Origin of the sequence: Cytobacillus oceanisediminis (genome assembly GCF_022811925.1) — a bacterium.
Classification (GTDB): domain Bacteria; phylum Bacillota; class Bacilli; order Bacillales; family Cytobacillaceae; genus Cytobacillus; species Cytobacillus oceanisediminis_D.
In genome coordinates, this window is sequence record NZ_CP065511.1 from 1,833,261 (window position 1) to 1,890,931 (window position 57,671).

Genomic DNA, 57,671 nt, shown 5'->3' on the forward strand with positions numbered 1-57,671 from the left:
TAGTGCCGATTTTGCCTGGAACTAATTCCTGAGCGTATACTACTGTCACAGAAAAGCTTGACATCAGTATGAATCCGCTTGCCACCAGCATTACAAATGCGATAGGAGATGGAACGAAAGGAATCAGGATGGAAAGCGGAACAGTCAGGATCATGGACAGAAAAATAATCCTTTTCTTTCCAAACCGATCTGCAAGCGGCCCGCCAAAAAATGTGCCTAATGCACCTGATACTAAAAATGCAAATAAGAAGAGCTGTGCCTGACTAATGGAGAAAGAGTATTTCTCTATAGCATAAAAGGCATAGAAATTTGTCATCCCAGCTATATACCATGAACGGGCAAATATCAAAAAGAGAACCAGGATCAGTGCACTCCATACTTTTTTTGATATCTTATTATTTCTATGGACAACAGCTTGTTTTTTAGCTCTGCCGGCCATCAGTTCCTCCTGAAGGCGTCCAGTATACCAAAATGCTATATAGATCAGCAGTCCGACTGCAATAGCAGCAACTGCAGTAAACCAGGCAGCTCCCATTTGACCGAGCGGAACAAGAATGAGCGCGGTAATGATAGGAGCAAGTGCCTGTCCTGTGTTTCCGCCGACTTGATAGATAGATTGAGCCAGACCCCTGCGCTGGCCGGCTGCCATATAAGCAACCCTGGATCCTTCCGGGTGGAACACAGCTGATCCGAGACCAATGAATAATACCGATATAATAATCCATTTATAATCCGGGGCAAAGGCCAATCCTAATATGCCAAATAAAGTGGAAGTCAGGCCGATTGGCAAGGCGAAAGGGAACGGCTTTTTATCAGTGGCCATTCCAACAACCGGCTGCATGATAGACGACACGATATTCAGTGAAAAGGCAATCATCCCCAGCTGTGAGTATGAAAGCCCCATAGATTTTTCTAAAATGGGAAACATGGCTGGAATAACTGATTGAATAGAGTCATTCAATAGGTGGCAAAGGCCAATAATGAATAAGATTCGATAGGCCGTTTTCTGCTGCGGCTCATATCTTGGGCTGACTGAAGCAGCGGTAGTACTCATGATATAGTCTCCTTTTTTCTGAACATTTCGTAAAGCTAAATATAGTTTACCTTATTCATTAGTCTTTCAAAATAGTTATTTTGGAAATCTATTAAATATTATATAATTTACATTATTCAGATTAAATAAGAGGGCAGGAGAGCTAATGGAAAAAGCAGTTGATGCTTTAATGACGGACGATATTCTCACTAATTTCCTTAAGATCTATTCTTTGAATATCGGGAATTATAAAAAGCTGGGTGACTTTGAAAACTATGTTTATGAGGTTCATAGAGATGGAAAAGCACATATTTTGAGGATAACCCACTCATCTCACCGAATGATTGAGGAGCTTCTATCAGAAGCAGACTGGATGAATTATCTGAAATCGAAGGGTTTAAAGGTTCCAGAAGTTTTTCCATCAAAGAATGGGAATATGGTTGAGAGGTTAACAGCTGAGGACGGTTCTCCCTTTTATGCCAGCTTGTTTTCAAAAGCGGAGGGCAAATCAATAAGTGTTCGGGCACCGGAATTCAATAAGGAGTTATTTCAAGCATGGGGAAGAGCGGTGGGGAAAATGCATGCAGCCACAAAATCATATGTTCCATCAGCTGGAATTGTACCGAGAATGCAATGGGATGAAGAAGAACTGCTTTTAGTGGAGAAATATATACCGGTAGAAGATCAATTGGTCATTAAGCATACAAAGGATTTATTGAATCTGCTTCAAAACTTGCCAAAAAATATAAACAATTTTGGCCTTATTCATACTGATCTTCATTCCGGAAACTTCTTTTATGATGGGAAAGATATACAAGTATTTGATTTTGATGACTGCTGCCATCATTGGTTTGCATCTGATATAGCCATTCCGCTGTATTACTCACTTTTATATAAGTTCAAAGAGGCGGATCCAGCAGAAATGAAAATCTTTGGCAAGCAATTCCTGGACTCCTTTTTGGAGGGCTATCAGCTGGAAAATGAAATTCCCGATGATTTGGAAAGGCAGCTGCCCTTATTTCTGAGGCTGAGAGATATCACACTTTATTCGGTCCTTCATAAGAAAATCGCACCTGAAGACAAGAATTCGCAGCTATTGTTTATGATGGAGACGATAAAGAAAAGAATTGAGAGAAACGATCCAATCTATCCGATTTAAAAAAGAAGGTGCCCGGCAGTGTGCACCTTCCCTTTTTATGCGTTTTTGATAGGAAGAAAAATATCTACATGCGTTCCTTCAGTTTCTTTGCTTGTAATAAATATTTCACCGCCGAAAGAATGCAGAATGCGTCTGCAGACCACGAGGCCAAGGCCCGTACCCATTTCCTTTGAAGTGTAAAATGGATGGAAAATCTTTTCAATCTCATTTTCAGGGATGCCTGAGCCTGTGTCTGCAATTTTAAGCTGACACTTGGAATGCATTTTATTTAGCTTGATTGTCAGCTTTCCTCCACCCTCCATTGATTCAAATGCGTTTTTCGTTAAATTCAGGACAACCTGTTTCATCTGGTCTTTCGTACAATCGACCATGACAGGTTCATCTGAAAGAGCAGATTCAAAAGTGACATTGTGTAAATTAGCTTCGGAGAGTATCAAAGGTTCTAATTCTTTTATGATATTTCTCAAATCCATTGTCTCCATCTTTTGAGCTGTAGGTTTACCCAGAATTAAAAATTCACTTACAATCTCATTAATTCTGCTTATCTCATCATTTATAACTGAAAAGTAATACTGGTCATGTGTATTCGTATATTTTTCACTTAATAGCTGTATAAGGCCTTTTATTCCTGTTAAAGGGTTCCTGATTTCATGGGCAGTGCTGGCAGCAAGAGTACCCACCAGTTCCAGCTTTTGAAGCTCATTTTCCTTTTTTTCCTCTTCATTCTGCTTTTTAAGCCTTAAATACTTAATAAAGAGAAATAGAATATGGCTTATAATCATTATTACAAGGATAGCCTTAAAAGCATCTTTGGCAATTGCCAGCATATCTCTTGGCGGCAATTCTACTTTTACACTCCAGGGAAGCCTGTCAATTGGGATTGAAATGCTATTATGGCTGGAAAACGATGAGTCACCATTCATGTTGATGTCCATAATCGTTTCCCTTTCTGAATTAAGGACAGAAAGTCGTGCTTCTGGAGTAAGAAGTCTCATAATATTTTGTACGTAATCCACCCTCATATGTGCCACAATAATAGAGATTAAATCTCCAGTGTCATTGAATACGGGTTTGCCTATCCCAACTACTGTTTGCCCATTGATTAGTGTTTCAGGGGAGTTAGAGATAACAATATCTTTCGTGCGCGAAACCTCTTTTAGATATTTCTTATTAGATAAATCGGAGTTCGCTAAAAATTGATTTGACCCTGTTAGAACCTTTCCGCTGGGATCAAGAAGGTAAATCCCGCCATACCGCGGATCCAGCTGATTGGCTTTTTGGAGCAGAGGCTCCAGTTTATCAGAGGGTGTGTCAGCACTTCCTGCAGTCAGTGATAACATCTCAAGTGTGGTCACAGTTTCAGAAATAAACTGATCCCAGCTTCTTTGGTGTATGGAGCCAATCCATTTTGCTTCTTCCAGTCTTTCCTCATCGTTTTGATTAACAGAGTTCATAAAGAAAAAGATGCTGCCGGCCAAAGTGGGAATAATTACTGCGATTAAATATAGTAGTAAATTTCGGTTTCGACTATTCATCAGGTTAACTCCAGCATAATTAGGTTGATTTGTTCTTATCTAACTGACATTATCAATATTATACCATTTTGTGTTAAAAGAGGTTTATTTATATCAAAGGAATGATATTTTATATGTAAGGAGGGGTTTGATGAAATCAGAAGTTTTTCTCACGATTTTAGCTACAAGTGATGTCCATGGACATGTTTATCCATATTACTATGGAACTGGTGAGCACGCTGATCATGGGCTGGGCAAGCTTGCAGCAATAATAAAGAAAGAAAAGGAACAATCTGAGATCTCCATTCTTATTGATAACGGTGATCTGATCCAGGGAACTCCTCTAACTTATTATTATTCCAGATACTTAAATAACCAAAAAAATCCCATGATTCAAATATTAAATGAACTTGAATACGATGCAGCTGTAATCGGAAACCATGAATTCAACTATGGAAAGAACATACTTGCAAGAGCTGTCAGTGAGTCCAATTTCCCATGGCTGTCAGCCAATATATTATTCAATTCAACAAAGGAAACGTATTTCGGGCTCCCCTATAAAATAAAATCTTTTCCAAATGGTTTGAAAGCAGCGGTAGTAGGTGTCACAACCCAATATATTCCCAATTGGGAGAAAAGGCAGCATATTGAACATCTTGTTTTTGAATCTGCGGTGATCAGCTTAAAAAGGTGGGTTTCATATATTCAGGAGGAAGAGAAACCAGATTTGATTATTGTCTCTTATCATGGAGGCTTTGAAAGGGATATCAGAACAGGTGAAGAGACGGAAGAACAAACTGGAGAAAATGAAGCATATCGGATCTGTACAGAAGTTCCTGGAATCGATGTGCTGATTACCGGGCATCAGCACCGTTTTATTAAAGGAGAACAAGTAAATGGTGTGGCTGTTGTTCAGCCGGGATTTAATGGCCAAGCGCTTGCAAAGGTTACCGTTAAATTCAGAAAGAAACACAATGATTGGCTGATTGATGAAAAACACTCTGCCTTAATTTATCCCGACGGAATGCCGCCTGATAATGAGGTTCTGCAGCTGGCCGGGTATTATGAATCCAAAACCCAGAAATGGCTGGATACAGTGATCGGTGAAATGGATGGGGATATGCTGATTGATGATATATTTGAGGCGCGTACAGGGGAGCACCCACTGATTGAATTCATAAATAAAGTGCAGATGGAAGCGTCAGGTGCTGATATTTCTTGTACTGCCTTATTTCATGAGGGTGCACCCGGATTAAAGTCTAAAGTAACGATGAGAGAAATTGTTTCTAACTATATTTATCCAAATTCATTATGTGTTCTCAGAGTTACAGGAAAGGACATTAAAGATGCTTTGGAGCGGTCAGCAGCTTATTTTAAATTGAGTAGTGATGGAAAAATTATAGTGAATCCTGATTTTTCATATCCAAAGCCACAGCATTATAATTACGATATGTGGGAAGGTATTGAGTATAAAATAGATGTTTCACGACAAAAGGGCAGCCGGATCACAAAGCTTCTATATAAAGGGCATCCAATCAGGGAAGATGGCGAGTATCATGTAGTAATGAACAATTACCGTGCTGCCGGCGGGGGAGGCTACAATATGTTCAAGGATAAGCCGGTGGTGAAAGAAATTTTAACCGATATGACCGAATTGATTGCCGACTATTTTATTGAAAAGAAAAAGGTAATTCCAACTCTTAATCACAATTGGGAGGTTGTAGCGGGCAAATGATCCGGATGTGTTAAATTGACAGCTTTCTTCCTGTTTTCTATAATGATTGAGAATTGAATTTATGTAAACGCCACTAATTAAAAGGTAAAGGGATTGGATAAAATGGAGTCTGAACAAATTGACCAATCGTTGAAATTGTTTATTGTCCTGTCCAGGGCATATAGGGCAATAAATGAAAACGTAAATAAACTAATACAAACTTATGGAGTGAATCCAACTGAATTTGCTGTTCTGGAACTGCTTTACCATAAGGGTGACCAGCCTTTGCAGCAGATCGGCGGGAAAATACTATTGGCCAGCGGAAGCATCACATATGTAGTGGACAAGCTAGAGCAGAAAGGCTTGTTAAAAAGGGTCGCATGCCCGAATGACAGAAGAGTTACCTTTGCGCAAATAACAGATAAGGGAAAAGACTTTATCGAAAATATATTCCCTGATCATGAAAAGCATATCCATTCATTAATGTCCGAGCTTACTCCAGAAGAAAAAGGTACGGCCATTGAGTTATTAAAGAAGCTTGGACTGTCTATCTCCAATGAAAAAAATGCGTACAATAATTAAAACAGCCTTGACCGGCTGTTTTTTATTTTGTGCTTTATAAGATATGTTCAGGGGAGGAATTAACCAAATATTGTCGAAATAGTTTAATGGTTTGATTAAAATCGATTTACATATACACGAGGGGGCAATAATGTGAGATTTGAAGACTATACATATGTTCGTCCGGATCTTGAAAAAGTAAAGGGGAAATTCGAAGCAGCGCTTGAGAAATTTGAAAATGCTGCTTCTGCAGAACAGCAAAATCGAGCTATGAAAGAAATCAATGATATTCGCAATGAAGTCGGCACGATGTTCAACCTTTGCTATATCCGTCATTCAGTTGATACGAATGATGAATTTTACAAAGCAGAGCAGGATTATATGGATGAGATTCAGCCTGAAGTAGAAGGGTTTGTTACAAAGTATTATCAGGCTTTGGTTAATTCCAGGTTCAGGGCAGAGCTTGAAGAAAAATGGGGGAATCAGCTGTTTGCGCTTGCAGAAGCACAATTGAAGGTGTTCTCCCCAGAGATTGTTCCGCTTTTGCAAAAAGAAAATAAGCTTTCATCAGAGTATACTAAATTAATTGCCTCAGCCAAGATTGATTTTGAAGGTGAAGAACGCACTCTTGCCCAATTGGAGCCATTTACTGAATCTACGGATCGCGAAATGCGAAAAAAAGCAAGCGAAGCACGCTTTGGTTTCCTGGCAGATAATGAGAATGAGCTGGACCGTATTTATGATGAGCTTGTCAAGGTTAGAACAGAGATTGCCCATAAACTTGGATATGCGAATTTTGTTGAACTGGCTTATTTCCGCATGTACCGAACAGATTATAACGCGGAGATGGTTGCAAATTTCCGCAAGCAGGTGAAGGATTTCATCGTTCCAATCGCCACAAGGCTAAAGGAAAGGCAAAGAGAGCGGATTGGCGTTGACAAGCTGAAATTTTACGATGAAGGATTTGAATTTAAAACAGGAAATGCTGTACCGAAAGGCGATCCGGGATGGATTATTGAAAACGGACAAAAAATGTATGACGAGCTTTCCAGAGAAACCAGTGAATTTTTCTCTTATATGAGAGAAAATAATCTAATGGACCTGGTAGCCAAAAAGGGAAAAGCAGGGGGCGGCTATTGCACTTATATTGAAGACTATAAATCCCCATTCATTTTCTCTAACTTCAATGGAACTTCAGGAGATATTGATGTTCTTACCCATGAAGCAGGCCATGCATTCCAGGTGTATTCAAGCAGCCATTTTGAGATACCTGAATATAACTGGCCAACCTATGAAGCTGCTGAAATTCATTCCATGAGTATGGAGTTTTTCACTTGGCCATGGATGGAGGGCTTCTTTAAAGATGATACCGAGAAATACAAGTTTTCTCATTTGAGCGGAGGACTGCTATTCTTGCCTTATGGAGTATCAGTTGATGAATTCCAGCATTGGGTATATGAAAACCCGGAAGCATCACCTCAGGAAAGAAAACAGGCATGGAGAGAAATTGAGAAGAAATACCTGCCGCATAAAGATTATGATGGCAATGAGTATTTAGAGAACGGCGGATTCTGGCAGAGGCAGGGCCATATCTACAATTCACCTTTCTATTATATCGATTATACATTGGCACAGATTTGTGCATTTCAATTCTGGAAACGGTCCCGGGAGAATCAGGAAGCGGCATGGAAGGATTATTTGAAACTGTGCCAGCTTGGCGGCAGCAAGCCTTTCACAGGTCTTGTTAAAGATGCCGGATTGATTTCTCCTTTTGAAGAGGGCTGTGTCGAGTCTGTTATCGGAGAAATTGAAAACTGGCTGAATTCCGTGGATGATAAGAGTTTATAAAAATATAAGAAAGAGCCGGAAATTAATCCGGCTCTTTTCAATGCTTATTGGGGCAGGGGCTTAATGACAATTATTTCGTTTTCGAGATCGGCCTGCAATTGGCTATTTCCGCCATGATCAATGATGAAATCAGCAATCTTGTCTTCAAGTTCATCCTGGATGATCCTTCTTAATGGCCGTGCGCCAAAAGCAGGATGATATCCATCTGCTGCTAATTTCTCCTTGGCTTCCTGGGTAACAGTCAATTCAATATCCTGTTCATTTAATGTTTCCTGAAGCTCATTAAGCATTAAGTCGACAATTTTCAATAAATGCTCTTTTTCCAAAGCTTTAAACTCAATAATGCTATCAAAGCGGTTCAGGAATTCCGGCTTAAAGAAGCTGCCGAGCGATTCAAGAATGTTTGACTCCATGACGGCGTCAGCTGCGCCAAAACCAACATGGATTTCCTTTTGCCCAGCTCCTGCATTGCTTGTCATGATAATGACTGTATCTTTAAAGCTGACAGTGCGGCCCTGGCTATCTGTCAGGCGTCCATCTTCCAGTATTTGAAGGAACATGTGCTGTACATCTGGATGTGCTTTTTCTATCTCATCAAGCAGAATGATGCTGTATGGGTTTCTGCGTACCTTCTCAGTAAGCTGTCCGGCTTCTTCATGACCCACATATCCTGGAGGGGAACCGATAATTTTTGATACGCTGTGTTTTTCCATATATTCACTCATATCAAGCCTGATCATGCTGTCTTTTGAGCCGAATAGCTCTTGGGCAAGTGTTTTGGTCAGCTCAGTCTTGCCGACGCCTGTTGGCCCGACAAATAGAAAAGAGCCAATTGGGCGGTACTTTGATTTAAGTCCTGCACGGCTTCGGCGAATTGCCTTTGCAACTTTCCTCACGGCTTCCGCCTGTCCAATTACTTTTTCTGCAAGACTTTCCTCAAGGTTCTGCATTTTTTCCTGCTCATCTTCTGCTAATTTGCCGACAGGAATCCCAGTTTTCTTTTCGATAATCTCCTGAATATGGCTAACTTCAATAACTGGCCGTTCAGCCTTGTTGTCCCCGTTTAGTGCCTGCTGGAGCTTTAGTTCCTCTTCACGGAGTTTTGCAGCCTCTTCATATTTTTCTTCTTTTAAAACAAGTTCTTTTTGCCTGCTGATTACTTTCAGCTGTTTTTCAATATCTTCTGCTGGTATATATCCTGATTGAAGATTCATTTTAGAACCTGCTTCATCCATTAAATCAATGGCTTTGTCAGGAAGGAACCGGTCCTGAATATAGCGGCTTGACAGCTGCACACATGCTTTAATGGCATCTTCAGTAAAAGAAACATCATGGTAATCTTCGTATTTTTGTTTCAGTCCCATCAAGATTTCAATTGCCTCATTTGCAGCAGGCTCTTCTATTTGAACAGGCTGGAATCTGCGTTCCAATGCAGGATCTTTTTCAATTTGGCGGTATTCTTTTAATGTAGTGGCTCCGACCACTTGAAGCTCTCCCCGTGCAAGGGCGGGCTTTAGAATATTGCCTGCATCCATTGATCCTTCGGCTGAGCCTGCTCCAACAAGCAAATGAATTTCATCTATAAAGAGAATAATATTCTTCCGTGTCTGAAGCTCCGAGATCAGCTGCTTCATGCGTTCTTCGAATTGGCCGCGGATGCCTGTGTTTGCAACCAGGGATGCCACATCCAGCAAATAGACTTCTTTATTTTGAAGTTTCTTTGGTGCATTTCCCTCGGCAATCTTAATGGCTAGCCCTTCGGCAATAGCTGTTTTACCTACTCCTGGTTCACCGATTAAGACCGGATTATTTTTGCTTCTTCTATTTAATATTTCAATCATACGATTTATTTCTTCATCCCGTCCGATGACTGGGTCAATTAAACCGGCTTTGGCAAGCTGTGTAAGATTTCGTCCGAATTGATCGATAAATCCGCCATTGCCATGATTGTGTCCCGGCGCTTCTTTTAGACCATAGTTTTCATTTCCTTGAGAGGCAGCCATCTTCTTGAATAAATCCTCTAAAGGCATTTGGCCAAAACCTGAAAAACCACTCAAAGCAGGCCCAAAGGAAGTAAGGCTATGTTGCTTTTCAGTTTGATAACAGCTATGGCAAAGGTTTAGATTTCGTTCACTTCCATTCAATTTCAGTCTTAATTGTACATTTGCTTGTTTTGTTTGACATTTTTGACAAAGCATTTTGCATACCTCCATTAAAAGTTTGGTCTGACTTTGACTATATTTGACTTTATACCTGCATTATAATTTGACCTTCTTTGACTTTCAAGTATTTTGTTTTGGTATTTTTACCCATAACTGAAGTTTAGCCTTATTGCAAAAAGCTCGTCTTTGTTTGTACTAGCCTACATATATTGGAAAGGAAGGAGGAGATTAAGTGAAGACGAATTGGGGGGCAGCTTTCCAGATCGCTGCCGTTTATGTGGGAACCGTGGTGGGAGCGGGCTTTGCCACTGGCAGGGAGATTGTGGAGTTTTTTTCCCGATTTGGTTTTATCGGTTTAATTGGGATTATAATGAGCGGCTATATCTTTATTTTTCTCGGCTCCAAATTAATGAGAATCTCTGCACGAATAAAGGCCGCATCTTATCAGGAATTAAATGAATATTTATTTGGAAGATTTTTTGGTTCTGCCATTAATATATTGATGCTGTTTATGCTGCTGGGAGTTTGCGCCGTCATGCTGTCAGGAGCAGGAGCAGTGTTTGAAGAACAGATCGGCATCAGCAAGACTGCAGGATTGCTCATAACGATAGGGTTAACAATTATTACAATGATAGTGGGCATTCGCGGATTATTCGCTGTGAATACGTTTGTTGTTCCGATGATGATTGCATTTAGCTTTATTTTATTGTTCATAAGCATGAAGCTTCCTAATTTTGCAGAACAGGTCCTATTTATCCCATATGCTGAAGATGGATGGAAAGCGGTTGTGGCTCCGTTCTCTTATACGGCTCTGAATTTGACATTGGCACAAGCAGTATTAGTGCCTGTGGCTTCAGAAATAAATGATGATCGGACAATAAAGTGGGGTGGATATCTTGGAGGTGCCGCATTGACCCTCATCCTGCTTTCCAGCCATTTGACACTGATGATGCTCCCAAATCTGGAGGCTTTTGATATCCCAATGGCTGCAATTGTTAAGACATTGGCATCATCTTTCTATTGGATATTTGTTTTTGTCATCTATGGTGAAATTTTCACTTCTGTTATTGGGAATGTGTTTGGGATCGAGAGGCAGGTAAAAAAATATGTTTCCGTGCCGAGTATTATTATTGTGGGCTTTATCTTTGTAGTATGTTACTTTATCAGTTTGATCAATTATGGAACATTGCTTTCCTATTTATATCCAGTTTTCGGATATGTAAGTTTGACATTTATTATTCTTCTGTGGATGAAGCCATTCGATGATGGAAGTAAAGGCAAGAAAGCTTGATAAAAGCTAAATAAAAGAGATCCGTATTGCACGGATCTCTTATTCATTCCATTATTTTTGCGGCTCCTCTTTCATAATGGTTTTCGCCATCTGAAGGAAAGCATCTTCATGGTCAGCTTCTTCCTTATTGAATAGGGTAAGCTTCAGTGAAAGATCTTCGTTTTTCACAAGATAGGCTGAAACCTTCTCACCGTTTCCTTCAGCCTTCATTACAGTAGCATCTTTGTAAAAATTATCTGAAGGAGCTTCAGATGTCTGCACATTTTCGCTAACAGCTTCTAATTGTGCTTTTGTGTTTTCTTCGATCATGTTCCAATCTGCATCATTCGGAAGAAGTTCAATACGCATGAATACCTGATCATTTTCTGAAAGGTATAAGACATCTTTATTAGGCTCCTCGGCCGTTAATTCATAGGCTGGCAGAACGTAAATAGAATAATTTTGATTATCACTATGTTTCAGGAAGGCAGTCTCTTCCTTTTCTTCACCCTCAATCGTATAAGTCATATTCTGTTCAAGGATTCTGATAACACTGTCTCCTTCTCCCACAGTGCCCTCTTCTTCTGATTCCTGTTCTTCAGTTTGTTCCTGTCTATCCTGTCCTTCTGAAGCTGTTTCTTCTTCATTTTGTCCAGGATCTGCTCCATTGCCGGAATCATCCTGAGCCGTGCCGCAGCCTGCCAGGATAGCAGCAAATAATCCCAGCATTAAGATGAATTTCGCCATATTTTTCATTATTGTTTCATCCTCCCGTTGTCTCTTCTAGCGCTTTTGCATAATTAGACGTAAATGGAATAAAAGTGTTACATATAAATTCCTATTATTTAGTACATTACCATTTATGTAAAACATCGACAAGACTCAACAAAGACTCCAAAAAATAGACAATCCATGAAGGATTGTCTAATCATCATTGAAATCTGCACGAGGCCATCTAATAAAAGGGGAGCAGGACGAACATCAATAAGTCAAAAATCAGGTGGGATACGATTACAAGCGGAATGCTTCTTTTCCATGCGTATAGCCATCCCCAGAAGAGGCCTGCGATTAACGCTGCAAAGGCTAGCATCCAGTATCCTGAATAAAAATGAACTGAAGAATAGAGGAGAGACGATAATATGATGGATAACTTAACAGTCGTAAGTTTCATCAATCTCTTTTGAACGAATCCTCTCCAAAAGACTTCTTCTCCAGGAACAATGATTAAAATCAGCACAATATAGTGCCAGATAAGGGAAGGTGAAAAACGGTCATATAGTTTTTCAACCTGATTAACAAGGGGAAGATTGAGTATTTCAAATAAACTATATCCAGCCCAAAAAAGTCCGTACAATAGAAAACCTGAAAGGACTCCATAGGTAATAAATGTTCCAAAAGAGGCCTTGTCTTCCACTTCCTCCATTATGATGGAATAACTGATTAGAAGCAGTAAAGAGGCAGAAAAGATATACCAAAAAATTGATTTATCCTGAAATGTAAAATACATAAGCAGATGAGCGAGTAATATCCCGCCAATAAAGCGGACATCTGCGGTAACACTCTTCAATTTTTAATCTCCTTTCAATAAGAAAAGCGGAAGCGCCTTGCCGAGGCCCGATCCCTCGGGGGGGTTGGCGCTGCAGCCAGACAGTTCTCAAAGTACAAAAAACTTTCTTATCTTTTTAAAAATAACCAAACACTATTCTAACAAAAAACAATCCTAAAAAGTAAGGAAAAGATTTCTTTGGAAACGTTAAGATAAAATAATGCAGATATGCTAATCATAAGCCCATGAGAAGGGAGGTATGTATAATGACAAAATCAAAAAGAGAAAAAGAGCGTGCTTGGACGGTAAGAAAGCAGGATCAGCACCCACATGGTAAAGTGAAATCATTAAAAGAACTGTCCGGGGAAAAAGAATAAAATCATGGCCCCCTAATCTGGGGGCCGCGCATGTGCAGAAATCCAAGGGGGCGTCATTTAAAAAATGCAAGCTGAAAAGGGAAGAGGCAGGAGGAGCAGAAAGCATCAAAATGTCTAATGAAACTGATAACATGCAAAAAATAAAAAAGCAGCAAGAGAGCTGCTTTTTATGACTCGAAAGAATACGCTTTCATTTTTTTCTTTTATACTGCGGATTCTCTTACAACCTTATAATTTTTATGATTGACAACTGTTCTTTGATCTAATTCCAAATCACGGTAGTTATCCATATACGTTAAATCTACAATAACAGAATTCTCATTTACTTTTTCTACAATTCCCTGTAAGCCGTCACGAAACTCAATAATATTGCCAACCTCTGCTTTCTTCAAAAAGCATCTCTCCTTTTGTCCATTTCTTTCGCTGGTAATAACAGTTTGCACTATATTATGAAATGCGTAAAGAATTTTGCAATTCACTGCTGCTTAGGTAATTTATTACAGCATTAGGTTGGTAATATTATACCAGATAAATAACTTTTGTACATTAAAATTATTTAATATTCAGAAAAAAGATTGATATACAGATATAATATTAGATACTTCAAAATTGACAGCACTTTATTTATGATAAAGTAAGAATAGAGTAAAAAGGAGTTCTGAGTAATGAATCATGAACAAATTCAAGAAGTGCTCGATCAATTAAAAAATGGAATCATCTCCGAGTATCATGTGTCAAAAGAAGACTTTCTTCCTTTTCGCGGTGTTATTGTGAAAAGGGAGGATTTTAAGCACTTCCGAGGAATCGCACAAAGAGGCGGACACGTTATATATCGATATTTAGATTCACCCCGAAGCTAAAAAAGAAATGGTGCTGAAATATAAAGCACATAGGAAGACACTTGAAAATCTCAGGTGTCTTTCCTGTATGCCCTCATGAAAAATTGAATAGGGCTAAGCAATCTGGGTATGAAAGCAATATTACAAGTTTGAAGGGACTGAACAGGTATGGGCAATTTTAAAGGAAAAACGGTCATCGTTACAGGAGGAGCCAGCGGAATTGGCAAGGGAATTGCCGAGACGTTCGCAAGGAAAGGGGCCAATGTGGTCATCGCCGACATAGATGAAATGAGGGGAAAAAAGTTAGAAGAAAGCTTGAACAAAAAAGGCCTGACTAGCATGTTCATCAGAGCAGATGTTAAGAATGAAGCAGAAATCAAGGGACTTATAATAAAAACTTATGAATCATTTGGAGCAATTGATATTCTAATAAATAACGCTGGCATCTCAAAGTTTCATTCATTTTTTGAACTGACTGTGGAATTGTGGGATGAAGTGATCAATACGAACCTTCGAAGTGTCTTCCTATGCAGCAGGGAAGCTGTCAAATTGATGAAACAAGGATCCTGTATTATCAATCTATCTTCTACGAGAGCAGTAATGTCTGAAAGCAATACAGAGGCATACTCGGCTTCAAAAGGCGGAATTATGGCAATCACCCATGCTTTGGCCAGCACGCTCACTGAAAAAGGGATCAGGGTTAATTGCATAAGTCCCGGCTGGATTGAAACAGGAGATTATGAAAGTCTCAGGGGGATTGATCATAGTCAGCATTTTGCCAACAGAGTTGGAAAACCCGGGGATATTGCAAGAACCTGCCTATTTTTAGCCGATCCAGAAAATGACTTTATAACAGGAGAAAATATAACAGTAGATGGAGGCATGACAAGGAAAATGATTTATGAACAATAATAACTGTCTACTTTCTTAACAATACGATATTTAGCACGAAAACTGCACCAATGAAAATAAGGCATAGCAGGATGTTAATCATCATTCTCGCCTCCTGTCTTAAGTACATTGTAAAACAGCCTCGTTAAATGGCATTGAATTCTTTGTAAATTTATTGTGAAAAAATGATAAATAAGTTAGAAACAGGAACACTTGAAAAGGAAGCAGGCAAAAAAACGCTAAATAAATAATGTGGAAGTCTTTTCTCATATGGGAAAGGGCTTTTTTATAACCATTACAAGCTTTTGCGATTAAGGGGATAAGCTAGAGGGTATACGGAAACTGGAAAAGGAGCTGCATATGACAACAGATTTACTATTTGCAATTAGAGGAGTAAGGGTTAATAATATTTTGAATGTGGATCATCTTGACATAAAAAAAGGAAAAGTAACCTGTATCACTGGCGAGAGCGGCGCTGGAAAATCAACCCTCATGAAAATGCTGAACAAAATGATTTCCCCGGATTCTGGTGAAATTTTCTATAAGGGCACCCCGCTAAAAGATATAGATTCTGTCCAGCACAGAAGAAAAGTAATAATGCAATCGCAGGTTCCATTAATCTTTCCTGGCACAATAAAAGATAACCTGATGATGGGTTATATACTTAACGGAACGAAACCTGATGATGATGGGGTACTTAAGCAGGCAATACATAATATGCAAATGACTAAGGAGCTTGATGAAGATGCAGGGACTCTTTCCGGCGGGGAAAAACAGCGCCTGGCATTGGCAAGAATTCTGCTTCTTGCAGCTGATGTCTATTTGCTGGATGAGCCGACTTCTGCATTGGACGAAGACACCGAAATGATGGTTTTGGATCATCTTATCCCGGAAATTAAAAAGAAACATGCTTCATTAATCATGATTACACACTCCAGGAAAGTCAATGAGCAATATGCAGAAGAAAGGATTGATTTATCCCAGCTGCCGTTGGGAGAGGAGGTGGAGAAAAATACTTAAGGGGGATATTGATGGAAAATAAAACAATTATTGATATTGAATTTTGGAGGCTAATATCAGCTTACCTATTTGTGCTTCTACTTATCATTATCTTTAAAGTGAGAGGAATTGCCCGTGAGAAAAAGCTGACTATTGCAGCTTTCAGAATTACACTTCAGCTCGTGATTGCAGGCTATGTATTAACCTATTTATTTGAACTTTCCAATCCGCTGTTAACATTAGGTGTAATTTTTATTATGGAAGGTTTTGCAATTTACACAATATATAAACAGGCTGGAACCAGACTTTCAGTAAACCTTAAGAAAACCATTGCGATTTCCATGATAGCCGGTACATCATTTTGTCTTGCATTTTTTAATTTTGTTGTTATTAATTTTGAGCCGTGGTATGATCCCCGCTACTTTATTCCAATCGCAGGAATGATAATTGGCAATTCCATGACCGGCATTACGTTAAGTGTAAAGGAGCTTCTGAATTCCTTTACATCTCAAAAAGATATGATCGAGGGTGCCCTAATGCTTGGTGCTGATCCAAAAGCTGCAGTTAAGCCATATGTTAATCATACTTTTGATTCTGCTGTTCTGCCTACTATCAATAATATGCTGGGAATGGGCATTATATTTTTGCCTGGTATGATGACAGGACAGATTTTATCAGGAGTCAGCCCATTGCTTGCGATTGAATATCAGATTGTTATTCTGCTGGGGATATTGGGAAGTGTAGGTTTATCAGTAATCTTATTCATCCTTCTTGCCTATAAGAACTTTTTCAATCTGGATGCCCAATTTTTTCCGGATGGAAAGAACTAGAATGTTTAATTGGCTTAAGCTCACAGCATTTCACTCTTTTGGCCCGCATATAATGGAAAAATCAATCAAAAAGGCGGGATAAAATAATGAAACTTGAAACCGAAAAAGCATTCAGAGTGAAAAGTTTATCCAAAGATATTCTGGAGCATCTGATGGAAGACAGCACTTCTTATAAACATGAAGACTTGAAACATGTCATAGAAATGCTGGCGCGATCCGTCTCGGATCTTGTCACATTGTATACGGACCGGGAAGGCGATCATGAAGCGGCCTTAAAGGGGACCATTTCAAAAATGCGAATCAGCTATAATGTTCTTCAATACAAAGAAACTTCAAAACTGGTTAGAAAACAAGATAAGTATCATCCACAGCCATAAATCAAAAGGAATAATGCATCTGAAACAGTAAGTAGAAATCATTGGCAAATGAAAGCGTTTTACTCAAAAAAGTGTGAACAAACGTGAAAAATTAAGGGTTTTTCATTGTCTAAATGAATGTGAAATGCTATTCTTTTGTCTGAGATGTAAGTTGTCCGATGACTTAATTGCAGCCAGGTAATATTTCCTGATTCTATGGAAGAGTTCAAAATGCAGAGAAGCTTCGAGACGAAGTAATTTTACTAATTTTTCTCAGCCTTTTTGAACAACTATATACATGAATAATAGGGCGTTGGAAAAAATAAAACAGCATATAGGACGAAATATACCGGCATTATTACTGTTTCATCCTGCTGCTGATTTTGCTGAAAAAATTCCAGTTCCCGTCTTTAAGTTCGTGAGGCAACGCCTTGCACATCTTAATACAATCATTAATAAGAAGGAGATTGATCCCATATGGTTCAAAAACAATTTAAAGTAACTGCAGAAACAGGAATTCACGCTCGTCCAGCTACAATGCTTGTACAAGCTGCCAGCAAATTTGACTCAGAAATTCACCTTGAGTACAAGGAAAAGAAAGTAAATCTAAAATCAATCATGGGTGTTATGTCTTTAGGTGTTGGACAAGGTGCAGATATTACAATTATTGCTGAAGGAAACGATGAACAGGATGCCCTTAACAGCCTTGAAGAAACACTGAAAAAAGAAGGTTTGGCTGAATAATGAGCTTTTTAAATGGAATTGCGGCGTCAAGCGGTATTGCTATAGCGAAAGCTTACCGTTTGGTTGAGCCGGATCTCTCTTTTGATAGAAAGACAGTAGAAAATGCTGAACAGGAAGTGGAACGCTTTCAGTCAGCGTTAGCTGAATCTAAAGGTGAATTGGAAGTCATCCGCGATAATGCCCATAAAGAACTTGGGGCTGATAAAGCTGCTATTTTCGATGCTCATCTTCTTGTATTAAGTGATCCGGAATTAATTTCGCCAATTGAAGATAAAATTAAAACAGATAAAGTAAATGCTGAATCTGCATTAAAAGAGACAGCAGATATGTTCATTACAATGTTCGAACAAATGGACAATGAATACATGAAAGAGCGCGCGGCGGATATCCGTGACGTAACGAAACGCGTACTTTCTCATTTGCTTGGGGTGCAAATTGCGAATCCCAGCATGATTGCTGAAGAAGTAATCATTATTGCTGAAGACTTGACCCCCTCCGATACTGCTCAGCTGAACCGCCAGTTTGTAAAAGGGTTTACAACTGACATTGGAGGCAGAACATCCCACTCTGCCATCATGGCCCGTTCCATGGAAATTCCAGCCGTAGTGGGAACAAAGGAATCTACAAAGCAAATTAAAAATGGCGACCTGGTTATCGTGGATGGATTAAAAGGTCTAGTACATATTAATCCAACTCCAGAGGCTGTAGCCGAATATAAAGAAGAACACCGCAAATTCGAGGATCAAAAAGCTGAGTGGGCTAAGCTTGTCAACGAAAAATCAGTTACTGCTGATGGCCATCATGTTGAATTGGCTGCCAATATCGGAACTCCAAAAGATTTGAAGGGTGTAGTTGAAAATGGCGGAGAAGGCATTGGCCTTTACCGCACGGAATTTTTATATATGGGAAGAGACCAGCTTCCAACAGAAGAGGAGCAGTTCGAATCCTACAAAGCTGTCCTGGAAGGAATGAGCGGAAAACCAGTTGTTGTCCGCACGCTGGATATTGGCGGGGATAAAGAACTTCCTTATCTGAATCTTCCAAAGGAAATGAACCCATTCCTGGGCTTCCGGGCGATTCGTCTATGTCTGGAAGAACAGGAAATGTTCAGGACACAATTAAGGGCTTTGTTAAGAGCGAGCACTTATGGAAACCTGAAAATCATGTTCCCTATGATTGCAACTCTTGATGAATTCCGTCAGGGCAAAGCAATCCTTGAAGAAGAAAAACAAAAGCTTGTGAGCGAAGGCTCAGAGGTTGCAGACAACATTGAAATTGGAATTATGGTTGAAATTCCTTCAACTGCTGTTATGGCTGAGCAATTTGCTAAAGAAGTTGATTTCTTCAGCGTAGGCACAAACGATTTAATTCAGTACACTATGGCTGCAGACCGAATGAATGAGCGTGTTTCTTATCTTTACCAGCCGTATAATCCTGCAATCTTGCGTTTAGTTAAAATGGTTATTGGCGCAGCACACAAGGAAGGAAAGTGGGCAGGCATGTGCGGTGAAATGGCTGGGGATGAAACGGCTATTCCATTACTGTTGGGATTAGGACTTGACGAGTTCTCCATGAGCGCTACTTCGATCCTTAAAGCACGTTCTCAAATCAGTCACCTTAACAAAAAAGACATGGAAGCACTGGCTGAAAAAGCACTTCATATGAATACAGCAGAAGAAGTAGTTCAAGCTGTAAAAGAAGCGACAAAACTGTAATCAAATTGAAACAATTAAAAAGTTTTAAATATAATATCCCGGGTAAATAAGAAGTAAGCACTTAGGTCAGTCATAAGTAAGCTGATCATTCTCATTTTCCCCCCTTTTTAAGCCGGCCTATGATGGCCGGTTTATTTTTTTTCCTTCTTCAGGCGAAACTGCCATTCAGCCTTAAGGATGACAGCAATCACATCTTATGATTGTTATCCGGAATATGAAACTCTCCTATAATTAAGCTACAACATAAAAAGGAGAGATGGAAAATGGTTACCATGATAATCAGCTTTCTCTTTCATGATCGATATAGATGCATTAAAGAAAAGCAGAAAAACGACTTATATGAAAAACAGAGCTCATTTTTAAGCCGTGTCCTCCACTAAAGAAGCCTGGAAAGGGCTTCTTTTATATTTTGGCGCTTATTTTCGAGGGTAACGTTTAAGTTTTGTAATTGGGGTTTATTGTAAGCCGAGAAAGGAAAAGGTAATGAAAAAGGAGGAATTCTTCATGAATAAAGAGATCATTAGCTTAATCCTTACCGCCCTATTGGCCCTGCCTCTGTCAGGCTGCATCCAGGGTGCACAGGACTCAATCGTCAATAGTCATGCTGAAGCCTTGCTGACTAAAAACAATGAGCTGCAGTTCCGGTTTAAAATTAATGATAAAATCCTTTCAGAAGAGGAATTATACAAAGTAAAGGTTTCCATACATAATGAAAAACTGGCCGCTGCTCTTGGTACGGATGAGTTTGTTTATGGGGAGGACACTATAATCGATGGGGAATATATAGAGGTTAATAATGAAAAGGGAAACTATATCTTTATGAATCCCATTCCTCTTACACAGGACCTGCATGTTTTCGAAATAGAAGAAATGATCGTGAATGAAGATGCAGTATCTGTAGAAATCTTAAATGAGGATGAAGTGATTGCGAGAGCATTCTTAAATAATTTTTCTTCACAGCTTTAAAAGGATTCAATGTGATGACTGGAGTTTTGTTTTTATCTAATCTGGGTAATATAAATTACGCGCATAAAATTGGGGATGGACCAGGTATTTGCCTGGTCTTTTGTCTTTATTGGGACATCTAATATTTTTAATCTAAGATAAGTAATGGTAGAATTATTATAAAAAATTCAGATATTTCAAGGGAGTGGGTACGTTGATTTCACCTGAAAATACAGTTATCGGTTTTGTGGGAACAGGGGTAATGGGCAAGAGCATGGCAGGACATCTGTTGAAAGCAGGTTATCCATTAGTTGTTTATACAAGAACCAAAGAAAAAGCTTCTGAACTAATAGAGAATGGGGCAAAGTGGGCTGAGACGCCATTGGATGTTGCAAAGAAAGCAAATGTCATTATTACGATTGTTGGTTATCCGGCAGATGTAGAGGAAGTGTATCTTGGGGAAAATGGCATTATCACAAATGGCAGAGACAATACATATGTAATTGACATGACCACTTCGACACCTACATTGGCCAAAAGGATATACGAAGAAGCAGGCAAAAAAGGCATGCATGCAATAGATGCCCCTGTTTCAGGAGGAGATATCGGCGCCAGGGATGCAAAGCTTTCAATAATGGCCGGAGGAGACAGGGACGCATTTCTGGCTGTAGAACCGATTTTCAATCTTCTCGGAACAAATATCGTTTATCAAGGAAAAGCAGGAGCCGGACAACACACGAAAATGTGTAATCAAATTGCGATTGCATCAAATATGATAGGGGTTTGTGAAGCGGTAGTTTATGCAGAAAAAGCAGGTTTGGACCCAAGTACAGTTCTGCAAAGCATATCATCTGGTGCAGCAGGCAGCTGGTCACTATCCAATCTTGCACCGAGAATCATTGATGGCAACTTTGAACCAGGCTTTTATATAAAACATTTCATTAAGGACATGAATATCGCCTTAGATGAAGCAGAAGCAATGGGCATGATGACTCCAGGGCTTGCTCTTGCAAAAAAAATGTATGCCGAGCTTTCTGAAAAAGGGGAAGAAAACAGCGGTACACAGGCATTATATAAATATTGGAATATGTAAATTGCGCCTGTTAATGTATAAGGCCTCTTTTTTCACTTCAAACTAATAAAGAAAGTGAATAGGGGGTTAGACAGGTGGCTAAAAGAAATAAGAAAAATGATCCTCAGCAAAAGAACAAAAAAGGCTTCGATTCCGCTGTCATTGATTCTGAATTCTCCCATGAATTTGGAAGTGCTGACACGAATAAAATTCAAAAGGATAAAGCCAAAAAGGAAAAAGCATCAAAAAACAACGGGCAATATCAGGGACAGTAATGGTGAAAAAGGCAGGCAGAGGGCTTGCCTTTTTTCTTTTGTCGGATTGAAATAAGAAGCATTGAATATAAATAAAAGCGCCATCCCTCCAAAAAGGAAACTGGCGCTTTCGACCGAGTGATCTTGTTACAATTTAATACCTTCCAGATACTTTTCGATCCGGTCAAGCCCTTCTTGTAATGTGTCCATGGAATAGGCAAAGGAAATTCGGAAATAACCTTCTCCATATGAGGAGAAGGCACTGCCAGGAACTACTGCAACTCCTGCATTTTCAACAAGAGAAAGGGCAAATTCAAAGGAGTTCTTTGAAACATCTGGTATTTTTATAAAAAAATAAAAAGCGCCATCAGGTTTGACTACATCCAGGTTCATTTGTACTAAACGCTCATAAACATAGTCACGGCGTTTGGCATATTCATGCCTCATTGGCAGGGCGTCGTTAATTCCTGTTGTCAGCGCTTCAAGAGCTGCCATTTGGGAGACAGAAGCTGCGCATGTCACATTATACTGATGCACCTTCAAGATATGTTTTGCCAGGTTTTCCGGTGCGAATAAAAGACCAATGCGCCAGCCTGTCATTGAATGGGATTTTGAAAGTCCATTAATTACTATAGTCTGCTCCCGCAAAAGGGAAGCGATTGAGTGGTGCGTTTGATCATAGAGCAGTTCGCTGTAAATTTCATCAGCAAGGATAAAGATATCTTTGCCTTTAACAAGAGCAGCAATTTCCTCAAGCTCCTCCAAACTCAGACTGACACCTGTAGGATTCGATGGATATGGAAGAACAATGCACCTTGTTTTATCACTCATTTGTTCTGCAATTAAATCCGCAGTAAATCTAAACTTGTTTCTGGAAATATCAGTATGAACCGGAACTGAACCGCAAAGCTTTATGATTGGCTCATAACCGGGATAAACAGGACCAGGCAGAATTACTTCCGATCCTTCATCCAGAATTGTACGGAATGCAATATCGATAGCTTCACTTGCTCCTGATGTCACAATGACTTCTAATTCAGGGTTATATGTAAGGTTATATTTTGCTTTTACAAAAGAAGCTGCAGCTTGCCGCAATCGAATATCGCCCGCATTGTGTGTATAGGAGGTAAAGTTCTCGTCAATTGCCTGTTTAGCTGCTTCTTTAACATGTAATGGCGTTGGGAAGTCAGGCTGTCCAATTGTAAGAGAAATCATGCCTTTGGTGCCGGCAACCATATTGAAAAACTTTCTGATTCCAGAAATTTCGATGTCCTTCACTTTTTGATTGATTAAATGTTCCAATGTATTCACCTCGTATAATTCTAATGTTTATTCTATCACTTTGATGCGGCAGCAAACAGAAAAAAAATAAAAAAGGCCCTGAATTCTATTCAGAGCCTGCAGAAATATAATCAGTATCCGTAATCCCAATCGACTTCATCTTCATGCCATAATACCGGGGATACAGCACCAAAATCGATAACTTTATTTTCTATATGGCATCGGCAATGTTTGTCGCCGCATTGATCTTTCATTTCCTCAAACACAGAATGCTCCACATTTTCCAGGATCGTAACTTTATGTTCATCATGGTAAAGGATTGCTGTACCTTTCATGCCTGATCGCACCTCTTTTTTATTTTATGTAAAACTAACTTTCAGCTTTACAAACTTATTTTATGCCTTTGGAAAAATAGTGTCTACACTGTTATAAGACTGTTCACAAAAAAGTCAAGATGAAAACGTTTTAGTGAGATATTTGTTTAAAAATAAATGAGTGTAAAATTTTACAAATAGTTGAATATAATTCATTTAGAGATTAACATTAGTAGATAGTGGAAACTACATTTTTAGTTTGTTAGTTTTCCAGCTAACTATTTAAAGGAGGTTTTAAAGTGGAGACATCTTTAGAGAAGCAGCCTTATGAAAGCACAAAGGAATATGGCGGGTTCTGGCTCCGATTTGCGGCCTATTTAATCGATTCTATTATTGTTGGAATTCCGCTTACAATTCTAAGCATTGTTATCTTTATGATTTTCTTTGGCACTTCTGATGCTTTTAATACGATGATAAGCGACCCAACTTATATGGAAACAGAAATGACCGATGAAGAAGCTTTTGCATTCATGGGATCTTATTTTGGCGCACTTGGAGTAACCTTTCTTGTCAATCTTGTCGTTGCTGTTGCCTATTTTGCAGGCTTGCATGCATCCAAATGGCAGGGAACTGTGGGAAAAAAGCTGCTGGGATTAAAAGTGACTGACTTAAATGGCAACCGCATTTCTTTCTGGAGGGCGCTAGGAAGATATTTGGCCATGGCCATCCTGTCTGGAATTTTCCTTATTGGCTATATCATTGCTGCCTTTACAGAGAAAAAACAGGCATTGCATGATTTAATCGCAGGCACTGTCGTATTAAAGAAATAATTCTTAAAAAAGCTGCAGGGCAGCTGAGTTGCCCTGCAGCTTTTTTGTGGGTCAGCAATAAAAAGGATTTATTATTTGCATGCAGAATATATTTTTAGGAAGGGAGGATGAAAATGAAGAAGCAAGAAATTATTACTCACTATGAATCTTTTTCTGTATGGCTTGAGTCGCTAAAAGATCTTGGCCAGGAAAATTGGCTAAAGCCTGTCTCGGCTGGAAAATGGCCGGTTTCGGCAGTAGTTGCCCATCTGTTATTTTGGGATAGATATTCTCTTGAGGAGCGTTTCCCATTTTTTAAAGAGGGCTCAGTACTTGAGAGCTATCCTGATTTTCAAAGTGTAAATGATGCTGCAGGAGAATACGCTAAAAAGCATGCACAATTAGAGATTATTGAAGAACTTTTATCAGTTCGGAGACAATTTCTTCGGATGCTTGAAGGCATGTCAGAAGAAAAACTGGATACAGCTTTTAAAATCGGCAGCACTAGCTTAACTGTGCGCGATTATTTTGCAGATTTTATTGAACATGACATTCACCATAAAAAGCAAATAATGCCGGCAGCCGGCATCAGTGTTTAACACCGGCTGACAGTCTCACTTTTAAGAACTGTAATTTAGGATGCTATAACGTCATGCAGTAAAACAGGCAGAGGCTCCTGATCGGGATGATGCACCCAATAAAACAAAGTGCCAAAGAAAGAATTCACCATCATTGCGGCAATGCGGGAAGATTCTGCCTGTTCATTAAATTCCCCCTATTTTGGCCTTCACCAATCAGACTAGTAGATTAATTGCTTTGTATATTCTTTTTGTTCCTTCCTTTTCATTTTTCCTCCCCTTAAATTAATTTCTTGCATAATAAAAAATATTATTTAAATATTCATTAAATTTTTAAAAAATTGCATTAAATAAAATTTGGTAAAATAAAAGGGTTTTACAGATAGGTCTTGAATAAGGAATAAGGTGTTTTTTACCTGAAGGAGCTGTTGACATGGAAATAGAAAAAACGGAGCTGCAGAAACAGGGGAAATTCAATTCCTGGCGGCTGTATATGACACTGCCCATTGTTTCATGGGCACTTTACGATTTTGCGAATACTATTTTTTCCTCAAATATTAATACCATTTTCTTTCCTTTTTACCTGCAGGAAGTTATAGGAGAGAATGAAATTTTAAATCAGATAGCGAGTACCTTTATTTCTTATTCTAATGCGCTGGCAAGCTTTTTTCTTGTCCTGTTCTCTCCATTGTTTGGAGTTATGATAGACAGGACAGGAAGAAAAAAGAAATATATCGTAATCTTTACGCTTATTACTGTAATGGCGACCATTTTAATGGGGGTTTTTGCATCAAGCCAGATTAGCGGGAAAATATTTGGGCTTCCTGTTTATCTTGCACTCGTTATTATATGTTTTATTATTGCAAAGTTTTTTTTTCATTCCAGTCTGGTTTTTTACGATGCCATGATTTCCGATCTGGGAACAAAGCAGGATATACCGCTGATTTCAGGTTTTGGAGTGGCAGTTGGCTATATCGGAACCCTTGTAGGCCTGACAGTTTATTTATTTATAGGAGATGACGGTTTTCACGAATCTTTTATACCAACTGCTATATTATTTCTGGTGTTTTCTTTGCCGCTGTTTTTCTTTGTAAAAGATAAGCCTTACCAGGCAAAAGAAAAACAAAAATTTTTATCAGGCTATAAGGAAATTTGGCAGACTTTTAAAGATATGAAACATTATAAGGCGATTTTCACATTTATGATTGCCTATTTTTTCTTAAACGATGCAATTGCCACAACGATTGCCATGATGGCCGTGTACGCAAAAACCATTGTAGGCTTTTCAACTGGCCAATTCATTTTGTTATATCTTGCTTCAACGGTGTCCAGTATAATTGGTTCTTTTGTATTTGGCTATATTACCAAGGCGAAAGGGCCCAACAAAGCGGTTAAGTACGTTGGGATCCTTCTTCTTGTTGCTCTGGCAATTGCTGTTGGCGCTGTCAATGAAATCATGTTCTGGATTGCGGGCAGCATGTTTGGCGTCGCTCTGGGGTCCATGTGGGTTACCACAAGAACTTATATTGTGGAATTGACTCCAGAAGATAAAAGAGGGCAGTTTTTTGGTTTGTTTGCATTTTCAGGGAAAGTATCTTCCATAATCGGACCGGTTATTTATGGAAGCATTACTTTGATCTTTGCCAGCTATGGAAACCTGGCAAGCAGACTTGCTTTAGGTTCATTGATGATTTTAACTATAATTGGTCTGTTCGTTCATTCAAAAATTAAGGACGAAAGCATTCCTAATTAAGTTCTGTATTGCATTGAAGAAGCAAGCCGCCAAAGGCTTGCTTTTTGCTGTTTTAGCAAAGCAGCTGACTTCCTGTTCCAGAAATAAGGACTTTTTTCTTAATGAACTGAAATTTTCATAAGAAATTTTATCCATTCATGGTATATTAATAGAGAAAAAGATTCACGATGCATATTCGGCGCTGTCTTGCTGCTCTTAAAACAAGCGTCATACCACTGGAGCTGAGAACTTAGATATAAGCATATGAAAAAGGAAGGGCGAAAAAAGTGGAACAGAAAAAAGGCATTTTACTGGAAAGCGGAACGAATGAACTGGAAATTGTTGAATTTTCAATTGGAAGGATTAAATTTGGAATTAACGTTATTAAAGTGAAGGAAATTATTAATCCTGTACAAGTCATTCCTGTCCCGCATTCGCATAGAAATATTGAAGGGATCATTGAACTGAGGGGAGAGGTTCTTCCTGTAGTGGATGTGGCATCATCATTAAATATGGCGCCTTCAGAAAGCCCTCAGCAGGATAAGTTTATTGTGACAGAGTTTAATCAGCAGAAAATTGTTTTCCATGTTCATAATGTTTCAAAAATTCACCGCATTTCCTGGAACCAAATTGAAAAGCCTTCTGAAATGTATCAGGGCCATGAAAGCCAGATTATCGGAATCATAAAGCTTGAGGATGAGATGGTGCTGCTGCTTGATTTTGAAAAAATGGTTACTGAAATAAATCCTGATTCAGGGATTAGCATCCAGAAGGTGCAGAAACTTGGAAAGCGTGAAAGGTCTGACAAGAAGCTGCTTATTGCAGAAGACTCTCCACTCCTAAGAAAGCTTTTGAATGATACTTTGAATGAAGCGGGTTTTTCTCAAATTGAATTCTTTGAAAATGGATACGATGCTTATGAATACTTGCATTCCTTAGCCGAGTCGGGGCGAGATGTCACTAAGGAAGTGCAGCTCATGATCACTGATATCGAAATGCCGCAAATGGATGGGCATCACTTTACTAAAAAAGTTAAAGAACATCCTGTGCTTGCAAAAATTCCAGTTATTATTTTTTCTTCATTAATTACCGAAGATCTTCGCCACAAGGGCCAAATGGTAGGAGCCAATGCACAGGTGAGCAAGCCTGAAATTGCAGAATTGGTGCTTTTGATAGATCAGCATGCATTATAGGACCATACAAAGAAAAGCTGGAATTTTCATTCCAGCTTTTTAGTGATTAAAAGTAACTTTCTCCTAATTTCTTAAATACAGGTTTTTCATAGCGGTGCTTTTTTTCGTTTGGCGTGCTATTAAGCTCTTTTAGCCCTGTATATGACATAAGCAATTTTTTCGCAGCATTAAGAGATAGTGAAGATTTTGGATTTCTGACGAAGGAATCGAGTTTGCCCAAATGGGGAAGCTCTGAAAAATCCTCTTTAGAGGGCGGAAGGTGGAAAGAATAATTCCCGCACTTTACCAGAACATCTGACTGCTGCTGGCTGTTTTTTGGATTGCCAGAATAGTGAAGGCCTGTTTTTTGGGCTTTTCCTTCTTTTATTAACTTTTGAAGTGCATCGTGCTTTAATTTATACAAAAATTTAGGATTTGGTGCTGTCTTTGCATGGCGGTTAACGGTGAAGATGGCTTGAGAGAGGTTTTCAACCGTTGGTTGCAGATGGGGATATTGTTTCTTATCAGAATTCAATTTCCAATCTCCTTTCAAGTTATAAAGGGGTATAATCATATTATACCCTTTTTAGTCAATAAAACCAACTTAGGATAGGGCTTTTATTACAAAAGCTTATCCATCCAGCTGCTTTCCGCTTATGGGTTGGAAGGATCCTGATTTTTTCCATATAATCATTAGCATAGTTAAACCTAATAATGTTGTTGCCAAACCAGCGGCAATCATAACAAAAGAAGCGCCTAGCTGTTTTGCAAGAAGAGCTCCTGCCGCTGGTGCAATTAGCATGGAAAAGGTCTGCAGGGACATGGCGGCAGCAGAAACTCTGCCCATCATTTGCTTTGGTGTTTCAGATTGAAGAACATAGCCGTAGGGAACAGATTCTCCCGCCCCTAAGAGGCCTAAAAGACATGCACCGATTATCCAGCCCAATTGTGGTAAATTAAGAAAACCTAAGCCTCCAAGCCCAACAGTTGCAATAAAAATGCCGCTTAATATGGCTGAAGAACTCATTAAATGGATGGGTTTCCGGTTCCACCCTGTCCATTGGCCCAGCAAAAGTGAGCCCGCAACACTGCCTGCTCCCACTGCACTGATCAGCAATCCGAAATTCCCCTCATTAAATCCAATCTGCTTTGCAATAAAAACAAATAACCCATCATAAAGGAAAATAATGAAAAACGCTGCAGAAGAAAGAATAATCGAGAGCTTTAAAAGGGGAGTATGAAAAATATGTTTGATGCCATCAGAAAAATCTTTCCAAAAATCCCCTTTGACTGCTTGGTCGCCAGCCATTATTTTATCTGACTCTTCAAAGGACTTTAAGCTGGGAAGAAACAGCAGGAAAATAACAGCTATAAAGAATCCAGCTGCTTCAAAAAGAAAAGGGCTTTTGGGTCCAAAAACAGCTATAATTCCTCCTCCTAATGCCGGCCCGGCAATTTTCATCGTGTTGACTGAAAGCTGGCTTAAAGTTACTGCTTCAGGCAGCATGCTTTCAGGTACAATCATCCGGATGGCACTCTGCCTTGCCGGATCATAAAGTGCTGATACGGTTCCTTTTAAAAACACAAATAATAGCAGAATGTATAGGTTAGGAGCGTAAAATAAGCCTGCTACAAAGACCATTCTTAAAAGGAGGCAAACGATCATAACTGCCTTCTTGGGCAATCTGTCCACAAACACACTTGCAAATGGGCCAATGATGACCCAAGGAAGACCGAGAACTATAATGACAGAGGCAATTGCCGTTTCATCCAGACCCCAGTGATAAGCGACAATAACCTGCAATGCAATTAAATCAAGCCAGTTCCCCAAGTCGGAAAATAACTGGGCGCCAAAAAGTGCGCGAAAGGATTTTAGCTTGAGCGGTTTAAAAATACCTGGTTTCGCTGTCAATTCCCTTCATCCCTTTCTATGGCCATCCTTCGCCTGTTCAGCAGCTTTTCAGTATTGCCATGAGGATCCTGGCCATCTGGCAAATTATCTTTTTGCAGCGCTTCGATTGATTCATCGATCCATTTAATTTCTGTTTCCAGCTTCATTTCTGCATATCGAATCGAGAGGGTGCCAAGCTTGCTGACATAGGAATATCCATTTCTCGGCCAATCCTTTACGAATTTAAGAATATCTGAAGCTTCTTCTTTTCTTTTTAATAAATGGCTGATTAACACTTCATTATCCATATCTTCATGCCAGGTTGACATTTTCATTAGCAGTTCATCTTTAATAACGGGGAAAGAAGGAGGAGTCTTCAGCCAATTCTCAAACTCTTTCCACCCTTTAGAAGTGAGCTCATACATTTTTTTCTTTCTTCCTTCATCTTCCTGTTCGATTGCATAGATAAAACCTTCTTCCTCAAGTTTTTTTAATTTGGGGTATATGCTCCCATAGCTCATTCCCCAATAAAGACCAGCAGCTTTGTGTTCAAATTCAGATTTAATTTTATATCCTGTGCTGGGCCAAAAGCTTAATACAGCAAGAATTGTATGTTCTATAGACAAAAATAAAACTCCTTTCAATATATCATGTTGATATATCAATATGATATGTCTTGTTTAATAAAATATCAACAAAAAATAAAAACTTTCGCAATTTTTCAGCGAAAGTTTTGTTGAAAGGACGATTGTAAGCAGCAGTTATGGCTGTATCCGTACCTTGGTGCCATTTGGCACTATGCGTGACAATTCGAGCACATCCTGGTTATACATGCGTATACAGCCTTTGGAAACAGATTGGCCAATTGAGGAAGGGTTATTGGTTCCGTGAATTCCATAGCCGGCTTTAGACAGGGAAAGCCACATGACCCCATATGGGCCGCCGGGATTGGGTTCTCTGTTCACAATAACAAACTCACCAATTGGGGTCTGTGTCAGCATTTTTCCGACGGCAATGGGATACACTTTTTGAACGGCACCGTTATATAAAAGAGTTAAGCTTCTTTTGCCTTTTGAAACATTGATGGTATACGGAATGGAATCAGGTTCCGGCAGCCCTGGTATTACTATTCGCTGGCCGGGATAGATCAGGCCTGGGTTTACAATGGAAGGGTTTGCCGCCAGAAGCTCACGTAAAGGGCGGCGGTAATTTTTTGCGATGACAGACATTGTCTCACCAGGTTTTACTATATGGTAAATAACAATCACCTCTTTCTGAAAGGTCTATTCAAATATATGCCTGCAAAAGTGATCTTGTAACTTATTGGATAAAATGTGTCCCGAATGCAGCAAAAAAGGGAAAGCTGCAAAGAATTGCTTTCCCTTTACTTCCCGCTGTTTGATTGTAAGGTAAATACCGTCAGTTCAGGTTTGGATAAAAACCGGAAGGGCAGCCGGGTTGTACCAAGCCCTCTGTTTACATAAAGAGTTAAAGGGCTTTGGCTGCCGATTTCATAGAAGCCTTCATAATATCTTTCAGCATGTGGCGGTTTAACTAACGCTCCAATGAACGGCAGTTTTATTTGTCCGCCATGACTATGGCCGCTCAACTGCAGATTGATGCTGAAAGCTGAGGCTGCATCTGCTAAATCCGGTGCGTGGGACAATAAAATGTTATATGATGCATCGTCCAAATTTTCGCTGGCCAGCTTTATGTCCGGCCTTCCCAGCATCGCATCGTCAATGCCGATAATCCCGATGCTGCTTCCGGAAAATTCGAGTTTGCGATTTTCATTCAGCAAAAGAATAAAGCCGGATTCTTCCATAATAGATTTATAGATATCAGAACCATAGCCCCCGTGATCATGGTTTCCATAAATAGCAAACCTTCCAAGCGGCGCCTGAATTCTTTTCAGGAGGGGTGCAATTTGGTTTGCCTCTTTATATTTGTTAGGTTCATCCATCAGATCACCTGTAAAGAAGACAATATCAGGCTTCAAGCTGTTTATCTTTTCAATTAATTCTTCAAGCTGTTTCAGGTCATAATGAAATCCTAAATGGGTATCGCTGAATTGGATGATTTTTTTATTATGGAACGCTTGTGGAATAGCCTTATCAGAAATTTTGTAGTTTGTGATTTCCAAGAGCCGCGGCTCAATATCCCGTGCATAATAATAGCCGCCTGCACTAATACCAAAAACAGCAGCAAAAAAGCCGAGAGCTCTTTTTAAAAAAGATCTTCTGGACACTTTTTCCGGCATTTAGCATACCAACCTATCTATTAAAATGTTTTTCTGAAGTATTGGGCATGATAAAAGGCACTGCCTTCTCATAGCAGTATCTTTAATACTATCAAACTATCCTATTAAAAAGAAGAATTAACTATGCTTGTTTCTTATCCTTCATTTTCCTTAAAATTATTAATTTATTTGTAAATAATAATTCGAAAATTCTATATTTAATGGTAAAATGTAAATGAATGATCATTCATTTTTTGAGAGGGGAATTAGAATGAAGAATAAAACAGTCATTGTTACTGGCGGTTCCAGCGGCATGGGAAAATATATGGCAAAGCGGTTTGCTGAAGCTGGAGCGAATGTGGTGATAACAGGAAGGAACCCGGATCGCCTCGAGACAGCAAAAGCTGAAATTGAAACATACCAGGGACAAGTTTTGACAATCCAAATGGATGTCCGTGAAATTGAACATGTTAAACATATGCTCAATGAAACACTGAGTGTCTTTGGACATATTGATTTTCTTGTTAATAATGCAGCGGGAAATTTTATATGCCCTGCAGAGCAGCTGAGTGCAAATGGATGGAATTCTGTTATTAATATTGTCCTGAATGGAACTTTTTATTGTTCGAGTGAAGTCGGTAAATATTGGATTGAAAAAGGAATTAAGGGAAGCATCATTAATATGGTGGCTACATATGCATGGGATGCTGGAGCGGGTGTTATACACTCCGCTGCCGCAAAAGCAGGTGTATTATCCATGACAAGAACATTGGCTGTAGAATGGGGAAGAAAATACGGAATTAGAGTGAATGCAATAGCCCCAGGTCCGATTGAAAGGACAGGAGGGGCTGACAGGCTTTGGGAATCAGAAGATGCTGCAAACAGGACACTCCAAAGTGTGCCCCTTGGCAGGCTCGGCAAGCCGGAAGAAATCGCAGAATTGGCATTCTTCCTTTTCTCAGAGCATGCAGGTTATATTAATGGGGAGTGCATCACAATGGATGGAGGACAGTGGCTGAATCAATTTCCATTTTGATGCTCATAAAAACCGGCTGAATTGTTTTCAGCCGGTTGACATTATCTATTGGTAACTTACTGCCCTGGATTGCAATGCTTTCCATGATGAGATGAACCGTTCTTTAGAAACCTTTACCTGTTTTTTCCCTGAGAGGGGGTCGTTTAGAATAACAAACTGTTCATCATAGCCTACTAATACGACTGCATGAAGATCTAATGGAGTTTTAATGGTTTTGCCGGAGTGAGTCCAGGACTCCCAGCGGTCAGGAAGCCTATAATCTCCAGTTGTCCAGACCACAGCAGGGTATCCTTTGGATACATGCATAAGAACCGCATCAAAATTTTGGCCGGTTAAATTAACGGCTCTTCCAGGAAGGTATTTATTCACTAATTCTTCAATTGGTTTATCAAAAACAGCGTAGCCCGCACTTTTCCCGGTCATATCTCCTACAAATCCTTCTGCTGGATTACCCCATTTCAAAATATCACCTTTTGAACGTATCAGCGGATCATTATCTTTCTTTACTGCAGTATACAAATCCATTTTCCCCACTTGCACACCTGCATGCCGCAGGACCATTGTCAGGCTGGTTACTTCGCATCCATACTTCAGTTCGGGGTTTTGTCTGATTAGTGGAACATCAATGATGACAGATCGTTTTTTCACAGCCACAGGTGTTTCCGGATATTGGGCTGTTACTTTCTGCTGTACCTTCTTTGCCTTAACTGGTATTTGTGCATTCAGCTCTTTTGAGGCCATATCAGGCTTTTGCAAAGGACTGGCTGGTTCTGAATGGCCGCAGCCAAGCAAAGGAATAAGAAGGGATATAAATAGGAGATTCCTCAATGAAATACCCTCTTTCTTTGATGTCCTGATATTAGCTTGTGAGAGAAGGCACGGCAATATGATGCAAAGCTTTTGCCAAACAATGATGTTTTATCAAAAAGTGGAATCTATATTTTGAATAGTAAAAGTTTTAAGCGAATATGGTATAATAACTCATTAATATACATAGGGAGGCTAGGACATGGATGCATTGGATATCCTTACAGATTTGGAAAATGTATTTCCTTATTTCCAGCCAATATTCAGTGCAGATGAGCATCGTGTCATTGGTTATGAGGTTTTAGGCCGATATAGAGGATCTGATGGAGTTGCCAGTCTGGGGCCGTTCTTCCAGGATGAGAATATTCCTGAAGAATACCGGATTGAAGTAGATTATGAAGTATTAAAAAAGGCTTTGGATAAGGCCCGGGACCTGGATAAAGATGTTTTGCTTTTTGTCAACAGGGATGCTGACTTGCTCATGTATAATGACGGGGAACAATTTTTAAATACCCTCCAGGAATTTGAAAAACACGGAATAAGCCTTGACCGGATTGTATTGGAAATTACAGAACGGAATTATAAGGGCGATATTGACCATCTGGACCATCTATTGAATTATTACAGGACATATGGAATCAAATTAGCAATAGATAAACTTGGCAATGAAAGCAGTCATCTCGATAGGATCGGGCAATTGGCTCCCGACATTTTAAAGGTGGATCTGGAGTCCATGAAATCAAATGCTTCTGCTTATAATTTTAATGATATCCTCTATTCTTTATCCATGCTTGCCAGGAAAATAGGAGCGAGCATGCTTTTTGAAAATATTGAAATGGTTTACCAGCTTCAGTTTGCCTGGAAAAATGGAGGCCGTTATTATCAAGGTTATTATTTGCAAAAACCTGCTGAAAATTTCACTGATAGAGATATTTTAAAGGAAAAATTACGAAGTGAATGCCATCGGTTCATTGTGCATGAAAAGAAAAAATTGGAGTCATTGTATCAGGTTACACTTGAGTTCAACGAAAAGCTGATTGATTTTGCAAATAAAAATAAAAAGGTTCTTGTATATGAAGAAACTTTGGAGCAGATTGCGGTTCTTCTGGATGGTGCGGCTTTTCGCCTGTATATTTGCGATGAAGACGGCTTCCAGAAATCTGCGAATTACTTCAAAAAGGATGGGAAATGGATAACCCAGGAAGAATATCTTCACAAAAATTGGAGCTGGCGACCATATTTTCTTGAAAATATAATGAAAATGCGAATAAATAAAAAAGGTATCCTCTCTGATTTGTATACCGATATTGAGACAGGTGAAACAATCAGGACATTTTCCTTCCCGCTTAACACTAATGATTACTTATTTGTGGATTTATCGTACGAATTTTTATACAACCATGATGGGTTATTATAAGCAAGAATTTTAGAAGTATAAACAATCTTGATTTGAGGAAATGTAAGTGTAGAACTTTCCTTGAGGAGAGATTAGACATGAGTATGTACACATTGATCATATTAGTTATCGGTTTGGGGATTCTCGGTTACGCCCTGGCTTACACCCTGTTTGCTGCAAAAGAGCGAAAGGCTGTAAAAGGCGATATAGATGCAGAACTGCCTGATAATGTTCAAAAGCATGCTTATATCAGAAATCCAATCTTTCTGACATATGCAATTTGCTTTGGAATTCTTCTTGTTATGATCACTTATTTTGCACTTACATGGAATTGGTAAAGACCCTCATAAGCAGGGTCTTTTTTTTATTGAAATGGGTACATGCCCTGATTAACAATATTTACATCTTCATTTATATCTGCTTTTCCGCTTATTGCGTTAATTCTTTGTCAATACGGGTAGATTCATAACAAGAAAAGAATTTTTATGTCAAAACATAAGAGAATTTCGGGTACGAAAACCTGCAACAGCAGATTTATTTGCTGGTAAAATGGATGGTACACAATAGTGTACGATTAAGAAAGGGAGAGTGGAATGTACAAGCACTTAACAGGAATTATTATCACAATTGCAGTCATGGTAGCAGCGATTCCTTCCCATACAAATGCCGAGAGAATTAACAATAAACAAGAGGTATACAAATTCTTGCAAGATGCATTTCATTCACAGGTTTCGCTGAGCGAGGAAGAGCGAAGCATGAAGGAAGTCGACGAATTGCTTGACCCATATTTTTCTGAAGAACCTAAAGCTGAATTTCTGAATGAAAACCTTGTTTCAGAGAATGGCAAGTACTTTACCCTTGGATCTGATGCTGCTGCATATTACATTCCCTTCTTTACGTATTCGGATCATACAAAAGTAGTTAAAGAAGGAAGCAAAGTTTATGTATATGAATACTTTCCGGGAAATCATGACGGGCCAGTAGCATATGAAGGTCACTATGAAGGACTTTTGCTTGCGGAACAAGAAGGGGAATTTAAAGTTGCCAAATTCCTGGGTGAAAATATACCCGAGAAAATTTTAAAGAAAGCCGAGAGTAATGAAGAAGCAGCAAAACAAAGCTCCTTAAAAACTCCTGAAAATCCAATTTGGATTCACAAACCGTCCTATCAATTCGGATTCCTGCTGAATCCATTTGACGCTTTGTTTCGTTCAGGCAGTATGCTTTTAACAGATAATAAACAAGGTATAATTGCTTTAATTGAACATCAGGAACTAAACGGGCAGCTGGCATCCAATTAGATGGTAGGAGCTTAAAAGCTTAGCTTTTAAGCTCCTATTTTATTGTCGCAGTGACAGGCAGGGATCCATGCAATTGAAGTTTCACTTTATGCCATCATCTAATGCAGATTGCAGTCTTTCCAGGTCAAATCCCCTAATAACAGTATCCCCGATGACAATTGTTGGAGTGGAAAAAGAATTATATTGCCTGGTCAGCTCTTTGTGGGCTGCTGCATCTTTTTTTATGTCTTTTATCGTATAAGTATATCCGTTTTCATTCAAAAACATCTTCGTTATCTCACAGGGCGGACAATCCGGCTGTGTATATAGAACAATTTCTTTCAAAGTGCTTCCCCCTGAGTTTTTTGTTATTACATCATAATGCAGGATCTTAAGTTAAGCAATCAGTTTGTTTTTTGCAGATAATCGATCAATCCCATAGAGCAGACAGCGATATCAACAGAAAGGATCTTATATACAGGGTGGTCAGATGGGATGCCTCTGCCATTTAGATAGGCTTTAATTTTTCCTTCAAGCATGGCTTGCGCTGCCTGTGTCTGCTGATCTATAGAGCCGCCTTCAGATAGGGCATTTTCACCTGCATGGATGAATATCTTTAGCCAATCTTTAATTTGCCTGTAGACCTCCTTGGGGTTTGAACTCTTGCCGTAATGGCCAAAGAAAATAAAATCAAGATCCATTTTTTCATACATGGCAATGGATTCGAGCATTTTGCCTGGATCGAATTGGTTTGGTGAAGTTGAGGGCAGATACATTTCAATTCCATTTTCTTTTAATTGAGGATAAGATACACCAGCAGTGTCTCCTGTGAACATTCCATTTAAAGCAGGATGAAAGATACTGAAGTGGTGATTAGCGTGTCCAGGTGAATGATAAAATTTCAGGGTGCAATTTGGCCCTATTTCAAGCTCTTCTTCATGCTCTTTTGTGATAATCTTATCCTCCCGAACAGGCAAAATAGGATTAAATAGTCCATCGAATTTATCTCCGTAAACAGCTTTTGCACCAGCAATTAAGCGTGAAGGATCTGCTAAGTGCCTGCAGCCTTTCGGGTGGACAATAACCTTTGCATTGGGGCAGTGGGTTAGTAAAAGGCCTGTACCGCCTGCATGGTCAAGATGAATATGGGTAACGATGATATACTCAACTTCCTCCGGTGTAATGTGAAGCTGGCTTAGTCCTTCCAGTATGTAGGGAATTGAAGGACTTGCCGAAGTTTCGATCAGAGTCAGCTTTTCTTCTTTTAAGACATATGTACCGGTACGTTTTTCCAATGAAAGATCAAAATCATCAATTAAATATAGATTTTCCGCCAATTTTTCAGGTTTTGACAAAAAAAATCACATCCTTTATTAAGCTTTTGCTTGTACAAACACCTGACAATATTTTATTCTGTTAATATTGGTATGTAAAGCATCCAGCTTGAATATTCTGAATTTATTTCTTTAGGATAGAAACATGCCAAAAGAGAAACCTAAATGTAGAATTATGGGTTTTGTTTTGGAAAGGAGAGAGAGCATGTCACAGCTTCAAGGTATATTAACACGCTTAAAGAGCTTACAGGAACAAGCAACAGGCGGAGAGCCAATGCAAAGATTTTTTGAGGTGAATGGTGAAAGGAAATGCCAGGTAACTTTTCATCCGAAAAATGAAACATTTGAACTGGAAGTATATTACGATAAAGAAAAGCCAAAAAGATATCAATTCGACAACATTGATATGATCACGATCGAAATTTTCGATTTGATTCAATAATCCACCACATACATAAGGGGCCTTCTGGGCCTCTTTTCTTATTAAAAATAGCTTGAAGAAAAAGCGTGCTATAATATGGATTATCAATCTCCCAGAGGTGTGGAAATGTATTATCTGCTCATGATTTTGCTGTTTTTTACAGTTCTTCTTTTGCTTGCAGATTTAATTAATACAAAAAAAGAAGTAATCCGGATCAGGAAAACTCTTGAAGAAATGAAAGAAATTTTAAAAGAAAATAAGGACTCGAAAAATTAGGCATTGAGAACAATAAGTAAAAAAGGAACCTTTGATTTGAGGTGAAGCAGAATGATGCCAGTTGTAACATGTCCAGGCTGCATGGCTGAAAAAGACATCGATGCAGTTTTAACCGCACAGTCCAATCAAAATGTTATTTTTCGCTGTCCTGACTGCGGCTATGAAGTAAAAGACATTCAAACCAGCAAAGGTTAATAGGGGCAAAATGCCGGAGACTATGATAAAATGGTTAAGAAGTATAACTAATTTTTGAGGAGTTATCGGCGATGATCAGTCTCCATAGCGAGGAATTTTTAGAATTTAACATTAGTGATTTCATGATTCCTTCTGAACGGGTAGCACATGTTCAGGTTGGCAATAACCTGGAGCATGCACTTTTAGTGCTAACGAAAAGCGGATATACAGCAATACCTGTACTAGACCCGCAATATAAGCTGCAGGGCTTAATCAGCACACCTATAATCATGGATTCCATTCTCGGGCTAGAGCGGATCGAATTTGAGGAGCTGGAGCAAAAAAGGGTTGAAGAGGCTATGAACAGAAATATCCCGCGGCTTGATGCTGAATCTTCCATACAGCAATCGATCACGCTTTTAGTTGACCATCCCTTTATATGTATAGAAAACAAGGAAGGCTACTTTGAGGGAATACTGACTCGCAGAACAGTATTGGATCAATTAAATAAGCACATCAGACGATTAAATAAGCGTTAAATATCATTTCAGCTCCCCGCAGTGGGAGCTTGCTTTATTTTCAATGATGAGAGTCCCGGTGGTTTTATTGCGGTCACTTGAGGCGTTATTCATGTTTTTATTGATTTTGGAGGGGAAATGCTTGAGTCAAACTTTACATAAAAAAATGCCGGAAGGAAAGAGAAAAGTTACGAAAAAGCCTTTTGTGCTTGCTTCAGTGATGCTTGCCATGTTTATGGGGGCTATAGAGGCAACCATTGTTTCAACTGCAATGCCTGCCATTGTTGGGGATTTAGGCGGATTTGCTTTATATAGCTGGGTGTTTTCAGCTTACCTGTTAATGAATGCTGTGACTGTTTTGATTTACGGTAAGCTTTCTGACTTATTTGGGCGGAAGCCCGTTTTGACATTCGGGATTATCATATTTTTAATTGGTTCAATTCTATGCGGTTTTGCGGAATCGATGACTGCACTGATCATTTTCCGATTAATCCAGGGGTTTGGTGCTGGAGCAGTCATGCCGATTGCAACCACCATTGTCGGGGATATTTACACAAAAGAGGAAAGGGCACAGGTCCAGGGTTATTTATCAAGCGTATGGGGAATTTCAGCCATCATGGGTCCTGCAATAGGCGGGCTTCTTGTTGAATTCGTCAGCTGGCGATATGTTTTTTGGGTTAACATTCCGCTTGGCATCATGGCTATTGCAGGCTTATGGCTTTTCCTTCATGAAAATGTGGAAAGAAAAAAGCATCAGATTGATTATGCAGGTGCTGTGCTATTAACGGTTTCCATTTCATCTCTAATGTTTGTGCTTGTAGAAGGAGGAACAAATTGGGCCTGGAATTCCATTGAGGCAATCAGCCTTTTAGCGGTTAGTGTAATTGCCTTTATTTTATTTATCCTGCAGGAACAAAAAGCTGCTGAGCCAATGATGCCTTTTAATATTTGGAAGGAAAAGCCGATTTTAATTGCTAATTTGGCTTCACTGACAACTGGTGTGATGCTGATAGGGATTTCCAGTTTTCTGCCGGCATTTGTGCAGGGTGTCATGGAAAGATCGCCGATTGTAGCCGGCTTTACACTTACGACCATGTCGATCGGATGGCCGATAGCTTCTGCAGCTGCAGGCAAGCTTCTTCTGAAAATTGGTTTTAGAAGCACCTCTGTAATAGGAGGAGTATTTTTAATTGCAGGGAGTATTTTATTTGTCACACTCACTCCTGAAGCTGGACCTGTATGGGCGGCGGCGGGAAGCTTTTTGGTCGGGGCAGGCATGGGATTAACGAGCACTGCTTTTATTGTATCCATTCAGAGTACAGTGGAATGGAAGCAAAGGGGAATTGCCACTGCTGCCAATATGTTTATGAGAAACCTTGGCAACACGATAGGAGCAGCCTTGCTGGGCGGAATCCTGAACAGCCAGATCAAATCATATATACAGAAGAATGGTGAAGGCATAGATGACAGCCTATCTTTAGATTCAGCAAATGTACTTTTAAATGAAGAAGCGAGAAACAGCCTGAATACGGGAGTGAAGGAACTCCTGCAAAATGGTCTCACCGTTTCACTTCATTCGGTGTATTATGCAGTGCTATTATTTGCTGTTATAAGCTTCTTATTGGTAATTGCTCTCCCAAAGCATGAAAAAGAAATTGCCGATTAAGCGGTCAGAAGTCTCTGCATTTACCGTGCAGAGATTTTTATATTTCCAAAAGAACTCTGCGCATTTAAGGAACTGCTGTCCATTTTAATGATAATGAAACTCTAATACAATTAAGATATACTATAAGAAAAAGTTATGAAGGGAAGATGTTTATGTCTTCACTTACGGAATTTCACCTTTTATCAGTGCTGGCACAGGAAATGAATATGAGGAAAGCGGCTGAACGTTTATTTGTTTCACAGCCAGCCCTTTCACAGCGTCTTGTAAATATTGAAAAGGAATGGGGCAGTAAACTATTCCTCCGCTCACAAAAGGGTTTGTCACTGACGCCCGCTGGAGAAATCGTATTACAATTCATTAATGAGGTTCTTGCGAAGGAAGAAAAGGTCAGGGAGTCAATTACAGCCTTGAATTCAGAGGTCCATGGCACCTTAAAAATAGCAGTTGCTTCAATCGTAGGGCAGAATTGGCTGCCTCAAGTTCTTAAGAAGTTTGTCAGCCGCTATCCCCAGGCAAAAATTTCTCTGATTACCGGCTGGAGCAGTGAAATATTAAAATCGCTCTATGATGATCAGGTTCATATTGGAATTATTAGAGGGACTCCGGACTGGAAGGGGATTAAAATCCCTTTATTTAAGGACAGTCTTTTTCTAGTGGATACAGAGATTACAAGGCCGGAGCAGGTCCTTGAAACAGACAGGCCGTTTATTCAGTTTAAGAGTGATTCCAACTATTATCAGGAAATTCAGGACTGGTGGCTGCGGCAGTTCAAAACGTCTCCAAAACGGACTATAGTAGTTGATCAAATTGAGACGTGCAAGCAAATGACTTTCAATGGAATAGGATATGCCATTCTTCCGGCCATTACGCTGAATGGTGCGGAGAAAAATATTTTTAAGATCCCGCTGCTGGATGAAAATAATTTGCCGATTAAGCGTGATACATGGCTGCTGGGATATGAATCCGCCTTTCAGCTCAAGCAGGTTCAGGCATTTGTTGAGTTAATTAAGGAGCATATTGAAGAAGAAGGGAAATGATATCACCCATGAACTTCTATTTTCATCGCGACCATTTATTTTTCTTGTTTTCAGCGCTTTTGTTTGTTAAAGTAATGCTAGTTGCAATGTTATACATAGAGGAGGATTCTTAATATGAAAATGATGGATGCCAATGAGATTATTTCATTTATCCAGAACAGCACAAAATCAACACCTGTAAAGGTTTATATTAAAGGTGAATTAGAAGGAATCGACTTCGGAGCCTCAGCAAAGGCCTTTATAAATGGCAGCACCGGCGTTGTATTTGGTGAATGGTCTGAAATTAGCCAGGCGATTGAATCAAACCAGGCAAAAATTGAAGATTATGTTATTGAGAATGACCGCAGAAACTCAGCGATTCCATTGCTTGATATGAAAAATATTAAAGCCCGCATTGAGCCGGGTGCAATCATCCGTGATCAGGTTGAAATCGGCGATAACGCTGTAATCATGATGGGGGCATCTATTAATATTGGTTCAGTGATCGGTGAAGGTACAATGATTGACATGAATGTTGTCCTTGGCGGAAGAGCTACAGTTGGGAAGAATTGCCATATTGGAGCAGGAACTGTATTGGCAGGAGTTATTGAGCCTCCTTCAGCAAAACCTGTTGTTGTAGAAGATGATGTAGTAATCGGAGCCAATGCAGTGGTTCTGGAAGGTGTAACTGTTGGCAAGGGAGCCGTAGTTGCTGCAGGTGCGATTGTCATTGATGATGTGCCTCCATATACTGTGGTGGCAGGAACACCAGCTCGTGTAATTAAAGAGATTGATGAAAAGACTAAGTCAAAAACAGAAATTAAGCAGGAACTTCGCCAATTATAAGAGTTTAGAAAGCGTGGATTGCGATCCGCGCTTTTTCTAAAGGTGAAAATCTTTTGGTTACCCAAGACTACTATAGCTTGAATGAAATATAAGTGGCATTTTTAACAAGGGGGAAGAAAGTTTTGGTCACAAACAATCCATTCGTTGCATTACGGCGGGAGCTGCACAAAATACCGGAGTTAGGGTTCCGTGAATTTAAAACACAGCAGTTTCTATTAAATTACCTGTATTCCCTTCCTCAGGACAGCATGGAAATTAAAACTTGGAAAACGGGTATTTTTGTGAAAATCAGCGGCAGGAATCCTTCCAGGATGATTGGGTATCGTGCTGATATAGACGGTCTTCCAATTATTGAGGAAACAGGCCTGCCGTTCAAATCCGAGCATAGTGAACAAATGCATGCCTGCGGACATGATTTTCATATGTCGATTGCACTTGGCCTAATAACAAAATTCATAGAAGAACGCATTAACGATGATTTACTGTTTATATTTCAGCCAGCTGAAGAAGGGCCTGGCGGAGCAGAACCCATGCTTAAAACTGACATAATGAAGGAATGGAAGCCGGATATGATAATGGCCCTCCATATTGCTCCAGAATATCCGGTTGGAACAATCGCATTGAGAGAAGGGTTGCTGTTTGCAAACACCTCGGAACTTTTCATTGATTTAAAAGGAAAAGGGGGACATGCAGCATATCCGCATAATACCAATGATATGGTCGTGGCAGCATGTACCCTGGTCAGCCAGCTTCAGTCCATCATTTCAAGGAACATTGATCCCTTGGACAGCGCAGTCGTTACAATCGGAAAAATCACAGGTGGCACCGTTCAAAACATTATAGCTGAAAAAGCAAGGCTTGAAGGTACCATTCGCACTCTATCTCCAGAATCAATGAAGAAAGTAAAGAGCAGAATTCAGGCACTTGTCAAAGGAATTGAAGTTGGGTATGAATGTGAAGCTTCAATCGACTACGGAAGCATGTATCACCAGGTTTACAATGAGGAAACCTTAACAAAGGAATTCATGGAGTTTGTCCGCTCCAGTACAGATATCAACGTGGTTGAATGCCGGGAAGCCATGACAGGTGAGGACTTTGGATATATGCTTGAAGAAATTCCAGGCTTCATGTTTTGGCTTGGCGTCGATTCAGAATACGGACTTCATCATGCCAGGCTGAATCCAAATGAAGCGGCAATCGAGAAAGCGATTGAATTGATTGCAGCTTTTTTAAGGTATAAAGGTTAAAGCAGGTGCCCGTTTTGCAGTAAGCATTTGCTAAACAAAATTTAAAATTGGAAATGGGAAAAAAGCTGATTTCAAGGACCCTTTTTAGGTTCTGCAAAATCAGCTTTTTGCTTACGGTTTTATCCGGCAGCACTTTCGGGCCCTGCCTGTTTTTGAATGAGCACCTGATGAGGGAATGGGATTTCGATTCCGTTTGCTTCCAAAGCTTCCTTCAGTGCTTTTCTCAGCTGCCGTTCGACAGCCCACTGTTCCATGTTTTCTGTCTTCGCAATAATCCTTAATACAACATCCGATGAGCCTAATGTTTGCACGCCAATGACATTAGGTCCTTCAACAATCGCCGTGTTTTCTTCAGCGATCTTGTCGCAGGTTTCCTGAAGAACTGTGATAGCTTCATCAATATTGTCATCATAGGAAATTCCTATATCAACCAGTGCGCGCATATTGCCTCGGGAATGATTGCTCAGACTGGTAATCTCCCGGTTGGGGATATAATGCAATGTTCCGTCAAAACCGCGGATTTGAGTAGTTTTTAATCCGATTTGCTCCACTATTCCCGAGTAGCTTCCAGTTGTAACATAATCCCCGACATCAATTTGCCTTTCCAGCAATATAAAAAATCCTGTTACTACATCGCTGACAAGGCCCTGAGCTCCAAAGCCGACTGCTAATCCGACTACCCCGGCACCGGCAAGAATGGCAGTTGCTTTTATACCGAAAATCTGCAAGATCGTAACAGCAAAAATAAAAATAAGTACGTAAGAGAATACGTTTTTAGCAAGACTTTGCAGTGTCTTCGATCTTCCCGGAGATATCCTTTCCTTCCTCCCGATTCCCTCGAAACTTTTATGTATGATTTTATTCCCCGCAGACTTAACGATTAAAAAGGCAAAATAGATAGCTGCAAGCTTTAATAGAATAAGTCCGGCATCAATCAGCAGGGCTTCCCAATTTATTTGCGATAAATTTAGATTTTCCATCCTAACGCTTCCTTTCAGTATGATTAAAGTCATCATTTTATCGCAACAGGGCTTTATATGCAAACGGTTAGCCTTTCTACCATGCGGCAAAGCCCTATATAACCGCTGGATGTGGAATACCAGATTACTGATCTGAAGTTCTTTGGATTGTTAGCCTTTATTACAAATATAGATTAGGAGTTTGAATAGACTGATTAAAAAGATAGGCTTCAAAAAAAGTGGAAAAATCAAACAAAAAGGGGTGGAAAAATACTTCGAAACTCGATATATTTAATATTACGTTCTAACTTTTCTAATTTTTCGGCAAATTAAAGGAGGAATGCAGATGGAAACATTTAAAAAGTTAAAGCAATATTACTGGCCATTTAAACATTACTTTATCTGGTCCATATTCTTTCTGTTTATTGTGACAGCGATAACGGTTGTGTATCCAATGATCCTGCAGCTGACAATTGATGAGGTGGTCATTGGGGGGAATTATGGATGGATACCTTATTTGGCTTTAGGCTTCATTGCCATAATGGCTGTAAAAGGGGCAGCGACTTATATCCATCAGTACACCGGTGATTTGTTTGGGATCACATCGGTCTATGAACTTAGAAATGTACTTTATGAAAAGCTGCAGTTCTTGCCGTTTAGATATTATGACAATGCAAAAACAGGCGATTTAATGTCCCGGCTTACTGCAGATGTTGAGGGGTTCCGTTTTTTTCTTTCATTCGGATTTTCTGAACTCATTCGTTTTGTTTTACTGATCCTTATCAGTGTTTCTGTCATGTTTTATTATTCTATTCCGCTGGCGATTGTCACTCTTATTACGCTGCCTTTCCTGGCAGTAGTCACCTTTAAATTCGATAAAGCTGTGCATCCGGCATTCCGGAGCATCCGCAAATCCTTTGGGCGACTGAATACAAAAGTCCAGGAGAATATAAGCGGAATTAATACAGTGAAGTCATTATCACGGGAAGATTTTGAGATTAATAAATTCAATGACTCTAACAGTGACTATAAAGATAAATATCTTTTTACATCGGATATTTGGGCTAAGTATTTTCCGTTAATGGAGTTTCTGGGCAATTTAAGTGTTGTATTGCTCCTGGCTTACGGTGGTTATCTTGTTATGGCTGGCAGTCTTAAGCCAGGGGAACTTGTCGCTTTTTATAGCCTTGTCTGGTATATTATGTGGCCTATTATGAATCTTGGGTTCATCGTTAATCTATTTTCGCAGTCTAAAGCTTCCGGAGAGCGTCTCATCGAGATCCTTGAGGCAGATAATGAGATTGAGGATATAGAATCATGTGTTAAAGCAGAACGTTTGCTGGGTGAGGTGGAATTTCGCAATGTTACTCTGAAATATAGCAAGGATGATAATGACGCTTTATCCAGTATCTCTTTTCATGCTGAGCCAGGAAAGGTGATCGGGTTAATAGGCTCGACGGGATCAGGGAAAACGAGCCTAACACAGCTTATGACAAGATTTTATGAGCCGGTTGAAGGTCATGTGATTATTGATGGGGTAAATGTGCAGGAATACTCTCTTCAATCACTGAGAAGAAACATAGGCTTTGTTCTCCAGGAATCTTTTTTGTTTTCTTCTTCGATTAAAGCGAATATTGCATTTGGGAAACCTGATTCCACCATGGAGGAAATCATTGAAGCTGCCAAACGTGCACAGGCACATGAATTTATCATGGAGCTTCCTGATAAATACGATACAGTACTTGGCGAGAGGGGCATGGGGCTTTCAGGCGGCCAGAAGCAAAGGATTGCGATAGCAAGGGCCATCTGTGCAGATCCCAGCATTTTAGTTTTGGATGATGCAACAAGTGCTGTGGATATGGAAACAGAATTCAGAATACAAAAAGCTTTGAAAGAAGTAATGTCTGATCGAACTACCTTTATCATTACCCACCGGATTTCTTCCCTGAAGCATGCAGATGAAATACTTGTACTAGAGAACGGGAGAGTGGCTGAACGGGGAACACATGAAAAGCTTCTTAAAAATAATGGCCCATATCAGCGGATTTACGATATTCAATATCAGGACCGCGATAAGGTTCTCCAATCAAATGCAGGCTAGGAGGTGCCTCCTTGAAAAAAACTAAAACTAAAAATGATAATGTGCTAAATAGATTTCAATACTCTGCCGACGAAGTCATTGAGAAGCCATTTAATTGGAAGCAGATGCTGCGCTTGTTCAGTTATATGGAGCCATACAGAAAAAATTTACTTCCGCTCTCTATTATTATGGTATTAATAAATACAGCAGTCAGGCTGATCATTCCCATCTTAATCGGTGTGTATACGTTAGATAAAGCTTTGATTGAAAAGGACGGCCAGCTGCTTGCCATTCTGGTTTCAGTGATTGCGGTACTCTACACCATTTCATATGCTGCAAACTATTACAGGATTAAATGGATGAATAAGCTTGGCCAAAGTGTAATTTATGATCTTCGGAAACATTTATTTACACACGTACAGACGCTTTCGCATCGTTTTTTTGATCAGCGTTCGGCAGGATCCATACTGGTAAGGATCATGAATGACATAAATTCGCTTCAGGAGCTGTTTACCAATGGAGTCATAAATCTTCTGATGGATCTGATCATGCTGGCAGGGATTTTTATTATTTTATTTACACTTAGCCCTGAACTGACTCTGGCTATAATGGTCATCCTGCCCATCATGTTTTTTATTTCCACTAGTTTGCGGAGAAATATCCGCAGATCATGGCAAAACGTCCGGTTAAAACAATCCAAATTGAATTCTCACTTAAATGAAAGCATTCAGGGGATAAGGATTACCCAGTCTTTTACACAGGAAAAAGAGAATATGGCATTCTTTGATGGTGTGAATACTGAAAATTTTGAAAGCTGGAGAATTGCATCCCAGAAAAATGCGATGTTCAGGCCGCTGGTTGAATTGACCAATGCCCTGGGTACGGCTGTACTGATTTGGTTTGGGGCACATCTGATTCAGGATGGGTCAATCTCGATCGGTGTATTTGTTTCTTTTGCTTTTTATTTAGGGATGTTCTGGGAGCCTATTTCCCGGCTTGGTATGGTTTATAACCAGCTGCTCATGGGAATGGCTTCCTCTGAAAGAATCTTTGAGTTTCTCGATGAGAAACCAATCGTATCAGAAAGGAACGATGCCTTTCATTTGCAGGAGATAAAAGGGAAGATTGGATTTGAGAATGTCACATTTTCTTATGATGAAAAAAGAACAGCCTTAAATGGGGTTTCTCTTGAGATAAAAGCAGGGCAAACCGCGGCGCTTGTCGGGCATACAGGATCGGGTAAAACGACGATAGCGAATTTAATCAGCCGTTTTTATGATCCTTCGGGAGGTTCTGTAAAAATAGATGGCTATGACTTAAAGGATGTTTCCTTATCAAGTTTGCGCAAGCAAATTAGTGTGGTGCTGCAGGATACTTTCATATTTTCTGGAACAATCTATGATAACATCCGTTTTGGCAGACCTGATGCAACTGACGAAAAAGTGGTGGAAGCAGCCAAAGCTGTTGGTGCACACGGATTTATTGAAAAACTTTCAAAGGGATACGAGACTGAAGTGGAAGAAAGAGGAAATATATTATCAGTGGGAGAGAGGCAGCTCCTCTCTTTTGCCCGTGCTTTGCTTGCAGATCCGCGCATTCTTATACTTGATGAAGCTACTGCCAGTATTGACACTGAGACAGAGGTGAAAATTCAGCATGCTTTAAAAACACTTCTGAAGGGCAGAACGGCCATTATTATTGCCCATAGGCTATCTACGATCCGTGAATCCGATCAAATCTTTGTGCTGGATCATGGAAATATATTAGAACAAGGAAATCATGAAGAATTGATGAATGCAAAAGGTGAATATTATCATTTGGTTAAAGCGCAATTCAATATGCTTGATGCAATGTGAATCAACAAAATGAAACCTCCGAGCGGAGGTTTTATTTTGTCAGGAAGGAACATATTATGGAAAGACTCCTGTATGTGCTATTATGGTATTATTGTCTATATTGCTAACTTTGCTGGGGGAAGATAGGATGAAAAAAGAATTTGCTGTTATCGGACTTGGACGTTTTGGAGGAAGCATCTGCCATGCTCTGGCTGAAGAAGGCATGGAAGTAATGGCGATTGATGTAAATGAAGACCGTGTGAACGAATTTGCGAGAATCGCTTCGCACGCAGTGGTTGGCGATACCACGGATGAATCCGTTATCAAGAGTTTGGGAATACGCAATTTTGACCATGTTATAGTGGCGATCGGCGATAATATTCAGGCCTCTATCCTGACCACTTTAATTTTAAAAGAGGTAGGAGTAAAAAAGATTACGGTTAAAGCTCAAAATGATTATCATGAAAAGGTATTGAGGAAAATAGGGGCAGATCATGTTGTTCATCCTGAAAGGGATATGGGCAGAAGGATTGCCCATAGTATCGTTTCAAATAATGTTCTGGATTATTTGGAACTATCGGATGAGCATAGTATAGTAGAAATCGTGGCTAATGAAAAACTTGCTGGCCATAGCATTATTGATCTTGATATCCGTGCAAAGTACGGAATCAACATTGTTGCAATCAAAAGAAAAAATGAAATTATCGTATCTCCGCAGGCGAATGAAAAAATACAATTTGACGACATCCTTATTGTTATTGGAGCAGACGTAGATATCAACCGTTTTGAAAAGAAAGTGATGTCTTAATTTGAAAAAGGCTGTATCTCTCAAACGAGCGATACAGCCTTTTTCATATAAAAGCTCCACACATTCCCAAATTAGGTTTAAAAAGGAATGGGGCATGCCCTGGAGGTTTTTTAAACTTCCATGATAATCGGTAAAATCATTGGACGACGCTTTGTTTTTTCATAAAGAAATGGTGCAAGTGTGTCAGTGATTTCATTCTTGATTTCTGACCATTGAGTTGTTCTGCGTTCCATTACCTTGCTTAAGTGTTTTGTAATAAGTGCCTGTGCATCATTGATTAAATCTCCGGATTCCCTCATGTAGACGAATCCGCGGGAAATTAAATCAGGACCGGCGGCAATTTTGAAATCCTTCATATTGATGCTCACTACGACAACCACTAAACCTTCTTCAGAAAGAATGCGGCGGTCCCGTAAAACGATATTGCCGATATCACCGATTCCGCTTCCATCAATATAGACAGAACCAGACGGTATTTTTCCTGCTACTTGAGCAGAATCTTCGCTGAGGGCCAGGACTTCACCATTGTCCATGATAAAGCAGTTCTCTTCATCCACTCCACAATCCACAGCTAATTTGGCATGCATTTTCTGCATTCTGTATTCACCATGAATCGGCATGAAGAATTTTGGCTTAATTAAACGAAGCATTAGTTTTTGTTCTTCCTGGCCGCCATGACCGGATGTATGAATATCGCTTAATTTGCCATAAATGACTTCTGCACCTGCACGGGAAAGTCTGTCAATAGTTCTGCTGACACTAATTGTGTTCCCGGGAATAGGTGAAGAAGAGAATACAACAGTGTCGCCAGGAATGATTTGGATCTGGCGATGCGTTCCGTTAGCAATTCTTGATAGGGCCGCCATGGGCTCTCCCTGGCTTCCTGTACATAGGATAGTCACCTGGTTGGCTGGAAGTCTATTAATTTGATGCGCATCAATAAAGGTGTCTTTTGGTGCCTGAATATAACCTAATTCCTGTCCGATATTTATAGCTGCTTCCATGCTTCTTCCAAAAACAGCAATTTTTCTCCCATTCGTGACGGCCGCTTCAGTCACCTGCTGTAGACGGTGGATATTAGAAGCGAAAGTGGCAAAGATAATCCGTCCTTCAACTTTGCGGAAGATATCATGAATACTGTCGCCAACTCGGCGTTCAGACATGGTGAATTCAGGTATTTCGCTGTTTGTGCTGTCAGAAAGCAGGCAAAGGACGCCTTCCTTTCCTATTTCAGCCATTTTTGTCAGGTTGGCCGGTTCTCCCACAGGAGTGAAGTCGAATTTGAAGTCCCCAGTGTGAACAACTTGACCAGGCGGTGTTTTAACAACGATGCCATATGAATCAGGGATACTGTGAGTCGTCCGGAAAAAAGTCACGGAAGTTTTTCTGAACTTAATGATATCGTCTTCCTTGATTTCATGAAGAGTGGTTTGTCTCAAGAGTCCGTGTTCTTCAAGTTTATTTCTCAGTAGGCCAAGGGCCAGCTTTCCGCCGTAGACCGGGATGTTAACTTCTCTTAGGAGATATGGAATTCCTCCGATATGGTCTTCATGTCCATGAGTGATAAATAATCCCTTGATCTTATCTTCGTTTTTCACTAAGTAAGTGTAATCAGGAATAACATAATCGATTCCGAGAAGTTCGTCCTCAGGGAATTTAATTCCAGCATCAATCAGGATAATTTCATCCTGAAATTGCACAGCGTAAGTATTTTTTCCGATTTCACCCAGTCCGCCCAGGGCAAAGACGGCTGTTTGATCATTTTTAACAAATTTCATAAATTACTCAATCTCCAATACTTTAAAGTCTTCATTTTGTTTTTCATATTCCAGGAATTCTCCTTGGACAGATGTTACAAATTCAATATTATAGTTGCGGTCAGCCAGTTTTTTGCGTACGTCTCTTTCAGAATCGCCTTCCACAAAAATAGTTTTTGTTTTTTCTCTAACCGGTACCTCTGTCTTAGAATCCTGATAATATACCTTGAAAATCATTTCTATCTCTCCTTAATCCGATAAAAAATCTTTTATCTAATATATAAAATAATAACATGTATTACATGTTTTTTCCTGCCGGATATGAATAATAAATTCTTCTCAGTGCTAATATGCTCCCGAATCTATGTAAAAAAGTATACTGATAACCAATTTACAATAAGGAAGGAGCCCTTCGCAAGTTTGAAGGGCTCAAATTTGTCAGGCAATAGATTTTTTTCGAAGCATTTCATTCCACTGTTTTAAAAGCTTCTTTCTCAGCTTCTTTAACATAGTGGATCAACTCCTTACTTTCTATTTTAAACTATCCTTGTCCAAAGTAAAGGCAGCAAGGGCGTTTTAAACAGATTTTTGTAAATAATGAGGTCTCTTTTTAATAACTGTCTAGGGCAAGGCGCTTCCGCTTTTCTTAATTATATTATATGGTAAAATAGTTAAATCTCTCGTGGGTAAAAATGGAAACACTATATGTTAATAGCAAGGAAATTGACTTTTTAACTTTGTGGGTTTAGTGTTTTATTACGATAAATCATGTAATAGCAGCCAGCAAAATAACGCTTGAAAGGAAGTTAATTTTAAAATGAAAAAGATTGTTTTCTTTGATATAGACGGGACCTTATTGGATCACGATAAAAACTTGCCGGACAGTACGAAAGAGGCAATCGGCAAGCTGAAAAAGAACGGAACTTTCGTGGCAATTGCCACCGGCAGGGCGCCTTTCATGTTTGAAAGTCTTCGCAGCGAACTTGATATTGATTCATTTGTCAGCTTTAATGGCCAATATGTTGTATTCGAAAACGAACCCATTTATCGAAATCCTCTTAAATCATCTGAGATTGAAAAGCTATATCTTCATGCACAGTCAAACGGACATCCTTTGGTGTTTATGAATGAGAAAACGATGAAATCTTCCGTACACCACCATGCCTTTATTGAGAAAAGCATGGGCAGCTTAAAGTTTCCGCATCCTGAGGAAGATCGTGAGTTTTACAGCGGCAGGGAATTATATCAATCGCTGCTGTTCTGTGAGGAAAAGGATGAGGAAAAGTATATTTCTTCTTCTATATATCCTGATTTTGGCTTTATCAGATGGCATCCATACTCTGTTGATGTTTTGCCTGCAGGCGGGTCTAAAGCTGAGGGGATAAAACAAATGATAAAAAGGCTTGGGTTTGATTTGAAGGATGTATACGCGTTTGGAGATGGACTAAATGATATAGAGATGCTGAACGCTGTCGGAACTGGGATAGCAATGGGCAATGCAGAAGATGTGGTTAAGAAGGCAGCAGACCATGTAACCTCCGGCGTGGACGATGAAGGAATTTGGAAGGGACTAAAGGAACTTCAATTAATATAGCAAATGAAGGAAAGCATCCGTTTAATTAGCTGGAGGCTTTCCTTTTGTTATGCTATGCAGCAGCAATCTACCGTTCTATAGCAATTGCATTTTCAATTGGCTGAAACGGATTTTGTTTATTGATGTGATCGTAAAACATGATTCCGTTGAGATGATCAATTTCGTGCTGAAATACAATGGCTGGGAGCTCTTTGAGCTTGAGTTTTACTTCATTGCCCTCCAGATCGGTACCTTTTACAGTCACTTTTGCATATCTGGGCACAAAACCGGGTATGAATTCATCAACAGATAGACAGCCTTCTCCTGCAGCCAGATAAGAACGCTGCACAGAATGGCTGATGATCTTAGGGTTGAAGAGAGCATAACTGTATAGCTCCTGGTTATAGGTTACATGAACAGCGATCATCCGCCTCGAAATATTAATTTGAGGAGCAGCTAAACCAATGCCAGCCCTTAAGCCATATTTTGCAGAAAGCTCTGGATCCTGGCTGTTTTTTACATATTCCATCATTTCTTTTAAGATTTGTATTTCTTCTGCAGATGGAGGCATGTTCACTTCCGCGGCAATTTTCCTTAAAGTTGGGTGGCCGTCGCGAATAATATCTTTCATGCTCAGCATGATTATCACTCCCGCTAAGTAATAAAGAATAGAAAAATGGCTAAATTATTGGCAAGAAGATCAAATGGCATAGACCAAAAAAGCCATGTGTCTATTTAATTATATTCAGTCTATCAGAGCGGGGCAAAAAAGTTAATAAGAGAAGGCGCCTTTGGCACCTTCTCAAGTAATTAAAACTTCCAGCAAGCGCAGCCAACTATGATTAAGAGAATGAATAATACTACAATTAACGCAAAACCACTGCCGCAGCCGGCTCCTGCTACTGGATAACCGCATCCATAACCGTATCCGCCATATCCGTACATGAAGGATAACCTCCCTAAAGTAAGATTATCGTCCATTTTTTTTGACTTGCCGCATCGGACGATTAATATAGCCTATGTTTCATATGATGTTTGGTGTAGGCCCTTGCCCAAGTCATAAAGGAAAAATGAAGTGAATAGATTTAAATTATACGTGAAATAAGGACAAGCTCTGCAATGGTGCGAAGAGTGTCAAACCAAAGGGCTATTGTCAAACCGGGCAGGTACCTTTATAGTTAAAAATGTTATTAGTAAGGAGGTTTCAACGTGTCGATTTTGAACAAAAGCAGACTGCTGCTTGTTTTTATCATAGGGGCTTTCATCCTCACAGGCTGTATGAACAGTCCTGATCCCGAGGAAAAAATGTATGATGTGCTGGAGAATGTAGTAGCTAAAGAAAAGGATTTTGAAAAGCAGCAAGAACCGCTCGTGAAGCTGGAGAAAAGAGAAAAGGAATTATACGATAAAATTATCAACCTGGGAATGAAGGATTTCGAGGAAATTAAAAAGCTGTCTGATGAAGCTTCCTCTATTGTGGAGCAGCGGGTAACTCATATGGAGAAAGAGCAGGAAAGCATCCAGGCGTCAAAAAAAGAATTTGAATCATTATCTCCGATCATAGAGGAGATAGAGGATCAAAAATTGAAAGATAAAGCCAAAGAACTATATGAAATTATGATGGACAGGTATAAAATCCATGACACTCTTTACGAGGATTATTCGAAAGCGACCCAATTAGATAAAGAGTTATATGCCATGTTTAAAAAGGAAGATCTTACTCTAGAACAGCTGGAAGACCAGGTAAGCAAAATAAATGACATGTATGAAAAGATACTGGCTTCAAATAAGCAGTTCAATGAAAAAACAAAAGAGTATAATGAAGCTAAACTGGATTTCTATAAAGAAGCAGGTCTTGAAATAAATACAGAAAAATAATATTAATGCCGGCATATTAATGTCCGGCATTTTTTTGCTTTTTGGCTATTCTTAAAGCAAAAGAATGGAAGGAAACGGCGGCACATGATGAATCCGCTTTCTTCCTGAGAGCAGTACTTTTTATTTTAAGATAATGACAGGCGGCTTTTCTTTACTATAACACATCAAAATATAAGAGTTTTTTATAGTACAGATGTAAAAAAGCCGATAATACAGTTTTGATTATCAATAAAAAATATAAAAAGTATGCAAACTGTGAAAAACAAAAGGCAAGGTAATTGACTAAGGTCTTAAAGGTGTATTAAACTAAATCTCGTAATTATTTCTGTATCAATTATGTTGCAAAATAAACTGATACAGAATATGATAGTTAAAGATGAACAGAAAGACGTTTTTTTAGAAGTGATCTGTGGAACACTATTTAAAAGTATGCATATGGCAGAAACGAACGTTCTGCTATTTAGAGATGCTTAATAAAACATGCCTGAAAGAGAAAACTTTATGCCTTTGAAAGAGTATCTAATATGGCTTCGTTTTGGGTAACCTAAATTTTGTGTATAAAAACTCTTAATTAACGTCTTTTTATGAAAGGAAAGGGTGACTGATATGGCTTCTAAAACAAAGAAGGCACAATTCGATGCTAAAAAACAGCTCGAAACAGTTGAAGAACAGTTCCAAACTCTACAAATTTTAAACGAAGAAGGCAAGGTTGTTAATGAATCAGCAATGCCTGACTTAAACGATGAGCAGCTTCAGGAATTAATGCGCCGTATGGTATATACGCGCATTCTTGATCAGCGATCCATTTCACTTAACAGACAAGGCCGTTTGGGCTTCTATGCTCCTACTGCCGGACAGGAAGCTTCTCAGCTTGCATCTCATTTTGCATTGGAGAAAGAAGATTTCATTCTTCCAGGATATCGCGACGTGCCTCAAATCATTTGGCACGGCCTTCCGTTATACCAGGCTTTCCTATGGTCCCGCGGACACTTCGAAGGCGGAAACATCCCTGAAGGTGTAAATGTCATTTCACCTCAGATTATTATTGGAGCTCAATATATTCAGACTGCAGGGGTCGCCCTTGGAATGAAGAAGCGCGGCGAAAAGAAAGTTGCCATCACTTATACTGGCGACGGCGGTGCTTCACAAGGTGACTTTTATGAAGGCATCAACTTTGCAGGAGCATTCAAAGCACCTGCTATCTTTATTGTGCAAAATAACCGTTTTGCTATCTCTACTCCTGTTGAAAAACAATCAGCAGCTAAAACAATTGCACAAAAAGCAGTGGCTGCCGGTATTCCTGGAATACAGGTTGATGGCATGGATCCGCTTGCTGTCTATGCAGCTGTTCGCGAAGCTCGTGAACGTGCACTGAATGGTGAAGGTCCTACATTAATCGAAACGTTGACTTACCGTTACGGACCGCACACAATGGCCGGTGACGATCCAACGCGTTACCGTACTTCTGATCTTGATAATGAATGGGAAAAGAAAGATCCGCTTGTTCGTTTCCGCAAGTTCCTTGAAGATAAGGGAATCTGGAATGAAGATATGGAAAACGAAGTAATTGAACAAGCAAAAGAAGATATTAAAGAAGCTATTAAAAAGGCTGATGATACACCTAAGCAAAAGGTTACTGACCTTATGAACATCATGTATGAAGAAATGCCTTACAACCTAAAAGAACAGTATGAAATATACAAAGAAAAGGAGTCGAAGTAAGCCATGGCGCAAATGACAATGATTCAGGCAATTACTGATGCTCTTCGCACAGAATTGCGCAACGATCCGAATGTATTGGTATTCGGTGAAGATGTGGGCGTAAACGGCGGCGTTTTCCGTGCTACCGAAGGCCTTCAAAAAGAATTCGGCGAAGAGCGTGTATTTGATACACCGCTAGCTGAATCCGGAATCGGCGGTCTGGCAGTCGGTCTTGGTTTACAGGGCTTCCGTCCAGTTCCTGAAATTCAATTCTTTGGATTCGTTTATGAAGTAATGGATTCTATCTCCGGCCAGCTGGCGCGTATGCGTTATCGCTCCGGGGGAAGATACAGTGCACCGGTTACAATCCGTTCACCATTCGGAGGAGGCGTACATACTCCTGAAATGCATGCGGACAGCCTAGAAGGCCTTATGGCTCAGCAGCCAGGGTTAAAGGTTGTAATTCCATCAACTCCATATGATGCGAAAGGGCTTCTTATTTCAGCTATCCGTGATAACGACCCTGTTATCTTTCTTGAGCACATGAAATTATACCGTTCTTTCCGCCAGGAAGTGCCAGAAGAGGAATATTCAATTCCGCTTGGCAAGGCAGAAGTAAAACGTGAAGGCTCAGACCTTACAATTGTGACTTATGGCGCAATGGTTCATGAGTCACTAAAAGCGGCTGAAGAGCTTGAAAAAGAAGGCAAGTCTGTTGAAGTAATCGACTTGCGTACAGTTGCTCCTCTTGATATTGAAACAATCATTGCTTCTGTTGAAAAGACAGGAAGAGCAATTGTTGTTCAGGAGGCACAAAAGCAAGCTGGTATTGCAGCAAATGTCGTTGCGGAAATCAATGATCGTGCAATTCTCAGCCTGGAAGCACCAGTTCTCCGTGTAGCTGCACCAGATACTGTATTTGCTTTCCCGCAAGCTGAAACAGTTTGGCTTCCTAACTATAAAGATGTTATCGTAACTGCTAAAAAAGTTCTTGAATTTTAATCGCATATGACTGATGACACAAGGGGGAAAATATCCCCCTGACGTGTTTTACTATGAACGATCGAAATAATAGGAGGGTGAATTCCATTGGCATTCCAATTTAGATTGCCTGATATCGGTGAAGGTATCCATGAAGGTGAAATCGTCAAGTGGTTTGTAAAGCCAGGTGACGAAGTACAAGAAGATGACGTGCTTTGTGAAGTTCAAAATGATAAA

At 39.6% G+C, this 57,671-nt stretch carries 61 protein-coding genes (2 of these 61 cut by a window edge); 40 read left to right on the forward strand and 21 right to left on the reverse strand.

Going from position 1 to position 57,671, the window contains the following annotated elements; all coding sequences use genetic code 11:
- Nucleotides 1–1,054: the 5' portion of an MFS transporter gene (locus tag IRB79_RS09435; RefSeq protein WP_243508223.1), read on the reverse strand. 182 nt of this gene lie to the left of the window's left edge; the window shows 1,054 of its 1,236 coding nt (coding positions 1–1,054); it begins with the start codon at nt 1,052–1,054; its stop codon lies off the left edge, out of view.
- A 145-nt stretch (nt 1,055–1,199) separates the two neighbouring features.
- On the opposite strand from IRB79_RS09435, the gene IRB79_RS09440 reads away from it, so the two are divergent.
- Entirely contained in the window at nt 1,200–2,192 is a 993-nt protein-coding gene (locus tag IRB79_RS09440) for a phosphotransferase enzyme family protein (protein WP_243508224.1), read from the forward strand.
- A gap of 35 nt (nt 2,193–2,227) precedes the next feature.
- Here IRB79_RS09440 and IRB79_RS09445 read toward each other — a convergent pair whose 3' ends face one another.
- A complete protein-coding gene (locus IRB79_RS09445) occupies nt 2,228–3,727 on the reverse strand; it encodes a PAS domain-containing sensor histidine kinase (RefSeq protein ID WP_243508225.1) in 1,500 nt (499 codons plus the stop codon).
- A 130-nt stretch (nt 3,728–3,857) separates the two neighbouring features.
- Here IRB79_RS09445 and IRB79_RS09450 point away from each other — a divergent pair, with 130 nt between their 5' ends.
- The 3 genes from IRB79_RS09450 to IRB79_RS09460 all read left to right on the forward strand — a co-directional run bounded on the left by IRB79_RS09450 (nt 3,858) and on the right by IRB79_RS09460 (nt 7,829).
- Complete coding sequence (locus IRB79_RS09450; RefSeq protein ID WP_243508226.1) at nt 3,858–5,441, forward strand: bifunctional metallophosphatase/5'-nucleotidase; 1,584 nt, start codon at nt 3,858–3,860, stop codon at nt 5,439–5,441.
- Nucleotides 5,442–5,543: 102 nt separating this feature from the next.
- Nucleotides 5,544–6,002 carry a MarR family winged helix-turn-helix transcriptional regulator gene (locus IRB79_RS09455; protein WP_243508227.1) on the forward strand — a complete coding sequence of 153 codons (459 nt, stop codon included), beginning with the start codon at nt 5,544–5,546 and terminating at the stop codon, nt 6,000–6,002.
- Between the two features lie 132 nt (nt 6,003–6,134).
- On the forward strand, nt 6,135–7,829 hold the full coding sequence (locus tag IRB79_RS09460; protein ID WP_243508228.1) for a M3 family oligoendopeptidase: 1,695 nt from the start codon (nt 6,135–6,137) through the stop codon (nt 7,827–7,829).
- Nucleotides 7,830–7,873: 44 nt separating this feature from the next.
- Here the strand turns inward: IRB79_RS09460 and IRB79_RS09465 are convergent, their stop codons facing one another.
- Nucleotides 7,874–10,027: an ATP-dependent Clp protease ATP-binding subunit gene (locus IRB79_RS09465; RefSeq protein WP_243508229.1), complete on the reverse strand. Its 2,154-nt coding sequence runs from the start codon at nt 10,025–10,027 to the stop codon at nt 7,874–7,876.
- A 196-nt stretch (nt 10,028–10,223) separates the two neighbouring features.
- On the opposite strand from IRB79_RS09465, the gene IRB79_RS09470 reads away from it, so the two are divergent.
- A complete protein-coding gene (locus tag IRB79_RS09470) occupies nt 10,224–11,282 on the forward strand; it encodes a YkvI family membrane protein (protein WP_243508230.1) in 1,059 nt (352 codons plus the stop codon).
- A 51-nt stretch (nt 11,283–11,333) separates the two neighbouring features.
- Here IRB79_RS09470 and IRB79_RS09475 read toward each other — a convergent pair whose 3' ends face one another.
- On the reverse strand, nt 11,334–12,017 hold the full coding sequence (locus IRB79_RS09475; RefSeq protein WP_243508231.1) for a hypothetical protein: 684 nt from the start codon (nt 12,015–12,017) through the stop codon (nt 11,334–11,336).
- Between the two features lie 199 nt (nt 12,018–12,216).
- Nucleotides 12,217–12,828, reverse strand: coding sequence for a CPBP family intramembrane glutamic endopeptidase (locus IRB79_RS09480; RefSeq protein ID WP_243508232.1), 612 nt, complete (start codon nt 12,826–12,828; stop codon nt 12,217–12,219).
- Nucleotides 12,829–13,073: 245 nt separating this feature from the next.
- Here IRB79_RS09480 and IRB79_RS09485 point away from each other — a divergent pair, with 245 nt between their 5' ends.
- A complete protein-coding gene (locus IRB79_RS09485; protein WP_019381647.1) occupies nt 13,074–13,184 on the forward strand; it encodes a DUF6254 family protein in 111 nt (36 codons plus the stop codon).
- A 203-nt stretch (nt 13,185–13,387) separates the two neighbouring features.
- Here IRB79_RS09485 and IRB79_RS09490 read toward each other — a convergent pair whose 3' ends face one another.
- Nucleotides 13,388–13,576, reverse strand: a complete 189-nt coding sequence (locus tag IRB79_RS09490) for a YkvS family protein (protein WP_009331029.1) — start codon at nt 13,574–13,576, stop codon at nt 13,388–13,390.
- Between the two features lie 273 nt (nt 13,577–13,849).
- Between IRB79_RS09490 and IRB79_RS09495 the strand changes: the two genes are divergently transcribed.
- From IRB79_RS09495 to IRB79_RS09540, 10 genes are all read left to right on the forward strand, one after another.
- Nucleotides 13,850–14,044, forward strand: coding sequence for a hypothetical protein (locus IRB79_RS09495; protein WP_243508233.1), 195 nt, complete (start codon nt 13,850–13,852; stop codon nt 14,042–14,044).
- Between the two features lie 147 nt (nt 14,045–14,191).
- Nucleotides 14,192–14,935 (forward strand): glucose 1-dehydrogenase, encoded by a 744-nt coding sequence (locus IRB79_RS09500; protein WP_243508234.1) that lies wholly within the window; start codon nt 14,192–14,194, stop codon nt 14,933–14,935.
- Nucleotides 14,936–15,274: 339 nt separating this feature from the next.
- Nucleotides 15,275–15,934, forward strand: coding sequence for an ABC transporter ATP-binding protein (locus IRB79_RS09505; RefSeq protein ID WP_243508235.1), 660 nt, complete (start codon nt 15,275–15,277; stop codon nt 15,932–15,934).
- 11 nt (nt 15,935–15,945) lie between these two features.
- On the forward strand, nt 15,946–16,743 hold the full coding sequence (locus tag IRB79_RS09510) for an ABC transporter permease (RefSeq protein WP_243508236.1): 798 nt from the start codon (nt 15,946–15,948) through the stop codon (nt 16,741–16,743).
- 86 nt (nt 16,744–16,829) lie between these two features.
- Nucleotides 16,830–17,120 (forward strand): hypothetical protein, encoded by a 291-nt coding sequence (locus IRB79_RS09515; RefSeq protein ID WP_243508237.1) that lies wholly within the window; start codon nt 16,830–16,832, stop codon nt 17,118–17,120.
- Nucleotides 17,121–17,576: 456 nt separating this feature from the next.
- Nucleotides 17,577–17,843 (forward strand): phosphocarrier protein HPr, encoded by a 267-nt coding sequence (locus IRB79_RS09520; protein ID WP_026583099.1) that lies wholly within the window; start codon nt 17,577–17,579, stop codon nt 17,841–17,843.
- Nucleotides 17,843–19,558: a phosphoenolpyruvate--protein phosphotransferase gene (gene ptsP, locus IRB79_RS09525; protein ID WP_243508238.1), complete on the forward strand. Its 1,716-nt coding sequence runs from the start codon at nt 17,843–17,845 to the stop codon at nt 19,556–19,558. Before IRB79_RS09520 ends, ptsP begins: the two co-directional genes overlap by 1 nt.
- Nucleotides 19,559–20,062: 504 nt before the next feature.
- A complete protein-coding gene (locus IRB79_RS09530; RefSeq protein ID WP_243508239.1) occupies nt 20,063–20,524 on the forward strand; it encodes a hypothetical protein in 462 nt (153 codons plus the stop codon).
- Between the two features lie 193 nt (nt 20,525–20,717).
- On the forward strand, nt 20,718–21,596 hold the full coding sequence (locus IRB79_RS09535; RefSeq protein WP_243508240.1) for an NAD(P)-dependent oxidoreductase: 879 nt from the start codon (nt 20,718–20,720) through the stop codon (nt 21,594–21,596).
- A 74-nt stretch (nt 21,597–21,670) separates the two neighbouring features.
- Nucleotides 21,671–21,850, forward strand: coding sequence for a hypothetical protein (locus tag IRB79_RS09540; RefSeq protein WP_243508241.1), 180 nt, complete (start codon nt 21,671–21,673; stop codon nt 21,848–21,850).
- Between the two features lie 126 nt (nt 21,851–21,976).
- Here the strand turns inward: IRB79_RS09540 and IRB79_RS09545 are convergent, their stop codons facing one another.
- Together IRB79_RS09545 and IRB79_RS09550 are read right to left on the reverse strand one after the other, a co-directional pair.
- Nucleotides 21,977–23,131, reverse strand: a complete 1,155-nt coding sequence (locus tag IRB79_RS09545; protein WP_243508242.1) for an aminotransferase A — start codon at nt 23,129–23,131, stop codon at nt 21,977–21,979.
- A 110-nt stretch (nt 23,132–23,241) separates the two neighbouring features.
- A complete protein-coding gene (locus IRB79_RS09550) occupies nt 23,242–23,445 on the reverse strand; it encodes a hypothetical protein (protein ID WP_009331014.1) in 204 nt (67 codons plus the stop codon).
- A 278-nt stretch (nt 23,446–23,723) separates the two neighbouring features.
- On the opposite strand from IRB79_RS09550, the gene IRB79_RS09555 reads away from it, so the two are divergent.
- From IRB79_RS09555 to IRB79_RS09570, 4 genes are all read left to right on the forward strand, one after another.
- A complete protein-coding gene (locus IRB79_RS09555) occupies nt 23,724–24,254 on the forward strand; it encodes an RDD family protein (RefSeq protein ID WP_243508243.1) in 531 nt (176 codons plus the stop codon).
- Nucleotides 24,255–24,367: 113 nt separating this feature from the next.
- Entirely contained in the window at nt 24,368–24,832 is a 465-nt protein-coding gene (locus tag IRB79_RS09560) for a DinB family protein (protein ID WP_243508244.1), read from the forward strand.
- 412 nt (nt 24,833–25,244) lie between these two features.
- Nucleotides 25,245–26,564 carry an MFS transporter gene (locus IRB79_RS09565; RefSeq protein ID WP_243508245.1) on the forward strand — a complete coding sequence of 440 codons (1,320 nt, stop codon included), beginning with the start codon at nt 25,245–25,247 and terminating at the stop codon, nt 26,562–26,564.
- 266 nt (nt 26,565–26,830) lie between these two features.
- Nucleotides 26,831–27,736 carry a chemotaxis protein gene (locus IRB79_RS09570; RefSeq protein WP_243508246.1) on the forward strand — a complete coding sequence of 302 codons (906 nt, stop codon included), beginning with the start codon at nt 26,831–26,833 and terminating at the stop codon, nt 27,734–27,736.
- A 46-nt stretch (nt 27,737–27,782) separates the two neighbouring features.
- Here IRB79_RS09570 and IRB79_RS09575 read toward each other — a convergent pair whose 3' ends face one another.
- The 5 genes from IRB79_RS09575 to IRB79_RS09595 all read right to left on the reverse strand — a co-directional run bounded on the left by IRB79_RS09575 (nt 27,783) and on the right by IRB79_RS09595 (nt 31,866).
- A complete protein-coding gene (locus tag IRB79_RS09575; protein ID WP_243508247.1) occupies nt 27,783–28,250 on the reverse strand; it encodes a YkyB family protein in 468 nt (155 codons plus the stop codon).
- A 96-nt stretch (nt 28,251–28,346) separates the two neighbouring features.
- On the reverse strand, nt 28,347–29,627 hold the full coding sequence (locus IRB79_RS09580) for an MFS transporter (protein ID WP_243508248.1): 1,281 nt from the start codon (nt 29,625–29,627) through the stop codon (nt 28,347–28,349).
- On the reverse strand, nt 29,624–30,232 hold the full coding sequence (locus IRB79_RS09585) for a PadR family transcriptional regulator (protein ID WP_243508249.1): 609 nt from the start codon (nt 30,230–30,232) through the stop codon (nt 29,624–29,626). The genes IRB79_RS09580 and IRB79_RS09585 overlap by 4 nt, the downstream gene beginning before the upstream one ends.
- 135 nt (nt 30,233–30,367) lie before the next feature.
- Nucleotides 30,368–30,835, reverse strand: coding sequence for a L,D-transpeptidase family protein (locus IRB79_RS09590; protein ID WP_431833415.1), 468 nt, complete (start codon nt 30,833–30,835; stop codon nt 30,368–30,370).
- 155 nt (nt 30,836–30,990) lie between these two features.
- On the reverse strand, nt 30,991–31,866 hold the full coding sequence (locus IRB79_RS09595; RefSeq protein WP_243508250.1) for a metallophosphoesterase: 876 nt from the start codon (nt 31,864–31,866) through the stop codon (nt 30,991–30,993).
- Between the two features lie 250 nt (nt 31,867–32,116).
- Between IRB79_RS09595 and fadH the strand changes: the two genes are divergently transcribed.
- Nucleotides 32,117–32,881 (forward strand): 2,4-dienoyl-CoA reductase, encoded by a 765-nt coding sequence (fadH, locus tag IRB79_RS09600; RefSeq protein WP_243508251.1) that lies wholly within the window; start codon nt 32,117–32,119, stop codon nt 32,879–32,881.
- A gap of 45 nt (nt 32,882–32,926) precedes the next feature.
- Here fadH and IRB79_RS09605 read toward each other — a convergent pair whose 3' ends face one another.
- On the reverse strand, nt 32,927–33,709 hold the full coding sequence (locus tag IRB79_RS09605) for a C39 family peptidase (RefSeq protein WP_243508252.1): 783 nt from the start codon (nt 33,707–33,709) through the stop codon (nt 32,927–32,929).
- A gap of 181 nt (nt 33,710–33,890) precedes the next feature.
- Here IRB79_RS09605 and IRB79_RS09610 point away from each other — a divergent pair, with 181 nt between their 5' ends.
- From IRB79_RS09610 to IRB79_RS09620, 3 genes are all read left to right on the forward strand, one after another.
- On the forward strand, nt 33,891–35,105 hold the full coding sequence (locus IRB79_RS09610; protein ID WP_243508253.1) for an EAL domain-containing protein: 1,215 nt from the start codon (nt 33,891–33,893) through the stop codon (nt 35,103–35,105).
- 77 nt (nt 35,106–35,182) lie between these two features.
- Nucleotides 35,183–35,422, forward strand: coding sequence for a hypothetical protein (locus IRB79_RS09615; protein WP_113881772.1), 240 nt, complete (start codon nt 35,183–35,185; stop codon nt 35,420–35,422).
- Between the two features lie 255 nt (nt 35,423–35,677).
- Nucleotides 35,678–36,385 (forward strand): DUF3993 domain-containing protein, encoded by a 708-nt coding sequence (locus IRB79_RS09620; RefSeq protein WP_243508254.1) that lies wholly within the window; start codon nt 35,678–35,680, stop codon nt 36,383–36,385.
- Nucleotides 36,386–36,466: 81 nt separating this feature from the next.
- On the opposite strand, the gene IRB79_RS09625 is transcribed toward IRB79_RS09620, so the two are convergent.
- Together IRB79_RS09625 and IRB79_RS09630 are read right to left on the reverse strand one after the other, a co-directional pair.
- Complete coding sequence (locus IRB79_RS09625) at nt 36,467–36,709, reverse strand: glutaredoxin family protein (protein WP_243508255.1); 243 nt, start codon at nt 36,707–36,709, stop codon at nt 36,467–36,469.
- A 59-nt stretch (nt 36,710–36,768) separates the two neighbouring features.
- A complete protein-coding gene (locus tag IRB79_RS09630) occupies nt 36,769–37,719 on the reverse strand; it encodes an MBL fold metallo-hydrolase (protein ID WP_243508256.1) in 951 nt (316 codons plus the stop codon).
- A 184-nt stretch (nt 37,720–37,903) separates the two neighbouring features.
- Here IRB79_RS09630 and IRB79_RS09635 point away from each other — a divergent pair, with 184 nt between their 5' ends.
- From IRB79_RS09635 to IRB79_RS09670, 8 genes are all read left to right on the forward strand, one after another.
- Nucleotides 37,904–38,140, forward strand: a complete 237-nt coding sequence (locus IRB79_RS09635) for a YkuJ family protein (protein ID WP_019381663.1) — start codon at nt 37,904–37,906, stop codon at nt 38,138–38,140.
- A gap of 75 nt (nt 38,141–38,215) precedes the next feature.
- Nucleotides 38,216–38,395, forward strand: a complete 180-nt coding sequence (locus tag IRB79_RS09640; protein WP_243508257.1) for a hypothetical protein — start codon at nt 38,216–38,218, stop codon at nt 38,393–38,395.
- A gap of 51 nt (nt 38,396–38,446) precedes the next feature.
- Nucleotides 38,447–38,590: a hypothetical protein gene (locus tag IRB79_RS09645; protein ID WP_221877648.1), complete on the forward strand. Its 144-nt coding sequence runs from the start codon at nt 38,447–38,449 to the stop codon at nt 38,588–38,590.
- A gap of 71 nt (nt 38,591–38,661) precedes the next feature.
- Complete coding sequence (gene cbpB / locus IRB79_RS09650; protein WP_243508258.1) at nt 38,662–39,108, forward strand: cyclic-di-AMP-binding protein CbpB; 447 nt, start codon at nt 38,662–38,664, stop codon at nt 39,106–39,108.
- A gap of 145 nt (nt 39,109–39,253) precedes the next feature.
- The gene (locus IRB79_RS09655) at nt 39,254–40,753 is read left to right on the forward strand and encodes an MDR family MFS transporter (protein WP_243509332.1); all 1,500 of its coding nucleotides are present in this window, start codon (nt 39,254–39,256) and stop codon (nt 40,751–40,753) included.
- 152 nt (nt 40,754–40,905) lie between these two features.
- Nucleotides 40,906–41,790, forward strand: coding sequence for a transcriptional regulator CcpC (locus IRB79_RS09660; RefSeq protein ID WP_243508259.1), 885 nt, complete (start codon nt 40,906–40,908; stop codon nt 41,788–41,790).
- Between the two features lie 114 nt (nt 41,791–41,904).
- Nucleotides 41,905–42,615: a 2,3,4,5-tetrahydropyridine-2,6-dicarboxylate N-acetyltransferase gene (dapD, locus tag IRB79_RS09665; RefSeq protein WP_243508260.1), complete on the forward strand. Its 711-nt coding sequence runs from the start codon at nt 41,905–41,907 to the stop codon at nt 42,613–42,615.
- 122 nt (nt 42,616–42,737) lie between these two features.
- On the forward strand, nt 42,738–43,862 hold the full coding sequence (locus tag IRB79_RS09670; protein ID WP_243508261.1) for an N-acetyldiaminopimelate deacetylase: 1,125 nt from the start codon (nt 42,738–42,740) through the stop codon (nt 43,860–43,862).
- Nucleotides 43,863–43,981: 119 nt separating this feature from the next.
- Here IRB79_RS09670 and IRB79_RS09675 read toward each other — a convergent pair whose 3' ends face one another.
- A complete protein-coding gene (locus IRB79_RS09675; RefSeq protein WP_243508262.1) occupies nt 43,982–44,842 on the reverse strand; it encodes a mechanosensitive ion channel family protein in 861 nt (286 codons plus the stop codon).
- Between the two features lie 325 nt (nt 44,843–45,167).
- Here IRB79_RS09675 and IRB79_RS09680 point away from each other — a divergent pair, with 325 nt between their 5' ends.
- From IRB79_RS09680 to IRB79_RS09690, 3 genes are all read left to right on the forward strand, one after another.
- Nucleotides 45,168–46,922, forward strand: coding sequence for an ABC transporter ATP-binding protein (locus IRB79_RS09680; RefSeq protein WP_243508263.1), 1,755 nt, complete (start codon nt 45,168–45,170; stop codon nt 46,920–46,922).
- 11 nt (nt 46,923–46,933) lie between these two features.
- Nucleotides 46,934–48,757, forward strand: a complete 1,824-nt coding sequence (locus tag IRB79_RS09685) for an ABC transporter ATP-binding protein (RefSeq protein WP_243508264.1) — start codon at nt 46,934–46,936, stop codon at nt 48,755–48,757.
- 127 nt (nt 48,758–48,884) lie between these two features.
- Nucleotides 48,885–49,544, forward strand: a complete 660-nt coding sequence (locus IRB79_RS09690) for a potassium channel family protein (protein ID WP_243508265.1) — start codon at nt 48,885–48,887, stop codon at nt 49,542–49,544.
- Between the two features lie 110 nt (nt 49,545–49,654).
- On the opposite strand, the gene rnjA is transcribed toward IRB79_RS09690, so the two are convergent.
- Together rnjA and IRB79_RS09700 are read right to left on the reverse strand one after the other, a co-directional pair.
- The gene (gene rnjA, locus IRB79_RS09695) at nt 49,655–51,322 is read right to left on the reverse strand and encodes a ribonuclease J1 (protein WP_009330987.1); all 1,668 of its coding nucleotides are present in this window, start codon (nt 51,320–51,322) and stop codon (nt 49,655–49,657) included.
- A 3-nt stretch (nt 51,323–51,325) separates the two neighbouring features.
- Nucleotides 51,326–51,538, reverse strand: a complete 213-nt coding sequence (locus IRB79_RS09700) for a DNA-dependent RNA polymerase subunit epsilon (RefSeq protein ID WP_113881784.1) — start codon at nt 51,536–51,538, stop codon at nt 51,326–51,328.
- 580 nt (nt 51,539–52,118) lie between these two features.
- Between IRB79_RS09700 and IRB79_RS09705 the strand changes: the two genes are divergently transcribed.
- The gene (locus IRB79_RS09705; protein ID WP_221877656.1) at nt 52,119–52,895 is read left to right on the forward strand and encodes a Cof-type HAD-IIB family hydrolase; all 777 of its coding nucleotides are present in this window, start codon (nt 52,119–52,121) and stop codon (nt 52,893–52,895) included.
- A 67-nt stretch (nt 52,896–52,962) separates the two neighbouring features.
- On the opposite strand, the gene def is transcribed toward IRB79_RS09705, so the two are convergent.
- Together def and IRB79_RS09715 are read right to left on the reverse strand one after the other, a co-directional pair.
- On the reverse strand, nt 52,963–53,514 hold the full coding sequence (gene def, locus IRB79_RS09710; RefSeq protein ID WP_243508266.1) for a peptide deformylase: 552 nt from the start codon (nt 53,512–53,514) through the stop codon (nt 52,963–52,965).
- Nucleotides 53,515–53,684: 170 nt separating this feature from the next.
- Nucleotides 53,685–53,819, reverse strand: coding sequence for a YjcZ family sporulation protein (locus tag IRB79_RS09715; protein ID WP_243508267.1), 135 nt, complete (start codon nt 53,817–53,819; stop codon nt 53,685–53,687).
- Between the two features lie 264 nt (nt 53,820–54,083).
- Between IRB79_RS09715 and IRB79_RS09720 the strand changes: the two genes are divergently transcribed.
- From IRB79_RS09720 to IRB79_RS09735, 4 genes are all read left to right on the forward strand, one after another.
- Nucleotides 54,084–54,752, forward strand: coding sequence for a YkyA family protein (locus IRB79_RS09720; protein WP_243508268.1), 669 nt, complete (start codon nt 54,084–54,086; stop codon nt 54,750–54,752).
- 606 nt (nt 54,753–55,358) lie between these two features.
- Nucleotides 55,359–56,474 carry a pyruvate dehydrogenase (acetyl-transferring) E1 component subunit alpha gene (pdhA, locus tag IRB79_RS09725; RefSeq protein WP_243508269.1) on the forward strand — a complete coding sequence of 372 codons (1,116 nt, stop codon included), beginning with the start codon at nt 55,359–55,361 and terminating at the stop codon, nt 56,472–56,474.
- 3 nt (nt 56,475–56,477) lie between these two features.
- A complete protein-coding gene (locus tag IRB79_RS09730; protein WP_243508270.1) occupies nt 56,478–57,455 on the forward strand; it encodes an alpha-ketoacid dehydrogenase subunit beta in 978 nt (325 codons plus the stop codon).
- 87 nt (nt 57,456–57,542) lie between these two features.
- Nucleotides 57,543–57,671, forward strand: partial view of a dihydrolipoamide acetyltransferase family protein gene (locus IRB79_RS09735; protein WP_243508271.1) — the 5' end (the start) only. It continues 1,218 nt past the right edge of the window; the window shows 129 of its 1,347 coding nt (coding positions 1–129); the start codon lies at nt 57,543–57,545; its stop codon lies off the right edge, out of view.

Excerpts from the sequence above, each read along its gene's own strand:
- IRB79_RS09715 (WP_243508267.1), bottom strand. The coding sequence starts at position 53,819 with ATGTACGGATATGGCGGATACGGTTATGGATGCGGTTATCCAGTAGCA.
- IRB79_RS09640 (WP_243508257.1), top strand. The coding sequence starts at position 38,216 with ATGGATTATCAATCTCCCAGAGGTGTGGAAATGTATTATCTGCTCATG.
- IRB79_RS09700 (WP_113881784.1), bottom strand. The coding sequence starts at position 51,538 with ATGATTTTCAAGGTATATTATCAGGATTCTAAGACAGAGGTACCGGTT.
- IRB79_RS09550 (WP_009331014.1), bottom strand. The coding sequence starts at position 23,445 with ATGAAAGGTACAGCAATCCTTTACCATGATGAACATAAAGTTACGATC.
- IRB79_RS09465 (WP_243508229.1), bottom strand. The coding sequence starts at position 10,027 with ATGCTTTGTCAAAAATGTCAAACAAAACAAGCAAATGTACAATTAAGA.
- IRB79_RS09510 (WP_243508236.1), top strand. The coding sequence starts at position 15,946 with ATGGAAAATAAAACAATTATTGATATTGAATTTTGGAGGCTAATATCA.
- IRB79_RS09690 (WP_243508265.1), top strand. The coding sequence starts at position 48,885 with ATGAAAAAAGAATTTGCTGTTATCGGACTTGGACGTTTTGGAGGAAGC.
- IRB79_RS09515 (WP_243508237.1), top strand. The coding sequence starts at position 16,830 with ATGAAACTTGAAACCGAAAAAGCATTCAGAGTGAAAAGTTTATCCAAA.
- IRB79_RS09590 (WP_431833415.1), bottom strand. The coding sequence starts at position 30,835 with ATGTCTGTCATCGCAAAAAATTACCGCCGCCCTTTACGTGAGCTTCTG.
- IRB79_RS09645 (WP_221877648.1), top strand. The coding sequence starts at position 38,447 with ATGATGCCAGTTGTAACATGTCCAGGCTGCATGGCTGAAAAAGACATC.
- def (WP_243508266.1), bottom strand. The coding sequence starts at position 53,514 with ATGCTGAGCATGAAAGATATTATTCGCGACGGCCACCCAACTTTAAGG.
- IRB79_RS09730 (WP_243508270.1), top strand. The coding sequence starts at position 56,478 with ATGGCGCAAATGACAATGATTCAGGCAATTACTGATGCTCTTCGCACA.
- rnjA (WP_009330987.1), bottom strand. The coding sequence starts at position 51,322 with ATGAAATTTGTTAAAAATGATCAAACAGCCGTCTTTGCCCTGGGCGGA.
- IRB79_RS09615 (WP_113881772.1), top strand. The coding sequence starts at position 35,183 with ATGAGTATGTACACATTGATCATATTAGTTATCGGTTTGGGGATTCTC.
- IRB79_RS09450 (WP_243508226.1), top strand. The coding sequence starts at position 3,858 with ATGAAATCAGAAGTTTTTCTCACGATTTTAGCTACAAGTGATGTCCAT.
- IRB79_RS09495 (WP_243508233.1), top strand. The coding sequence starts at position 13,850 with ATGAATCATGAACAAATTCAAGAAGTGCTCGATCAATTAAAAAATGGA.
- IRB79_RS09475 (WP_243508231.1), bottom strand. The coding sequence starts at position 12,017 with ATGAAAAATATGGCGAAATTCATCTTAATGCTGGGATTATTTGCTGCT.
- dapD (WP_243508260.1), top strand. The coding sequence starts at position 41,905 with ATGAAAATGATGGATGCCAATGAGATTATTTCATTTATCCAGAACAGC.
- IRB79_RS09680 (WP_243508263.1), top strand. The coding sequence starts at position 45,168 with ATGGAAACATTTAAAAAGTTAAAGCAATATTACTGGCCATTTAAACAT.
- IRB79_RS09485 (WP_019381647.1), top strand. The coding sequence starts at position 13,074 with ATGACAAAATCAAAAAGAGAAAAAGAGCGTGCTTGGACGGTAAGAAAG.
- IRB79_RS09655 (WP_243509332.1), top strand. The coding sequence starts at position 39,254 with ATGCCGGAAGGAAAGAGAAAAGTTACGAAAAAGCCTTTTGTGCTTGCT.
- IRB79_RS09500 (WP_243508234.1), top strand. The coding sequence starts at position 14,192 with ATGGGCAATTTTAAAGGAAAAACGGTCATCGTTACAGGAGGAGCCAGC.
- IRB79_RS09675 (WP_243508262.1), bottom strand. The coding sequence starts at position 44,842 with ATGGAAAATCTAAATTTATCGCAAATAAATTGGGAAGCCCTGCTGATT.
- IRB79_RS09455 (WP_243508227.1), top strand. The coding sequence starts at position 5,544 with ATGGAGTCTGAACAAATTGACCAATCGTTGAAATTGTTTATTGTCCTG.
- IRB79_RS09565 (WP_243508245.1), top strand. The coding sequence starts at position 25,245 with ATGGAAATAGAAAAAACGGAGCTGCAGAAACAGGGGAAATTCAATTCC.
- IRB79_RS09520 (WP_026583099.1), top strand. The coding sequence starts at position 17,577 with ATGGTTCAAAAACAATTTAAAGTAACTGCAGAAACAGGAATTCACGCT.
- IRB79_RS09505 (WP_243508235.1), top strand. The coding sequence starts at position 15,275 with ATGACAACAGATTTACTATTTGCAATTAGAGGAGTAAGGGTTAATAAT.
- fadH (WP_243508251.1), top strand. The coding sequence starts at position 32,117 with ATGAAGAATAAAACAGTCATTGTTACTGGCGGTTCCAGCGGCATGGGA.
- pdhA (WP_243508269.1), top strand. The coding sequence starts at position 55,359 with ATGGCTTCTAAAACAAAGAAGGCACAATTCGATGCTAAAAAACAGCTC.
- IRB79_RS09445 (WP_243508225.1), bottom strand. The coding sequence starts at position 3,727 with ATGAATAGTCGAAACCGAAATTTACTACTATATTTAATCGCAGTAATT.
- IRB79_RS09560 (WP_243508244.1), top strand. The coding sequence starts at position 24,368 with ATGAAGAAGCAAGAAATTATTACTCACTATGAATCTTTTTCTGTATGG.
- cbpB (WP_243508258.1), top strand. The coding sequence starts at position 38,662 with ATGATCAGTCTCCATAGCGAGGAATTTTTAGAATTTAACATTAGTGAT.
- IRB79_RS09610 (WP_243508253.1), top strand. The coding sequence starts at position 33,891 with ATGGATGCATTGGATATCCTTACAGATTTGGAAAATGTATTTCCTTAT.
- IRB79_RS09530 (WP_243508239.1), top strand. The coding sequence starts at position 20,063 with ATGAATAAAGAGATCATTAGCTTAATCCTTACCGCCCTATTGGCCCTG.
- IRB79_RS09635 (WP_019381663.1), top strand. The coding sequence starts at position 37,904 with ATGTCACAGCTTCAAGGTATATTAACACGCTTAAAGAGCTTACAGGAA.
- IRB79_RS09620 (WP_243508254.1), top strand. The coding sequence starts at position 35,678 with ATGTACAAGCACTTAACAGGAATTATTATCACAATTGCAGTCATGGTA.
- IRB79_RS09660 (WP_243508259.1), top strand. The coding sequence starts at position 40,906 with ATGTCTTCACTTACGGAATTTCACCTTTTATCAGTGCTGGCACAGGAA.
- ptsP (WP_243508238.1), top strand. The coding sequence starts at position 17,843 with ATGAGCTTTTTAAATGGAATTGCGGCGTCAAGCGGTATTGCTATAGCG.
- IRB79_RS09595 (WP_243508250.1), bottom strand. The coding sequence starts at position 31,866 with ATGCCGGAAAAAGTGTCCAGAAGATCTTTTTTAAAAAGAGCTCTCGGC.
- IRB79_RS09440 (WP_243508224.1), top strand. The coding sequence starts at position 1,200 with ATGGAAAAAGCAGTTGATGCTTTAATGACGGACGATATTCTCACTAAT.
- IRB79_RS09705 (WP_221877656.1), top strand. The coding sequence starts at position 52,119 with ATGAAAAAGATTGTTTTCTTTGATATAGACGGGACCTTATTGGATCAC.